We start from the raw sequence: 57,342 nt of genomic DNA on the forward strand, positions 1-57,342 counted from the left end.
GGGGGGGGGGGGGGGGGGGGGGGGGGGGGGGGCCCCTTGACGGGCTGACCGACGTGGCCGGTCTGCGGGTCGGGCATGCGCAGGTGGCGGGTGACGGGGCGTTGAGCGGGACGACGGTCGTGTTGGCACCGGAGGGCGGTGCCGTCGCCGCGGTCGATGTGCGCGGTGGCGGCCCGGGGACGCGGGAGACGGACGCGTTGGACCCGCGCAATCTCGTCCAGCGGGTCGAGGCGGTGGTCCTCACCGGTGGCAGCGCCTTCGGGTTGGAGGCGGCTTCGGGGGTCATGGCGTGGTTGGAGGAGCGGGGGCGTGGCGTGCGGGTGGGAGCCGGGCCCACGCACGTGGTGCCGGTGGTGCCGGCGGCGTGCCTGTTCGACCTGGGGCGGGGCGGTGACTGGGGGGCGCGGCCGGGTGCGGCGACCGGTCGGGCGGCGGTGGAGGCGGCCGCGGCGGCGGAGCCGGGGGCGCCGGTGGTGTGCGGGTGTGTGGGGGCCGGTACGGGTGCGGTGGTCGGTGGGCTCAGGGGTGGGGTGGGCTCGGCGAGCGTGGTGCTGGAGGGTTCCGGTGTGACGGTGGGGGCGTTGGTGGTGGCGAACGGTGTGGGGTCGCCGGTGGATCCGGGGACGGGGGTGCTGTACGGGGCGTACGGTGATCCGGCCTTCGGGGTAGGGGGCGTGCACGGGGGTGCGCCCGCGTACCCCCCGCCGGGGGTGCATGCGGCGGCTGCGCTGCGGCTCGCGGAGGCGCGTGAGCGCAGTGGGATGCCTCCGATGAACACGACGCTGGTCGTGGTGGGGACGGACGCGGAGCTGACGCGTGCTCAGGCACAGAAGGTCGCAGGGACGGCGCACGACGGCATCGCGCGCGCCGTGCGGCCGGTGCACCTGCTGAACGACGGGGACACCGTGTTCACCCTGGCGACCGGCGTGCGCCCGCTCTCCGAGGGGCGCGATCCGCTGGCGTTGAACGGGGTGCTGGCGGCGGCCGCCGACGTGGTCGCGCGGGCGATCGTGCGGGCGGTGCTGGCGGCGCGGGGTACGGCGGGTCCGGGCGGGGAATTCCCTGCGTACGGGGAGCTGTACGGCGCCCTGCCGGGGCTGGGTCCGGTGGATGGCCGCGGCGTGCCGAACGGGCCGGAGGGGCGGGGTCGTTGAGGTGTCCGGCGGGGGGCGCGCGGGAACCCGGTTCGTGCGCCCTTCGTTTTGCGGAAGCCGGACGCGTTGTCGTACCGAGGCACTACCTTGAGCAAGCATCGAGTAACACGCGGCGACGGCCTGGAGACCCATCTTGAACGATCCGATCGAGCGGAACGATCCGTACGAGACCACGGAGACGCATGTCGAGCGGCTCCTGGGGCGGGCGCTCAACTCCTTCGACCTGCCCGATGCCCTGGTCGAGCGGTTGCAGACGGCGCTGGCCCACGCGAGCGCGCTGCACGCGTCGCACCACAGCGCGACGCTGCACCGCGTGACGTACCGGCACACCTACCTGCTGGCCGACGGTTCGTCGCTGACGCTGTGGGAGCTGGTCCACCACGTCGGCGCGGACGGTGAGGACCACCACGAGCTGTACGTGGACGAGACGGAGGTGCGGGTGGCCGCGGCGCACCTGTCGGAGGCCCTGGGGTTCCCCGAGGTGGTGGCCGTCGCCGATCCGCTGGACGACGACCTCGACGCGGATCTGGAGCTGCTGAGCGCGCTGCTGGTGCGCCCGCCGGAGCCCGCGCCGCGCACGTACGTGCCGGACGAGTCGGCGGACCACGCGCGCCGGGTGCTGCGCCGCGCGGAGAACGCCGACCGGCCGGGGGCGGCGGTCGCGGCCCGGCTGCGCGGGGCGTTCGCCCACCACATCCAGCAGGTGTTCGGCCGGCAGTGCGGTGTGGCGGGCGGCAGGGACGCGGGGTTCTCGCTGTACGAGCACGCGTTCCTGCTGTTCGACGGGAGTGAGATGAGCGTGTGGGAGGTCGAGCACACGGCGACGCCGGACGGTCGTCACATGTGCGAGGTGTACGAGGACGAGCGGACGGCGCGCGCGGCGATGGAGTCCCGCGCCCGGGTGCGCTGAGGCGGGCCGGGTGCGCTGAGGCGGGCCGGGTGCGGGGGGTCGTGCCCCGGCACGGGGTCGGCGCCGGGCCGGGTAGGCGGGGGCTGACGCCGGCAGGCGGAGGCTGACGCCGGTGGGCGGGGCGGGGGTGCGGGGTCGCGGCTCGTGTGGGGCCGGTCAGTTCGCCGCTGCCCCCTGTCCCGCCTCGACCGTCCCGCCCGTCGGCCCGGTGGACGCGGACGTACCGGGCGCGGGGGTCTTGCGGGTGCTCTTGAGGAGGACGACCAGCGCCGCGCCGACGGCCGTGCCCGCGACGATCGCCAGGAGGTACGGGAACGGGTTGCCGATCAGCGGGACGACGAAGACGCCGCCGTGCGGGGCGCGCAGGGTGGCGCCGAAGGCCATCGACAGGGCGCCGGTGACGGCGCCGCCCGCCATCACCGACGGGATGACCCTCAGCGGGTCGGCCGCCGCGAACGGGATCGCGCCCTCGGAGACGAACGACGCGCCGAGCACCCACGCCGCCTTGCCGTTCTCGCGCTCCGCCTTCGTGAACAGCCGTCCCCGCACGGTCGTGGCCAGCGCCATGGCGAGCGGCGGCACCATGCCGGCGGCCATCACCGCGGCCATGACCTTCAGGGAGCCGTCGTTCGGGGTGGCGAGGCCGCCCACGGCGAAGGCGTACGCGACCTTGTTCACCGGGCCGCCCAGGTCGAAGCACATCATCAGGCCCAGGAGCGCGCCGAGGAGGACGGCGTTCGCGCCGGACAGGCCGGACAGCCACTCCGTGAGGGCCTTCTGGAGTGTGGCGATCGGCTTGCCCACCACCAGGAACATCAGGAAGCCGACCACCGCCGACCCCAGCAGCGGGATGATCACCACGGGCATCACGCCCCGCAACGCGGGCGGGACCCGCAGCCGTTGGACGGCGAGGACGACGGCGCCCGCGAGGAGGCCGGCCGCCAGGCCGCCGAGGAACCCCGCCTCGACGGTGAGCGCGACGGCCCCGCCGACGAAGCCCGGCACCAGACCGGGTCGGTCCGCCATGCCGTACGCGATGTATCCGGCCAGGACCGGGACGAGGAACCCGAACGCGAGGCCGCCCGTCTGGAACATGAGGGCCGCCCAGCTGTCCGCCTGCCCCCAGGCGAAGTGCTCGGCGACGGACGGTGCCTTGTCGATGTCCCAGCCGCCGAGGGCGAAGCCCAGGGCGATCAGCAGGCCGCCCGCGGCGACGAAGGGGACCATGTAGCTGACGCCGGACATGAGCCACGTGCGGAGCTTGGTGCCGTAGCCGTCACCGGGCTCGCCCGCCCGGCCGACCGGCGTACCGGTCGCGGGGGCGCGCGGGGTGGTGTCGGGGGTGGGCGCCGGGCCGTGTTCCGCCAGGGCGCGGACCTCCGCGACCAGCTCGGCGGCCCGGTTGACGCCGGCCTTCACGCCGACGTCGACGGTCGGCTTGCCGGCGAAGCGCTCCCGGTCGCGTACCGGCACGTCGTGGGCGAGGACCACGCCGTCGGCCGCGGCGATGACGGCCGGGTCGAGGCGGGTGAAGCCGGCCGAGCCCTGCGTCTCGACGGTCACCTCCACCCCGGCGTCGCGTCCGGCTCGTTCGAGGGCCTCCGCCGCCATGTAGGTGTGGGCGATGCCCGTGGGGCAGGAGGTGACGGCGACGATACGGAAGGGGGTGCGGGCCCTGCCGTACGCGGTGGCCTCGCCGGGGGTGCCGGTCCCGCCGGGCTCGGTGGCCTCGGCGGGGCCGCCCCCCGGGGCGGTGGTGTCGTCGTCCCCGCTCGGGCCGTTCCCGACCGCAGGGAGCGGGTCAGCGGACGGAGCGGACGCGACCGCGCGGGTGCCGCCGGCCTCGCCGGTGCCGTCGTCCCCGCCCGTCCGATCGTCCCCGCCTGTCCGGTCGTCCCCGCCTGTCCGGTCGTCCCCGCCCGTCCGGTCGTCCCCGCCTGTCCGGTCGTCCCCGCCGGCGCTCCGGGTTCGGCCGGAGCTCCGGGTTCCGTCGGCGTTTCGCGTTCCGCCGGGCGTGGTCGGGGTGTCGGTCGGTGGGGGCGGTTCCTCGCCGCGTATGCGGGCGGCGGCCCGCTCCGGGTCGGTCTCCGCGCGCAGCGCCGTCGTGAACCGTTCGTCCATCAGCCGGCGGGCCAGGGTCGACAGGATCGTCAGGTGGGCGTCGTCCGCGCCGGCGGGCGCCGCGATCAGGAAGATGAGGTCGGCGGGCCCGTCGGGGGCGCCGAAGTCGATGCCGTGGGCGGCGCGGCCGAAGGCGAGGGTCGGCGCGGTGACGTGGGTGCTGCGGCAGTGCGGGATGCCGATGCCGCCGTCGAGGCCGGTCGGCATCTGCGCCTCGCGGGCGGCCACGTCGGCGAGGAAGCCGTCCACGTCGGTGACGCGTCCGAGGGCGGCCATGCGCGCGGCCAGGGAACGGGCCGCTTCCTCCTTGGTGTGCGCGGCCAGGTCCAGGTCGACCAGGTCGGCGGTGATCATTTCGTTCATCGCGGGCTCCTCTCGCTGCAGTTCGTCACGCGGAGAGCGCGCGGTCGAGGGGGATGTCGGTGGTCACGGTGACGGACGACGGATCCAGGTCGGCGGGGGTGGGCATCTGGCTGCCGGGGAGGGACACGGCGGCGGCGCCGTGGGCGACGGCGGCAGCGAGGGCGTCCGGGCCCCGGCCGCCCGCCGCGAGGAAGCCGGCGAGGGAGGCGTCGCCGGCGCCGACGTCGCTGCGGACGGCGGTGACCGGGGCGTGCCCGTACCAGGTGCCGGTGTCGCAGACGAGGAGCTGGCCGTCGGCGCCGAGGCTGGCCAGGACGGCGCCGGCGCCGGCCGCGCGCAGTTCGTCGGCGGCCTTCAGCGCGTCGCCGACGGTGGCGAGGGGGCGGCCGACGGCTTCGGCGAGCTCCTGGGCGTTGGGCTTGACGACGTCGGGGCGGCCGCGCAGGGCGGCCGGCAGGGAGGGGCCGGACGTGTCGAGGGCGGTGCGGGAGCCGTGTCCGTGGACGCGGGTGACGAGGTCGGCGTACCAGGCGGGGGCGAGGCCCTGGGGGAGGCTGCCGCAGCAGGCGACCCAGTCGGCGTCGGGGGCGTGGGTGCCGACGGCGGCGAGGAGCGCTTCGGACTCGCCGGGGGTGAGGCGCGGCCCCGGTGCGTTGATCTTGGTGAGGGTGCCGTCGGGTTCGGCGACGGCGATGTTGGAGCGGGTGTGGCCGCCGAGGGGGACTGGGGCGACGGGGATGTCCTGGGCGGCGAGGAGTTCCGCGACGAGGGCGCCGGGGGCGCCGCCGAGGGGGACGATCGCGAGGGTGCGGTGCCCGGCGGCGGCGACGGCGCGGGAGACGTTGACGCCCTTGCCGCCGGGGTCGACGCGTTCGCCGGTGGCGCGCAGCACCTCGCCGCGCTCCAGGGCCGGTACCTCGTAGGTCCGGTCGAGGGAGGGGTTGGGGGTGACGGTGAGGATCATGCGCGGACGACTTCCGTTCCCGCGGCCTCGATGGCGGCCGCGTCCTTGGGGTCGAGTCCTTCGTCGGTGACGAGCAGGTCGACGTCGGTGAGGTCGCCGAAGCGGGCGAAGTGGTCCTGGCCGTGCTTGGCGGAGTCGGCGAGGAGGACGACGCGGCGGGCGGCGCCGGTGGCGGCGCGCTTCACGGCGGCCTCGGCGAGGTCGGGGGTGGTGAGGCCGTGGGTGAGGGAGAAGCCGTTGGTGCCGAGGAAGACGACGTCGGCGCGGATCTCCTCGTAGGCGCGCAGGGCCCAGGCGTCGACGGCGGCGCGGGTGCGGTGCCGGACGCGGCCGCCGACGAGGTGGAGGGCGATGCCGGGGTGGTCGGCGAGGCGGGCGGCGGTCGTCAGGGCGTGGGTGACGACGGTGAGGGGCCGGTCCAGGGGCAGGGCGGCGGCGATCCGTCCGACGGTGGAGCCGGCGTCGAGGATGACGCTGCCCTCGTCGGGGAGGGCGGCGAGCGCCGCGCGGGCGATGCGGTCCTTCTGGTCGGCGGCGGTCGACTCGCGTTCGGTGAGGTCGGGTTCGAAGTCGAGGCGGCCCGCCGGGATGGCCCCGCCGTGCACGCGTCGTACGAGGCCGGCCCGGTCAAGGGCCTTGAGGTCGCGGCGAATGGTCTCGGCGGTGACCTGGAACTCCTCGGCGAGGGAGAGCACGTCGACGCGGCCGCCGTCGCGGGCGAGGCGGAGGATCTCCTGTTGGCGCTCGGGTGCGTACATGTCCGTTGACTTCCGTTCGTGACCGAACCTGTGGTTCTCATGGCAGGCTATGTGCCCGCGGGAGCAAAGTAAACAGATACGGGCATGCTACGGGCACACTCGGGCATCGGCCGGGCCGAGTCGGCGGTACACGGCAGCGAGCCGGGCTGGGCGGACCGGCGGGGCCGGGCGGGCCGGGTGGGGCAAGCCGGGCGGTGCTCCGAGAACCGCACGCGTACGCGGAGAACCGCACGTGTACGCGCAGGCCCCGCCGGGTCGTCGCCCGGCGGGGCCTGAGGGTCGTACGGGCGGTGCGTGGGTCAGCGGGCGGCGAGTGCCGGCTCCGCGCCCTCGGCCGGCGGCCCGCCGTCGCCGGGGGCCGCGCCGGTCTTCTCCGGCTCGTCGGCGCCCCCGCCCTCCACGTGCTGCCGCGGTCGGGCCGGCAGCGCGAACATCACCAGGAACACCACGCCCAGTACCGCCGCGACCCAGCCCAGGGCGCCGGTGAAGGCGTCCGCCACCGCCCGGCCGAACCCGTCGGGGACGAAGACCACCGAGACGAGGCCCAGGCCGAAGGCGTTGCCGAGCTGCATCACGGAGTTGACGATCCCCGACGCCGACCCGGCGTGCTCGCGCGGCACGTCCGACAGGACCGCGTCCGTCAGCGGGGCGACAACCAGGCCCATGCCGAGGCCCATCACGACCAGCGGCAGCGCCATCTGCCACGACGTGATGCCCATGCCGTACCGGTCGGCCTCCCATACGTACAGGCCGATACCGGCCACCATCGTCAGGGCGCCCGTCTGCAGCACCCGGCGGCCGAAGCGGGGGACGAGCTTCTGGACGGACAACCCGGCCGCGACCGACACGGCGATGGAGAACGGCACGCCCGTCAGTCCGGCGCGCAGCGCGCTCCAGCCGAGGCCGAGCTGCATGTACAGCGTCCAGACCAGGAAGAAGATGCCGATCGCGATGCCGAAGGTCAACTGCACGGCGACGCCGGCGGCGAAGCTCTTGACGCGGAACAGCGACAGTTCGACCAGCGGCGAGCCGTCCCGCCGCGCCTTGCGCCGCTCGTACGCCACGAAGGCGGCGAAGACGGGGACGGCCGCGGCCATCATGACGAAGCACCAGGCCGGCCAGTCCAGCTCGGCACCCCGCGTCAACGGGTACATGACCAGCAGCATCGCGGTGATGGCGACGACGACGCCCGGCAGGTCCAGGCGCAGCGCGCGGGGTGCCCGCGACTCGGTGATGTAGGCGCGGCCCAGGAGCAGCGCGGCCACGCCGACGGGCAGGTTGATCAGGAAGATGGGCCGCCAGCCGAGGCCGAACAGGTCCCACTGGGTGAGCAGCGCGCCCAGCAGCGGACCGGAGACGGCACCGAGGCCGACGATCGCGCCGAACAGGCCGAAGACCTTGCCGCGCTCGTGCGCGGGGAAGGTGGCGTGCACGATCGACAGGACCTGCGGGACCATCAGCGCCGCGGTGCCGCCCTGGAGGATCCGCGAGGCGACGAGCATGTCGGGGCCGGTGGCGAGGCCGCAGAGCGCGGAGGCGAGGGTGAAGCCGCCGACCCCGATGAGGAAGACGCGCTTGCGGCCGTGGATGTCGCCGAGCCGGCCACCCGTGATCAGGCCCGCCGCGAAGGCGAGCGCGTACCCGGCGGTGATCCACTGGATGGCGCCGAAGGTCGCGCCGAGGTCCCGCTGGATCGCCGGGATGGCGATGTTGACGATCGTCACGTCCACGAGGTCCATGAAGGCCGCGGTCATGACGATGGCGAGGGCGAACCAGCGGCGGCGGTCCGCGCCGGGGGCCGCCGGCGCGGCACTGGTGGGGGGAGTCGGCTTCTGCGAGGTCATGGCGGGAAACGTATGGCCCTTGTAGGACGGAACATGTCCTAGATGGCGGGGATGCTGGTCGGCATGACGGACACACCGGCACGTCTCCTGAAACTGCTGTCCCTGCTGCAGACCCCGCGCGAGTGGCCGGGCAGCGAACTCGCCGCGCGCCTCGACGTCAGCGCCCGCACCATCCGGCGGGACGTCGACCGGCTGCGGGAGCTCGGCTACCCGGTCGAGGCGACGAAGGGCGCCGTCGGCGGCTACCGACTGGTCGCGGGGGCGGCGATGCCCCCGCTGCTCCTGGACGACGAGGAGGCCGTCGCCATCGCGGTCGGCCTGCGCGCCGGGGCGGGCCACGCCATCGAGGGTGTGGAGGAGGCGTCCGTACGGGCGCTGGCCAAACTGGAGCAGGTCCTGCCCTCGCGGCTGCGGCACCGGGTCTCCACGCTGCAGAGCGCGACGATCCCGCTGACGCGGGGGGACGGGGCGACGGTCGACCCGCGCACGCTCACCACGCTCGCGGCGGCCGTCACGGGCCGGGAGCGGCTGCGGTTCGCGTACCGGGCGGGGGACGGCACGCGGACGCGGCGGCAGGTGGAGCCGTACCGGCTGGTATCGACGGGGTACCGGTGGTACCTGGTCGCCTACTGCCTGGAGCGGGAGGACTGGCGGACGTTCCGGGTGGACCGGGTCGACGAGCCGTTCGCCACGGGGGCGCGCTTCACGCCGCGCGAGCTGCCCGGCGGGGACGCGGCCGAGCTGCTGGGGCGGTCGCTGCGCGGGCGGCAGGAGGGACTGGAGCTGGACGTGTCGTTCGACGCGCCCGCCTCCTTCGTCGCGGCGCGCCTGCCGGGGTACCTGGCGCCGGAGCCGACGGGCGGGACGACGTGCCGGCTGCGGACGCGGGCGGCCGACTCGGTGGAGTGGCTCGCCGTACGGCTGGCGCTGGTGGACTGCGAGTTCACGGTGCACGGGCCGCGTGAACTGGCGTCGTACGTGGTGGAGCTGGGCGCCCGCCTGGGCCGCGCGGGCGGCGGCGCCGGGCCGGGCGGGGCCACGGCCTGACCGGCCGTACGCCCCGGGCGCGGCGGACGGCGAGTACCGGCTGCACGCCCTTCGGGGACGGCATACGGCGGGTCGGCCGTACGTCCCCGGGCGGGCCGGACGGCCGGGCGGGCAGCAGGGCGGTGCGTGTCCGGGCCGGACGCGCGCGGGCCGCAGCCCCCCGCCGGGGGGGAGGCGGAGGGCTGCGGGTCGGCCACCGCCCCGCCCCTCGGGGGGATCCGGGCGGGACGGTGGGTCTGCGGGGAGCGGCCCGGCCGTCGGGCCGCCGTCAGGCCGTCAGCCGTCAGGCCGCGGCGTCGAAGCCGGTGTCCCTGGCCATGCGCTTCAGCTCCATCAGGGCGTGCTTCTCGATCTGGCGGATCCGCTCGCGGGTCAGGCCGTGTTCCTTGCCGACCTCGGTGAGCGTCCGCTCGCGGCCGTCCTCGATGCCGTACCGCATGCGGATGATGGAGGCGGTGCGGTGGTCGAGCCGGCCGATCAGGTCCTCCAGCTCCTCGGTGCGCAGCAGCGTGAGCACCGACTGCTCCGGCGAGACCGCGGAGGTGTCCTCCAGCAGGTCGCCGAACTGGGTCTCGCCCGCGTCGTCCACGGACATGTTGAGCGACACCGGGTCGCGGGCCCAGTCCAGCACGTCGGAGACGCGCTCCGGGGTGGAGCCGAGTTCGGCGGCGACCTCGGCGGGCTCGGGGTCGCGGCCGTTCTCACGGTTGAACTCGCGCTGCACGCGGCGGATGCGTCCCAGCTCCTCGACCAGGTGGACGGGGAGGCGGATGGTGCGGGACTGGTCGGCTATGGAGCGCGTGATGGCCTGGCGGATCCACCACGTCGCGTAGGTGGAGAACTTGAAGCCCTTGGTGTAGTCGAACTTCTCCACTGCCCGGACCAGGCCGGCGTTGCCCTCCTGGATCAGGTCGAGGAGGGGCAGTCCGCTGCGCGGGTAGCGCCGGGCCACGGCGACCACCAGGCGGAGGTTGGAGCGGATGAAGACGTCCTTGGCGCGCTCGCCCTCGGCGACCAGGCGGTCCAGCTCCTCGCGGGTCACGTCGGCGTCGGTCTCCGCCTCGCCGTCGAGGATCTGCTGCGCGAACACGCCGGCCTCGATGATCTGGGAGAGCTCGACCTCCTTGGCGGCGTCGAGCAGCGGTGTGCGGGCGATCTCGTCGAGGTACATGCCGACCAGGTCGCGGTCGGCGATCTCCCCGCCCACGGCGCGAACGCTGTTGACCCGACGGGTCCCGGTGGTGGCGGACTCCGGACGGGCGACGGCACGGGTTGCCATGCGAGCTCCCTTACTGAGTAGGTCGCGACACCCTCCCGGGTGCCCTGCATCCGATGGAAACAACGACTGGAATCCGGACAGAATTCCCCAGCCGACCCTCGATTTCGCCGATCATGCAGTACCCTGTCTCGCCGCGCGGCCGGTCACCCGCGGCTCGACCGGGTAGAAGCGCAGGTCGGAGCGGGGAGACGCGCCCGCTTCCCGGCGTTCGCGGAACGCGGCGGCCACATGGCCCGTGACGGCGATCACATTCGGCACGGTGTCCTCACCCCCGGAGACGGCGTCCTTGGCCCTTCGGCCGCCCCCCACCCGGGGAGACGACCCTCACCCCCTCCTGGTTGCCCGCACAACGGTTGCCATGCCCGAATTGTTCCAACGCGAACGAAAGAGCCTCCGCCCCGCCCACCCCGCACGCCCCTTTCACCCCCCGTCGGCGTCGCTCTCGCCACCTCCCGGCTGTCGTCGGCAGCCGTGCCGGCAGCGGCGGCGCGGGGCGGGGCGGCGGCGACACGCGCCGCGCCCAGCCGCGCCTACAGGGAGCCGGAGGCCGCCGGCCTCGTCCGCACCCGCAGGGGCGCGGGCACCAGGGTCGCCGGCAGGCCCGGTACGCCCCCCCCCCCGTCGGCGTCGCCGCCCTCACCCGGCTCGCCCGCTCCTACGCCGCCGGCGCCCGCGCGACCGGCGCCGACGAGGCGACCCTCCTGGCCGCCGTGCGTGCCGCGCTGGACCGGCCGCTGCCGGGGGCGCCCCCGAGGCGGGCCACGGCCCGCCGGACGCGCCCCCCGCCGGCAGGGCCGCCGACCTAGGTCGGCAGGGCCCCCGGACCTGGGCCGAGCAGGCCGCACGGCCCCGGGCCGTGCGGCCGAAGGGCCGGTCGGCGCCGGGCGCGGGACCTACGTCGGCAGCCGGTTCCGCTGCCGCCGGGGCGTGCCTAGGGTCCGGCACATGGACGACGACACCGACACGGCCGGCTCCACCGCCCCTGACTCCCCCACGGCCGCCTTCCCCACCACCGGCTCCCCCACCGCCGACCCCGCCGGTCCCGACTCCCCCACCCCCGGCGCCACCACCGCCCGCGACACCGCCACCGTCCACGACACCACCGGCATCCTCGACGAGGCGCTCGAACGCCTCCACGCGTGCGGCCCCGAGCGCGACGGCTGGCTCAGCAACCACGCCCCGATGGCCGTCGAGGCGCTCGCCCGGCACGGGCACGCCCCCCGGGTGCACCGCTGGGTCGACCGCTACCGGGCAAAGCTGGAGGACATGCCGGCTCCGTACGCGCGCGTGACGCGGGAGAACTGGCGGGAGGCGCTGGGCGATCCGGCCCGCATCGCCGACTGGGCCGCCCACTTCGAGCGGGAGACCGCCGAGCGGCCCTGGCGCGAGGTGCTCGCCGAGTGGTGGCCGCGCCTGCTGCCCGGCATCGCGGGCGGGGCCACCCACCCGGTGATCCGCGTCGGCCACGCCGTGCGCTCCCTGCTCGCCGCGGGTGACAACGCCCCGCGCGTCACGGAACTGGCGCACGCCCTCGGCTACTGGGCCGCCCGCCACCAGCCCCTGCCCGCCCTGGCCGGCCTGCCGCCGGCGCCGACGGCGGCCGCGGCACTCGACGCCGTACCGGCCGTACCGGAGCAGACCGGCGGCATCCGGGAGCGGCTGGCGCAGTTGTCCGCGCTGCCGCGGTGGGGCACCGCGCCCGACCCGGAGGCCGCCCGCACGCACCTGGCCGAGCTGGTCAGGGCGGCGACGCACCGGTACGCCACCCACGGGCACGGCTCGCCGGTCATGCTGGTGCACGCCGCCACCGCGCCGAACGCCGTCCTGCGCACGCTGCCCGTCCTGCCGCGCGAGCTGTGGGTGCCGAGCCTCGGCGCGGCGTGGGCGGCGAGCGCGGCGGTCACCGCGGCGTACGGCCCCGCCACCCCGGACCCCGCCCCGCCGGGCCTCCCGGTGGCCGGACGGCTCCTCCCGGAGGAGGTGTTCGAACGGGCGGCGGCGCACGGGGACGACCACGCCATCAAGTTCGCCGACACGGCGCTCGACGTCGGCGACCCGCTGGCGCTGGCGGCGACCGTACGGTCCGTCGAGCAGATCCCGCCGATGTTCTGACCCGCGCCGAGTGCGCGGCACCGCGCCGACCGGCCGCGGCGCGCACAGCCCCCACCCCGCCGCGCCTCGGCGCCGCCCGCCCGGTCCCGACCGGCCGTACCGCCCCGCCGCGGACCCGGGCTCAGCCGAACTGCACGGACCGCTTGGAGAGCCCCATCCAGAAGCCGTCGACGACGCTGCGGGCCGTGTCGAGGTCGCCCGCGGCGTCCGCCGCGCCCAGCGTCACGAAGAGCGGGGCGAAGTGCTCGGTACGCGGGTGGGCGAGCTGCCCGGCGGGTGAGGCGTGCCGGAAGTCGAGCAGCGCGTCGACGTCCCGTTCGGCGAGGGCGCGGCGGCCCCACTCGTCGAACTCCGCCGACCAGCCGGGGACGCCGCCCTGGCGCAGAGCGGCGAGGTTGTGTGTGAAGAAGCCGCTGCCGACGACGAGGACGCCCTCGTCGCGCAGCGGCGCCAGCCGGCGCCCCAACTCCATCAGCCGGCCCGGGTCGAGGGTCGGGAGGGACATCTGGAGGACAGGCACGTCGGCGTCCGGGTACATCTCGACGAGCGGTACGTAGGCGCCGTGGTCCAGGCCGCGGTCGGGCATGTCCTGGACGGGCGTGCCGGGGGCGCGCAGCAGTCCGCGGACCGCTTCGGCGAGTTCCGGTGCGCCGGGTGCGGGGTAGCGGACGCGGTGGTAATGCTCGGGGAAGCCCCAGAAGTCGTGGACAAGCGGCACGGTCCGGGTGGCGCCCAGGGCGAGGGGGGCTTCCTCCCAGTGGGCGGAGACCATGAGGACGGCGGTCGGCCGGGGCAGGTCGGCGGACCAGGCGGCGAGTTCGCCGGGCCACACGGGGTCGTCCGCGAGCGGTGGGGCGCCGTGGGAGAGGTAGAGGGCGGGCATGCGGGTGGTCATGGCGGGTTCCCCTCGTCGGAGCCGCGCGGCGCGGCCGCGCGGGAGCGGGAGACGGAGCGGTCGGACACGGGGATGGTCGGACAGGGGGGCGGACGGACACGCAGGACCGTCGAGACTTGAAGGTTCAAGCTCCCACCACCCACGGTAACGCATCTAGTTTAAAGTTCAAGAACCAGTAGAGTGGATGTATGAACACTGCATCCATCGACGGGGATGGCGCACCCGGCGGCGACGCGGACCAGGGCGCGGCGGGCGCCGCCCCGGACGGGCCGCGCTGGCTGACCGACCGCGAACAGCAGGTGTGGCGGTCGTACGTGCACGCCACCATGCTCCTGGAGGACCACCTCGACCGGCAGCTCCAGCGTGACGCGGGGATGCCGCACATCTACTACGGGCTGCTGGTCCAGCTCTCCCAGGCGCCCCGCCGCCGGATGCGGATGACCGAGCTGGCCAAGGGCGCGAAGATCACGCGGTCGCGGCTCTCCCACGCCGTCGCCCGCCTGGAGCGCAGCGGCTGGGTGCGCCGCGAGGACTGCCCGTCGGACAAGCGCGGGCAGAACGCCTTCCTGACGGACGAGGGCTTCGCCGTGCTCCGGCGCAGCGCGCCCGGCCACGTCGACGCGGTGCGGCAGGCGGTGTTCGACCGGCTCACGCCCGAGCAGGTCGACCAGCTCGGCGCCATCATGCGGGCCGTCGCCGACGGCCTGGAGCCGTCGGACCCGAACGCGGACCTGCCCTGGCTCCGCTGAGGCGGGAACCAGGGCAGGGTCAGTCGGGAGCCGGGGGTCGGGGGTCGGAGCCGGGGGTCTTGGGTCCCGTCAGTGCGCCATGACCGGCACCGGAACCTCGTCGCCCTCGCCCGGCGTGCCGTCCCCGGCCGCGCCCTTCGCCGGCGCGAGGTTCGGCCGGCCCGTGGTGACGAGGGTCAGCGCGATGGCCGCGGCGACGACGAGGATGCCGACCGCCCACCAGATGGCGGCCGTGTACCCCTCCACCATCGACTCCAGCATCACCAGCCGCCGCGCCTGCGGCGAGGTCGCGGCCGCGGCGTGGGCGGTGACGTACGCGGTGGTCGCGGAGGCGGCGATCGTGTTGAGCAGCGCCGTGCCGATAGCCCCGCCCACCTGCTGCGACGTGTTCACCATCGCCGAGGCGACGCCGGCGTCACGCGGCTCGACGCCGTGCGTGGAGAGGGACATCGCCGGCATGAAAGCCGTGCCCATGCCCAGGCCGAGCAGCAGCTGCGCGGGCAGGATCAGCCCCGTGTACGAGGAGTCGATCTCCAGCCGGGTCAGCAGCAGCATGCCGGCGGCGGCCGCCAGGAAGCCCGGACCCATCAGCAGCCGCGGCGGGACACGGGTCATCAGACGCGTGCCGATCTGGGTCGAGCCGGTGATCATGCCGACGACCATCGGCAGGAACGCGAACCCGGTCCGCAGCGGCGAGTAGCCCTTCACCACCTGCAAGTAGTAGGTGAGGAAGAGGAACAGGCCGAACATCGCGATCACCGCGAGGCCCAGGGAGAGGTAGACGCCACCGCGGTTGCGCTCGGTCATCACGCGCAGCGGCAGCAGCGGGTTGCGGACCTTGGCCTCGACCGCGACGAACGAGACCAGCAGCAGCACCGACGCGGCGAACACCAGCAGCGTGCCGCCCTCGGTCCAGCCGTGCGACTCGGCGCGCGTGAACCCGTACACGAGGGCCACCAGGCCGAGCGTGGACAGGACGACGCCGGGGACGTCGAGCGGCGAGCGGTTGCGGCTGCCGGCCGGCTCGCGGATCACGAAGTAGGCGCCCAGGGCGGCGACGGCCGCGAAGGGGATGTTGACGTAGAACGTCCAGCGCCAGTCCAGGTACTCGGTGAGGAAGCCGCCCAGGATGAGGCCGACCGCTCCGCCGCCGCCGGCGATGGCGCCGTAGATGCCGAACGCCTTGGCGCGCTCACGGGCGTCGGTGAACATCACCGCGAGGAGCGACAGGGCGGCGGGCGCGAGGAGCGCGCCGAACACGCCCTGGAGGGCGCGCGAGCCGAGCAGCATGGCCTGGCCGGTGGCGGCACCGCCGAGCGCGGACGCGGCGGCGAAGCCGACAAGGCCCACCACGAAGGTCCGCTTGCGCCCCCACAGGTCGGCGATCCGGCCGCCGAACAGCAGCAGTCCGCCGAAGGCGAGCGCGTAGGCGGTGATGACCCACTGGCGGTTGCCGTCCGAGATGCCCAGGTCCTGCTGGGCGGAGGGCAGCGCGATGTTCACGATGGTCGCGTCGAGCACCACCATGAGCTGGGCCAGGGCTATGAAGACGAGCGCCTTCCAGCGGCTCGGATCGGGCAGCACACCGGCTGCTGCGGGGGTTCTCGACATGGGTGGGCCACCTCGTGGGTCGGTCGTCAGCGCGGAAAAAAGGGCGGAGCGCGGGAGCGCGGTGGTGCGGTGGTGCGGGCGGTGCCTGCGGTGCTGGTGTGGTGCCGGTCGGTACGCCTCGCGGGCCGTATGACCCTGCGGGCCTACGGCTTACGGGTCCTGCGAACCGTGCGGCCCCGCGAGCCGTACGGGCCTTGCAAGCCGTGCCGGCCTTACGAGCCGTACGGGCTTGCGAGCCGTACCGGTCCTACGAGCCTTACGAGCCGTACGGGTCGCCCGCCCGCGGCCGGCGCGGCCGTACGGCGTCGTGGCGGGCGTCGGTGACGGGGTCGGTGGTGGGCGTCAGCGGTCGTGCCGGCGCAGGCCCTCCAGGGTCGCGGGGGTCCCGGGCAGCGGGGAGCGGCCGGGGGCCTCCAGGCCGTCGAGGAGGAGCTGCAGGTGGCGGTGGACGAACTGGTCGTTGTCCGGGCAGGCGGTGCCCGGCAGGGGGCGGGTGAGCTGGGACAGGGCGACGAGCAGGTCGCCGACGGCGACGTCGGCGCGGAGCCGGCCGGCCGTCTGCGCCCGCTGGAAGAGGCCCTGTACGGCCCCTTCCAGCCGGCCGCGCGCGGCGGCGATCCCCGGCTCGTCGTGGTCGAAGGTGCCGGAGAGCATCGGACACAGGGCGCCGATCCGTTCGTCGGCGGCCTCGTGCGCGAAGCGCCGCACCTTGTCGAACGTGTCGGCCTCCTCCGCCATGGCCCGCTCGGCGCTGCGCGCGATGCGGGCCATCACGGAGACGACGACCTCGTGGACGAGGGCGGCGCGGTCCGGGAAGTGCCGGTAGAGCGTGGCGTTGCCGACCCCGGCCCGGCGGGCGATCTCGTCGAGGGGCGCGTCGGCGCCGGACTCGACGAACATCTCGCGGGCGGCCGTGACGATCCGCTCGCGGTTGCGCAGGGCGTCCGCGCGCGGCCGAGGCGCCCGCCGTCCACCACCGGCACCGGCCCCGCAGCCGACACCGGCCCCGGACTCGACACCGCACCCGGCGGAAGCGGGGGCGCCGTCGGACGCGGCACCCGCGTCGGACCCGGTCGCGGAAGCGGTACCGGCCGGGGCCCCGATCGCGGTGCCGGTCGCCGTGGTGGTGGCGGACGTCGTGGCGGTCACGGTCCCACTCCCTCTCTCGTGCTCGGTCGGACGGATGAGCCGGCAACCGGGGAGAAGGTCCCCGCTTACCGGCGGCACCCATGCAAACGGGGAGACCGTCCCCGCTTATTTCCCGCCCGCCTGTGACCCGCGTCACCCGAATGCCGAGGTACCACGATCGGGCCACCCGGCGGGCGCCCCCTCACCGCCCGGCAGACGCTGTGCACATGCAGCAGCCGACCAGCCGACGACGGCGAATACGCAGGACTGCCGCGATCGGAACCGTCACCGCCCTGTCCGTGGCGGCCCTCGCCACGGCGAGTTCCACCCAGCGCCCCGTCCCCGCCACGGCGGGCCCCGTGGCCGCCGACCCCGCGACGGACGCCCTCGCCGCCCGCGCCGCCGGCCCGGCCGACCTCGCCGCGTGCCGCATCGCGCCGGCCCCGGACGTGCAGATGTCGGAGGGCATCCCCACCCCGACGGGCTACGCCCGTTCCACCGGCGTGGTCCGCGCCCTCAACCTGATGATCGACTTCCCGGACGCGGTCGGTGACGGCCCGGCGATGCGGCGGTTCGCGGAGTTCTTCCCGCAGACCGCCGACTGGTTCCGCACCAGCTCCTACGGGCGGCTGCGCTACGTCCCGTACGCGCCGCTGACGGGCTGGCTCCGCATGCCGCTGCCGTTCGACGCGTACGGCATCGACCGCGGCGCGCCGTACGAGCCGGGGTACCGCAAGCTGGTCGAGCACATCGTGGAGGCGTCCGACGACCGCGTCGACTTCAGCGCCTACGACCTGATCAACGTCCTGGTCACGCCCAACGCCGGCCCCTCCGCGCTCGACACGGTCCTGTCCGTCACCTTCTCCGGGAACACCGAGGCGCCGCGCGCGGACGGGGTGGCGCTGTCCAACACGTCGTTCGTGTACAGCCGCCAGGACGACGGGTCCGGCTCCTTCGAGGAGACCGGTTTCCGGGTGCTGCCGCACGAGAACGGCCACGTCTTCGGCCTGCCCGACCTGTACACGCCCGAGGGCGGGGCGGCGGTCGGCCACTGGGACATCATGTCCGAGGACTGGGGGGCCAACAACGACCTGCTCGGCTGGCACAAGTGGAAGCTGGGCTGGCTCGACGCCGCGCAGGTGCGGTGCGTCGCCGCGCCGGGCACCCGCGAGTTCGTCCTCACCCCGCTGGCCCGCTCGGGGCGCGGCGCGAAGCTGCTGGTCGTACCGGTGGGCCGCCGTTCGGGGTACGCGGTGGAGGTCCGCGTCCGGGAGGGCAACGACGAGGCGGTGTGCGAGCCGGGCGTCCTGGTGTACCGGGTGCAGACGGACGTCGACACCGGTCAGGGCCCGGTGACCGTCGCGGACAGCGAGGGCGGCAGCGGCGGCTGCACGCGCCGGCCCAACGTGCACGCGGAGCTGTCGGACGCCCCCTACGGGCCGGGCGAGACGTTCCAGGACCGGACGGGGCGGATCGGGGTGACCGTGGTGGCGAAGGAGCGGGACGGCTCGTACCGGGTCCGCGTCACCCGCCGCTGACCCGGTGGTGCGCGGCGGGCACGGGGCCACCGACGGCCGGGCCCGGGCCACCGGGCCCAGACCCCGGCGCGACTCCGGCCGGTCCGGCCCGGCCCTGGTCGCGGTCGCGGTCCGGCCCCGATCCCTCCCCACCCCCACCCACGTCCCGGTCCCGGAGGGGCTCACGCCCCGCCGAAGCGCAGCCGCAGCTCGTCCTTGAGGACCTTCCCGGCGGCGTTGCGGGGCAACGGGTCCGCCACGAGGTGGACGTACGAGGGCACCTTGAACGCGGCCAGCTCCCGCCCCACGTGCGCCCGCAGCCCGTCGGCGGTGACGGCGGCGGCGCCCGAGGCCCCGTCCCGCAGCCGGACGACCGCCGCGACCTCCTCGCCCAGTACCGGGTGGGGGACGCCCAGCACGGCGGCGTCGGCGACCGCCGGGTGGGCGTGCAGCACGGCCTCCACCTCGACGCAGTACACGTTCTCCCCGCCGCGGATGACGACGTCCTTCAGGCGGTCCACGACGTCGACCCGCCCGTCCTCCGCCACCACGGCGAGGTCCCCGGTGCGCAGCCAGCCGTCGGCCGTGAACGCCTCCGCGGTCGCCGCCTCGTCCCGCCAGTAGCCCCGCACCAGGCTCTGCCCGCGCAGCAGCAGCTCGCCGACCTCCCCGTCGGGCAGCGGTACGCCGTCCGGACCGACGACGCGGACCTCCGTGACCGGGGTCGGCCGGCCCGCGCTGCCGGGGCGCCGGCGGTACGCCTCGCCGTAGTGCGCGAGGACCCCGCCGCAGGTCTCGGTGAGCCCGTAGCCGTTGCGGGGCTCGATGCGCGGGCCGTACTCGCGCGTGAGGCGCCGGACGATCTCGGGTGGCGCGGGCGCCCCGCCGGTGCCGAAGTTGGTGAGGGTGTCCAGGCCCTGCCCGCCGGCGGCGTCGAGCAGTTCCAGGGCGGTGGCGGGGACGCCGGAGTAGTGGGTGACCCCGTGGCGGCGGACGAGGCGCAGCGCCCGGTCCGGGTCCCACCGGCGCATGGACAGCAGCGTCCCGCCCGCGGCCATGACGGCGTACACGGCGGTGAACGCGGCGGCGTGGAAGTAGGGGAAGGTCGTCAGCGACACCGGCGGCCTCCCCCGCCCCGGCAGGTCCCCGCGCTCCAGGGCGGCGGCGGCCGCCTGGTAGCGCGGGTTGAGCGCGGCGGCGACCTGCGCCCGGTGCGTGGCGACGGCACCCTTGGGGCGGCCGGTGGTGCCGGAGGTGTACATGATGGTGGCGTCGTCCTCGGGCCGCACGTCCACGGCGGGCGGCGCGACGACCCCGGCGTCCGGGCCGCCCCCGGTGTCCGGGCCGCCCCCGGTGTCCGGCGCCGCGGCGATCTCGTCGAAGCCGAGGCACGGCACGTCGTTGCGCCGGGCCCAGTCCGCCATCCGCGCGACCCGCTCGTCGTCCGCGAGGATCACCCGCGGCGCGCAGTCGTCCAGGGCGTACGCGCACTCGGCCGCAGTCCACCACGAGTTGAGCGGCACGGCGACGACCCCGGCCAGCTGCGCCGCCCAGAAGGCGACGAGCCACTCGGGCCGGTTGCACCCCGCGACGACCGCCCGGTCACCGGGCCGCAGCCCGTACCCGTCGGCGAGCCGCGTCGCGAGCCGGCACGCGGCGAGCAGGAACTCCCGGTACGTCCAGTCGGGCCCCTCATCGTCACCGACGAGGAACACGGCGTCCCCGAACGCCCAGGTGGCCTCCACGAACTCCCGCAGCGTGCGCGGCCCGACCGCGTACTCCAGCCGCCCGTCCTCCCCCCGCCGCACGGCGAACGGCGCCCCGGGCGCGGTGAGCAGGGCCTCGGCCCGCGAAGAACTCTCGACGTACGACACGCCGGGACGCTACAGGACCCCCACCCCCGAGCACCGTGACCCCGACCACCACGGCCCCCCGACCGGGCCGACGCCCGACACCCCCACCCGCTACACTGTCGGCGGCGGCCCGGCCCGCCATGATCACGCCTCAGTAGCTCAGGGGATAGAGCACCGCTCTCCTAAAGCGGGTGTCGCAGGTTCGAATCCTGCCTGGGGCACAGCGCATACGCCGCGCGACCGGTCACCCGGGAGCGCCGCACCGGCCTCGGACCACATGTCCGGGGCCGTTCGCGTACGTGGGTCACGATGTGCGTACGCGGGCTTGGAGCGGGGAGCGCCCGCCCCGGGCCATCTCGGCGGCTCATGCCATGGGACGCGTCTCCGTTGCGGATCGAGGCCCCGGGCGCGGTCGGTACGCCCGCTCCTGGTCGAGGGAACGCCAACGTGTCGGTCGACCGGCCCGTGCGGGTCGTGGGGAGGTGACGGTGTTCTCCGTTCTGCGGGTGCCCAAGCTCGGGCGGGTGTGGGCGGGGCAGTTCGTCAGCATGGTCGGCGACGGGGTGTACACCGTCACCGTCGCCCTGTACCTGCTGCCCCGGGACGACGCGCCACGGGCATTGGGTGCGCTGCTCGCGGCGACCGCGCTCGGCGGGATCGTCACGCTCCTCCTCGGCGGCGCCGTCGCCGACCGGGCGCGTCGCTCGCTGGTGATCTGCGCGGCCGACCTGCTGCGGATCGTCGGCGTCGCCGCCCTGCTTGTCGCTGGCCCGGACGCCCCGATCGTGATCCTGGCCCTCCTCGGTCTCGTCTTCGGCTGCGGGGCGGGGGTCCACCGCCCCGCGTACACGGCGCTCATCGCCCAGTTGGCCGGGCGGGAGCGGCGGCGTGAGGCGTCGGCGCTGCGCGCGGCCACCAGCCGCTTCACCGGGATCGTCGGGCCCGTCGCCGGCGGGTCCGTCGCCGCCGCCTCGTCACCGGGGACGGGCCTGCTGATCAACGTCGTCACGTTCGTCTTCAGCATGGCGACGCTCGTACGCCTGGACGAACCGGCCCCCGGCCCACCCGCCGACGGCTCCCCGCGGGCCGGGCTGGTGCGGGAGGCGCTGGACGGCGTCGCGTACGTCCGCAGCCGTGGCTGGATGCTCGCCGTCATGGTGCAGGGCACGGCCCAAGCCGCTCTGGTCATCGCCCCGATGGCGGTCGTGGTGCCGCTGGTGATGGGGGGCCGGGGACCGGCGGCGCTCGGTCTCGTCACCAGCGCGACGGCGTGCGGCGCGCTGGTGGCGACGCTCGCCGCCCCGCGCATCCGGTCCCGCCGGGCCGGTACCGTCGCCATGCTCGGCCTGCTGTGCGAGCTGCCGCAGATCGTCGCCGTGTGGGCCGGGGCCGCCACCGTGTGGGTGGTCGTGTGCAGCGCCTTCGCCGGGGCGGGCTCCTCGGTGTTCGCGGTGCTGTGGGGAGCGGCGCTCCAGGACCGCACCCCCGACGGGATGCTCGGCCGGGTCTACGCCCTGGACGCCCTTCTCACACAGGCGCTCATGCCCGTCTGCATGGCGGTGGCGGGGTACCTGCTGGGGGTGTTCCCCCCGTCGGTGATCACCGCTTTCGCGGGGTGCGCGCTGATCCTCACCGTGGTCGCCGTCCTGCCCGTGCCGGGCGTCTCCACTCTCGGCCCGCCGAGGGAACAGGAGCCGGAGCCGGCGGGGACCCGGTCCGGGGCGCCCCTGTGACGGCGCGGCGGCTCCGTTGCGCGGACGGCGTAGGGTCTGTCGCATGGTGATCGCGACGGTTCGTGAGTGGCGGGACGAGGAGGGGTGGGGGGTGCTCGACTCCCCCGAGACGCCCGGTGGGTGCTTCGGCCATTACTCCGCCATCGACATGCCGGGCTTCCGCACCCTGGAGGCGGGGCGCCGGGTCGAGTTGACGTGGGAGGCGCCCGGCTTCCGGCAGGACGGTTACGAGTACCGCGCGCTCACCATCGTCCCCTTGCCCGCTTGACGCCCCGGGTCTCGTGGCAGGTGGTGCAGGAGCGCGGCCACCAGGCGATGAGCGGCCCGCCCCACGGCGGGCGGTAGTGCTGCTCGCCCAGGTCCACGGCGGTCTCCTCGGTCAACTGCGACGCGCAGTACACGCAGTCGCGGCCACGGCGGCGGTTCGCGGGCAGCGCCTCCACGTCGGGTACGCCGTCCAGCGTCGACGCGGGCAAGTACTGGCTCTCGATCACCGCCCCGCCCTCCTCTCCACGCACCGCGCGCAGGAGCAGGGCGGGTAGCCGGCCGAGACGCGCTCCCAGTCGTCCGGTCGATGGGTACGCCGCTCCCGGATCGTGGTGCTGGTGCCGTCGGACCGCACCGCGTACACGCGGATCGTCATCATGAGGACTCCCCACGGGCGGCCACGGACCCGGGCACCCGTCCGACTCGGCCGGGTCCCCACGTGAGGTGGTCGGTCCGCAACGGCCCGCCGCTGTTCCCCTGTCGGGGCAGGTTGGTGTTCACCAGGCTCCCATCTGTGTGCCGTTCGGTAAGGCAGATGGTGTCCCGACGAAGGCGGCACGACTGCCACACCGTGTGTCACCGTCACCCCGCGTGCGGCGGACGACGTCAGACCGCCCCGATCCACTCGGCGAACGACGTCAGCGCTTCGGCGTCCGCCCGCCGCAACCGCCGTAGCGTCGCCGCCGTCTCCCGGGCCCACGGATGCCCCCGCGTGTGCTGCGGTGCGGCGTGGCGAGCCGCCTGCAACGACGTGAAGGCCTGGTCCAGCCGCGCGCACCACATCTGTGCCCGCGCCAACTCGATGTAGTACCCGGAGCGCCGCTCCGCGGGCAGGCTCTCCGACGGCCGCCACGTGTCCGCCAGGCGAAGGGCCCCCGCCGCGTGGTCGCCACCGAGGCTGACCGCGACGGACACCCGGTGGACGCGTACGGATTCCGGACCGAACGCGGTGCCGCCGTACACGCCTTCGCGCAGGCCGTCCGCTAGCTTCCGCGCCTCGCCCAGGTGCGTGGCCGCCGTGTCCGCGTCGCCCGCGCGCCCCGCGATGACGGCCGCGCGCATGTGCAGGGCGCCGCGAGCCGCCGCCGTGCGCGGATCCACGACGGTCGGCGTCTGGTCGAGTGCGTGTTCCAACGCCCGCAGTCCTGCCGCGTACGCCCTGGCAGAGAAGAAGGTCTCGGTGCGCACGTACGCGGTAGTGGCGTCCGCCAGCGGGTCGTTGGTCCATGCCGCAGCCCACCGCATCACGTCGATGAGCCGCGCGGAGAGGTCATGGGCCCCGGACTTGTACGCGACCGCGTCGCCGGAGCGGGCAGCGGACACGAGTACGCGGGCCGCCCGCTCCCGCTCGGCCCCGCGGGCGGCGTGCAGGCCCGCCACGGCGTCGGCCACCAGCGCGGGGGCCGCTTGGGCGAGACGCACGTACTGGGCCTCCAACCGCCACCGCTCGGCGTCCGCCGCCGCCCGTTCCAACTCGTCGGGATCGCGGGTCGGTCCGGTGGCGGGGCTGTCAGGGATGTCGTAACCGGCGATGGCCGCCGACAGGGCGGGCAGTGCGGCCCGTACGCGCCCGTCCCTGCGGGTCTGGTCGGCGAGCAGCCGTCCGGGGTCCAGGCCCAGCGCGGCCGCGATGGCGTCGAGGGTGTCGTCGCCGGGCAGCCGCGTTCCCTGCTCGACCTTCCGCAGCATGCTGAGTGACACGTGGGCGCGGGCGGCGAGGTCCGCCTGGGACAGGCGGCGCGCGCGCCGGGCCACGGCGATCCGGCGTCCCACCTCCGGCGTCGGCTCCACAGGCATGCACGCACCGTACCCGTGGCGGCGCCCGCGCGGCGGGCGAACGGGCCCGGCTCGTACGTCCGTCAACGCGATGCGGTGACCAGCGGGAGGAGGTCGTGCAGGGAGTCGATCGAATGGTCCGCCGCGGCCCGCACCTCCGGGGCGTCGGCCCACAGGTGACCCCAGGGCCCGCGGCGCAGGTGCGCGGTGACCAGTCCGGCCGCCGCCGCCGGGTGGACGTCGTTCGCCGGGTGGTCACCGACGTACACGGTCTCACCCGGCTCGGTCCCGGCGGCGTCCAGCACGCGGGCGAAGAAGTCGCGTGAAGGCTTGGCGCACCCCCACTCGCCGGACGTCGCGACGACATCGGCGGGCAGGTCGAGGGCGCGCAGGAGCGTGCCCGCCCTCGCGGTCTGGTTTCCCGCCACGACCACACGCACATCTGCGGCCCGCAGCGCGGCGAGAGCGGAGCGCACGTCCGCGTACAGGTCGCTCTCGTCGAGCCGTTCGCCCCTGCCTGCCGCCTCGCGGGCACGGTACTCGGCAGCCACGTCGATGCCCGGCCTGAGCAGCCGCAGCGCGTCCGCGTTGTCACGGCCCTGGGCGACGACGGCGCCGACCAGCGCGGAGAGGGTGTGCCGCGGCGCACCGAGCCAGTCCGCCCAGTCACCCCAGTACCGGTCGTCATGTACGAGGGTCTCGCCGATGTCGAGGGCTACCGCACGGATCATGTCGCCAGCCTAGGAGGTGGGCCCGTGCGCGGGTACGGCGAACACCCCCGCGAGGCTGGGTCTCGCGGGGGGTCCGGTGGGGGCCGGCCCACGGTCGGCCGGACTCGATCCGGGTCAGCGGCGGCTCGCGGTCCTGGTGTCGGGGGTCAGTAGGACGTGGCGTCCTCGAAGCTCTCCGTCCAGTACGTGACCCGGGCGTCGTCGGTGAGGTACGTGCCGGACGGGAGGGTCAGCTGCACCGACGGGCCGGTGGAGCCGGTGCCGTTCGCGTTCGCGAAGTGCACGCCGAGGCGGGAGGCGGTGCGGCCGTTGACCTCGCCGCCGGTGCGCTCGCCCATGAGCATGACGGAGGCGTACGCGGACCGGCCCGGGGCGAGCCGGATCACGCTGTGCGGGCGGGTCGCCTCGTCGACGGCGGTGGCCGCGTGGTCCTGATCGAAGCGCAGGTACGGGGCGGCGTAGAGGTCGCAGGGCGACGAGCTCTTGTTGGTGGCGGTGAGCAGCAGGCGGTTGATGGGGCGGGCCGGGCGCTGTACGACGACGCGGGTGTTGGCGCCGGTGCAGGTGGCGACGGCCGCGGAGGCGGTCTTGCCGCCGTTCGGCCGGTGGGCGGTGGGCGTGCCGCCGGTGGTCTGGCGGTCGGCGGTGGCGCCGCCCGCCGCGGGGGCCGAGGACACGGCCGTGCCGGGCGTACCGGAGCCGCCGGTCGCGGAGCCGCCGGTGGTCCCCGTGGCGCCGGCCGTGCCGGTGGTGCCGGTGGTGCCGGTGGCGGCCGCGCCGGGCGAGGAGTGCGTGGTGGACGGTGCCGGGGCGGTTACGGCGTTCCCGGCCGGCGCGGCGGACGCCGGGTCCTTCGACACCTCGGTGATCCCGCAGGCGGACGTCGAGAGGGCGGCCGCCAGGAGGGCGGTCGCGATGGCGGTGCGGCGGACGCGGCTGGTGTGGGCGGTGGTGGAAGTGCGCATGGTGAACAAGCCCCCGTCGGACTGGTGGTGTGTGGTGGTGGTCGCGGCAGTGGTGCCGGATGAGCGTGCCGGTGCGGGGCGGCCTGGGGCCTCGCGGTCCGGTCGAGCCGGGGCGGTGTCCGCCTCCGGTCGAGCGGCCCACCCGTTCCGGGCGGCGCTGCACTCACTCTGCGGGGCCACTCGCCGTTCCCGCCATCCACCGGCGGGAACGGGGGACGCTGGAACACCCGCACCGGGCATGACCAGCGGAAACACGGAGTGCCTGGAACGCCCGCCTGGAACGGGGAGAGCCGGGGAGCGGCGTGCCGACCGGGTGTGGGAGCGGGAGAGGCGGGAGGGGGTCGGCAGCGGCGTGCGGGCGCGCGTCGCGGGCGAGCGGCGGGACGTACCTCGCCGGTACGTGGGGGGTGGGCCGGGGTGCGGGCGCGCGTCGACTGCCGGTGGCGAGTGGCGGGCGGCAGGCTGCGGTCGGCAGGCGGAGGCGGGCGGCAGACGGCGGGGGCAGGCGGCAGACGGCGAGTGGCAGGCGGCGGGCGGGCGGCAGGCGGCGGCGCGCGGCGGGCCGTACCCCGTCGGCACGGGGGTGGGCCGGTGCGCGGGAAGGGCAGGCCCCGTCAGTCGGTCGGGGCGGCGCACGGGGTGCCGCGGGGGAACAGGCCGTACGGGGACGCCAGGCGGTACACGCCCGACGCGGGCGCCTGGAGTTCCGTCCACTCGTCGCCCTGCGCCGTCCTCGCCGACTTCCGCAGGCAGGCGCCGCCCCCGGCGGGCAGCCGCTCGCCCCGCTCGTCCACCAGGGACAGCCACGGCGAGTACCGGACCTTGACCCGTATCCGGCCGGGCCGCTCGACCCGCAGGGTGAGCACGTCCGGCGCCGCCGCGTCGACCGTCGTCGACGGGCCGGCCAGGGTGCTCGCGCCGCGCACGGCGAACAGGCGCCAGTGGCCGTCGGACCACACCGGGTCCAGGTACGGCAGGCCCCGCTCGATCAGGGCGGTCTCCTGCGCGGCGCCCGTGTCGGGCCGGCCGGTGGGCAGCACGACGTACCCCACGGCCCAGCGGTCCAGCCAGGCCCGGTACGTGGCGGGGGTGAGCGTGCCGTCGTAGAAGAGCGGGTTCCGCTCGATGTCGGCCTGGCGGTTCCAGCCGCGGGCGAGGTTCACGTGCGGGGCGAGCGCGCTGGACTCGCGGTGGCTGCGCGCCGGGACGACCTCGACGCGGGCCCGCTGTGCGCCCCGGCGCTCCAACTCGTCGAGGAGCGGCGCGGTCCGGCTCGCCCACGAGGCGTGCGGCGTGGTCAGCCGCACGTCGTCGACGCTCTTGAAGCCGATCCACGCGTGGAACACCAGCAGCGCCGCCAGCAGCGCGTACCGGCCGCGCCGCGTGGCGTACGGCAGCGCCGCCAGCAGCAGCACGCCCGCGAACAGCATCGGCAGCCGCGTGACGTTGGAGCCGATCTGCGAGTCGACGAGCCAGGTCAGCAGCGTCCCGGCGACGTACAGGCCCGCCGCCACGCGCACGGTCCGCCACGCGGGCGGCACCAGTGCCAGGCACAGCGCGCCGAACACCACCGGCAGCAGCACCGTGCCGAACGCCATCGGCTGCGTACCGGAGAACGGGAACAGCAGCGCCGTCGCCGCGACGACCAGCACGGGCGGCACGCCCAGCGCGTACGCGGCCGGCCGCCGGCCGTCCAGGAACAGGGCGGCGGCCACCACGCCGACGAACAGGCCCGCCACCGGGCTCACGGCGGTCGCCGTACCGGCCAGGAGCGCCGCGGCGGCCCCCCGCGCGCCGCGGTGGCGGCGCCACCGGCAGGGCCAGGCGAAGACCACGACCGCCGCGCCGAGCGCGCACATCAGCCCCAGGCCGAAGGTGACCCGCCCGGACACGGCGTTGCACAGCAGCGCGAACACCGCGGCGGACGCGCAGGCGAGGGGGTTGCGGACGGCGCGGCTCCGCACCAGGAGGAGGGCGGTGAGCCCCGCCGAGACCGTCCCGGCGGCCATCATCGTCGTCCGCACGCCGAGCAGCGACATCACGTACGGCGACAGCACGCTGTACGACATCGTGTGCATGCCGCCGTACCAGGAGAGGTTGTACGCGGAGCCCGGGTGGCGGGTCGCGAAGTCCGCCCACGCGTCCTGCGCCGCGAGGTCGCCGCCGCTGTTGGCGACGTACCCGAACCACCCGGCGTGCACCACGGCGGCCAGGGCGGTCGCCACGACGACGGGGTGGGTACGCAGCCGCCACCACCGCCGCGGGTCCCCCGGCCCCGGGCGGGCGGGGTCCCGGCCCGCGGGCGCCCGGCGGGCGGCCGGCACACGGGCGGGCGCGGGGCTCGCGGACGGCGGGTGCGCGGACGAGGGGTGCGCCCGCGATGACCGGTGTGCGGGGGAGGTGTGCGCGGGCGGCGACGGGTGTGCGGGCCGCACGTGCGGGCCCGGACCTTCCGTGGTGGTCACTCCTCGGCTCCCTGTTCCGACCTGCTTCGACCTGCCCGACCGGCTCGGCCTGCCCCGACTGCTCCGACCGTTCCGACTGTTCCGACTTCCGCGACCTGCCCGGCAGGACGCGGCCGGGGCGCCCCCGAGGTGCGGGGGCGCCCCGGCCGCGTACCGCGTCAGCCGATACGGGTGAGCTTGGCGCCGAAGCCGGGCTCCGCCAGGTCCTTCTGGAGCGCGACGGGCACACTGACCCGGCCCTCGCCGGAGCCGACGGCCAGCTCGCCGACGACCGTGCCCTCGGCGGCGGTGTGCGGGACGGCCTTGCCGCCGTCGGTGAGGATCAGGTCGACCTCCAGCCCCGCCCAGCCGACCGGCTTCAGCTCCTTCGTGGCGATGACGGGCGTACGGCCGCCGAGGCCGTCGTCGACGTACCCGACGACGTCGCCCTTCTTCACGACCGCCGCGGACGTGACGCCCTCCTGCGCCGCCCGGATGAGGTCGCGGCTGAACGTCTCGACGGCCAGCTTCGTCTTCTCGGAGAGCAGCGCGGGCGACTTGACGTTCATGACGACGCCGAGGACGCGCCGCACCTTGCCGTCGACCACGGTGTTCGCGGACCACAGGAGGTTGCCGCCGGCCGGGGTGGACGTGCCGGTCTTGACGCCGGAGATGCCCGGCTGGATCAGCAGCGTGTTGCCGTTCTCCAGCCGCTTGCCGATCTGCGGCAGGGTCACGTTCGGCATGTCGACGATCTCGCGGAACGCCGGGTCCTTCATGGCCGCCTTGGCCAGCTTCAGCTGGTCGATCGGGGTGGAGACGGTGCCCTTGTCGAAGCCGCTCGCGTCCGTGTACGTCGTGTTGGTCATGCCGAGCTGCTTGGCGGTGGTGTTCATCTTCTTGATGAACGCCTCCTCCGAGCCCGCGTCCCAGCGCGCCAGCAGGTGGGCGACGTTGTTCGCCGAGCGGATCATCAGCAGCTGGATCAGCTCGCCCTGCGTGTAGACCTGCCCCTTCTTCACCGGGGCGACCGACCAGTCGGGGTTCTTCGCCTGCTCCTCCGTCAGCTGGTCGATCTCGATCTTCGGACCGGCGTCCTTGTCCTTGATCGGGTGGTCGCGGAGGAGCACGTACGCCGTCATCGTCTTGGCGACGCTCGCCATCGGCGCGGGCTTCTGCGGGCCGTAGGTGCCGATCAGGCCGACGCCCTCCACCTCCACCGCGCCCTGGCCCTCGGTGGGCCACGGCATCGCCAGCTTGCCGCCCCCGAAGGTGTACGTGGGGTCGGCCGACAGGGTCAGCGAAGGGTCGGGCAGCGGACGCAGCATCTGTGCGACCGCGAAGATGATCGCCAGGAGGAGGACGAGCGGGCTCCAGATCTTGACCCGGCGCACGAGCGTCCGCACCGGGGTCTCCGGCGGGGGCGGCGTGTTCGTCAGCTCCGCCAGCAGGTCCAGCGGCGGGAGCGGCGGCATCGGCTGCTGCCTGGTGCGCTCGGCCTCGGTGAGCGAGGCGGACGGCGCGGGCGTCTCGGCGGTGACGTCGTTCGTGGCGGCGGCACGCGGCTGCGCGCCGGACGCCGAACCGGAAGGCTTCGCACCGGCGGACGTGGACTCGGCGGGGGGCGTGGAGGCGGCGGCCGGCGTGGACGCGGTGGCCGGCGTGGAGGCAGCGGGGGCCGTCGTGCCGGTGGAGCCCGTGGGGCGCTTGGACGCCGCGGGCCGTACGTCGTCGCTCCGCAGCGGCACGAAGGTGCTCGGCCGCCCGTCGGAGTCGCCGTCACCGCGGCCGGTCCCGGAATCGGAACCGGCGTCGGCACCGGAATCGGCGTCGGCGGTGTCGCGGGCGCTCGTGTCGCGGGCGGCGCCGGTGGCCCACCGGGGGGCGGTCCGGCCGGCGGGGGCCTCGTCCGCGCCCTCATCCGCCGGAGCCTTGCCCGCCGGGGCCTTGTCCGCAGGGGCCTTGTCCGCAGGGGCCTCGCTCGTGGCGGGCGCGCCGGACGGGCTCTTCCCCGACGCCGCCGTGGGCCGGGGCGCGAGCGTCTTGAGCGCGGTCGTGGGCTGGTCCACCGGACCGGCGGGCCTCCGTACGGTGCCGAAGACCGCGGTGGCCTGGTCGACGCCCCGCCCGGTGTCGGCCGCCGGGGCGGGGGCCTCCCGCTCGTCGTCACCCTCGGCGTCGTCACGGTCGGCCTCGCCGTCGGCACCGTCGTCGCCGTCACCGTCGCCGCCGTCGTCGCCACCGCCGTGGCGGGCGTCCGCGGCGGGCTCAGCCTTCACGGTGGCCTCCGGGGCCTCCGGGGCCTCCGGGGCCTTCGCGGACGAGGCCGGCTCGTCGTCGGCGTCGTCCGTCGCGGCCGGCGCCGCCGGTGCTTCGGGAGCGTCGGCGGTGTCGGCGGAATCAGTGGTGGCGGCGGTGGCCGCGGTGGCGGAGTCCGACGGCTCCCGCGCCTCGGGCACGGTCGCTCCCCCGGCGGCGGCCCGCCCCGCGGCGGCCGTACGCTCCCCGGCGGGCTCCTCCGGCGTCTCCGACGCCTTCGGCGAGTCCGGCGTGCCCGGCGCGTCCGGCGTACCCGGCGTGTCCGGCGCGTCCGAAGGCTCGGGCGCCTCCGACGGCTCCGAGGCGTCCGACACATCCGAGGCGTCCCGCTCCGGCTCGCTCACCTTCGGCGCCTTGAACACCGCGGTCGGCTGGTCCACCCCAGCCGGCCGCGCACCGGGCCGCGCGTCGCCGAAGGCGGCGAGCCGCGGATCGCGCCCGCCCGCAGCCGTCTCCCCCGGAGACTTCCGCTGCTCCGACTTGTCGGGGGACTCGCCCGCCACCGTGCCTCCAACCAACGCGTTGTCCGAACCGTGTACCAGTGTCCTGTGTGAGCCCCTGGGCCCCCGTGCTAGACGAGAACGACATACCTGCCGGTTCCCGCACGAAGCACCCAGGCGCTCTCGACAGATGAATGTGAGAGGGGTCACCCTGTCATTCATCCACGCGGGGAGGCATGGATGGGCAGGAGCCGCAGAACACTTCCGGAGGAGCTTCTGCTGCTCGCTCTGGACCCGGCCACGGGTACCACAGCGCAGCCGCAGTCGCTCGACCTCGGCCTCGCCGGAGCACAGCTAGTGGAGCTGGCTCTGGCAGGACGGATAGCCCCTGACGGGGATCGTATCGCCGTGGTGATGCCACGGCCGACAGGAGATCCGACGCTGGACTCCGCACTGGAACTGCTGCGCAGACGCGGCAGCCCGGTACGGGCGGTCCACTGGATAGGCGGGCCCCGGCTGGGGCTGCGTCAGACGTACCTCTCGCACCTGGAGCGCTGCGGCATGGTCCACGCCGTGGAGAGCCAGATGTGCGGGGTGCTGCCGACGACGCGCTACCAGGCGACGGACACCGCCATCAGCCGGGAGATCAGGTCCCGGCTGGACAGCGCGATCCGCACCGGCGTACCGCCGGACCCGCGGACCGCCGCCCTGGCCGCGCTCGCGCACGCGGTCGGCCTGGGCAAGCACCTCTACCCGGGCAACGAGGGGCGTTCGTCGCGCTCCCGGCTCCGGGACCTGATCAGGCACGACCCGATGGGCGGCCTCGTGGCGCACGCCGTGATGGACGTCCAGAACGGTGTCGGCGCGCCGCCGCGCCGCGCCGCCCCACCGGGAGGCCCAGGGCGGCCGGCCGCCGCCGTCCCGATGCGGGCGGCGTCGCACCCCGGGCCCATGGCCCGCGTCGCCGCGCGCTGAACCACCGGCACGCACCACCGGCGCCGCCCGCACCACCGGCGCCACCTGCGCCAAGGACAGCGCACGCACCACCCGCACCGCCCGTACGGGACGTCCCGTACCGGAGCACCACCTGTACGCCCGCACCACCGCACGTCCACCGCACCGGCGCCCCCACACGGCCCGGTCGGGAGTCGCACGGGTGCGCGGGGCGGCCCGCACGGCCGTCCCGCGCGTTCGCGTTCGCTCACCCGTGTGGCAATTCTCCAGCGCCGCACGCCCTTTGGTGGCAGTCTGCTGAGCAGTAGACACGCAGAGCAACGCCAGCTACAGCCAGGCAGCCGGAGGTGCAGTTCCCGTGGCGTCCAATGTCAACCCCACCGTCAGGCGACGCAGACTGGGCATGGAGCTCCGCCGGCTGCGCGAGCAGAAGGGCATGACGGCGGAGGAGGTCGCCGAGCGGCTGCTCGTCTCCCAGTCGAAGATCAGCCGCCTGGAGAACGGCCGCCGCTCGATCAGCCAGCGCGACGTGCGGGACCTGTGCGGGGTGTACGAGGTCGAGGACCGGCGGATCGTCGACTCGCTCATGCAGATGGCGAAGGACTCGCGGCAGCAGGGCTGGTGGCACGCCTTCGGCGACATCCCCTACAGCGTGTACATCGGCCTGGAGACCGACGCCGCGTCACTGCGCGTCTACGAGCCGCAGATCGTGCCGGGGCTGCTGCAGACCCGGTCGTACGCGGAGGCCGTCATCAACGGCGCGCTGCCGGAGGCGCCCGTGTCGGAGATCGACAAACGGGTCAACGTCCGCACGCGCCGCCAGGACCGCGTCCACGACGTGGAGAAGCCGCTGCGCCTGTGGGCGGTGATCGACGAGTCGGCGCTGCGCCGGGTCGTCGGCGGCCGGGACGTGATGGTGGAGCAGCTGGAGTCGCTGATCGAGCTGTCGCACCTGCCGCACGTCACGGTGCAGGTGCTGCCCTTCGAGATGGGCGCGCACCCGGGCATCAGCGGGCACTACGCGATCCTGGAGTTCCCCGACGCGACGGACTCCTCGGTCGTGTACATCGAGGGCGTCACCAGCGACCTGTACCTGGAGAAGCCGAACGACGTGCAGCGGTACAGCGTCATGTACGAGCACCTGCGGGCGCAGGCGCTGGGGGTCGAGCAGACCCGGCAGTTCGTCGCCGGGGTGGCGAAGGACCACGCGGAAGCCTGAGCCGGCGGGCCGGAAGTGCGCGTGCGCCGATTGTCGGGGTTCGTCCGGAAACTACCGATCCGACAGTACGAGGATCGGCACGGTACCCCCTACCGGCTCCCGGCGGAAGGTCGGACGGGAACATGCCATCCGGATGAGTGAACGACCGCCCCGGACCCGGAGGGTGGGCGAGTAGCGTCGATCACGCCAGCCTGACGGTTGGCGCGACTCCTGCCAGCCAGAACCAGCCAGAACCGGAGTGAACAACATGGCCATTATTCAGGGCGCCACGGACACCTGGACCAAGTCCTCGTACTCCGGCGGGAACGGCGCGTGCGTCGAGGTCAAGTCCCCCCTCGTCGCCTCGATCGCGGTCCGCGACTCCAAGGTGCCCGCGGGCCCGTCGATCTCGTTCGTGCCGGGCGCGTGGAACGCCTTCGTCCGCGAGGTGGGCGCCGGCTCGCTCTGAGCCGCGACCCCTCCTCCCCGTGTCGCGACGGAGCCCTCTCGACTGGTCCGCCGTCCCCGGCCGAGAGGGAACGGGCCCCTTCGGGCCCTCCCGCGGCGACGGCCCTCGCACACCCCGCCCGCCCCGTTTTCTTGCCGGTCCCTTTTCCGGACCTTTCTGTGAAGTTGGTCGACATACCGGTCAGTACCCGGCAGTGTGACCCCTGAACGCGAGCCGCCGGTCCCACGCCTCCCCGCCACGGACCCCGGCACACGAGCCTGTCCTCCTCCCCTCCACGGCCGCACGGGACCCGCATCCCGCGCGGCCGTCGTCATGCGCGCGCGGAGTCGCGGCAGACCGCCGCGACCCGCGCGCGAGCGCCGGCCGGCACAGGCCCTGACGAAGCGTCCGGTCATCGTCCGACGGCCCGCGCGCCGGCGACAACGGGCCCGTGGGTCAAGAACCCGTAAAGACGTTCCGCCCGATGGGCAGCGTTCACGTAGGTGACCCGGGAGGGTCTTGACCGCCTGCCCGTACGGACGGTTCAATCCCCCGAAAGCCCCGCTCCCGCACGGGGTGCCGCTTGACCGCACCGTACTGACGAAGTGCCGTGGCGTTCACAGGGCGGACCCCTGGAGGGGGCAATGAACAGTCTCGACTGGGCCGTGCTCATCGGCTACTTCGGCGTGATGGTGGCCATCGGGCTCTGGTCGCACAGACGCATCGACGACGTCGGGGACTTCTTCACCGCGGGCGGCCGCATGCCGTGGTGGCTCTCCGGCATCTCCCACCACATGTCCGGCTACAGCGCCGTCATGTTCACCGGCTACGCGGGCATCGCCTACACCTACGGCGTCACCTCGTACGTCACCTGGTCCCTCCCCATCGCCGTCGGCATCGCCATCGGCGCCCGGCTCTTCGCGCCGCGGCTCAACCGCCTCCGCTCCCGGCTGCGCGTCGCGTCCCCGCTGGAGTACCTGAAGAACCGGTACGACCTGCGCACCCAGCAGGCCCTCGCCTGGTCCGGGGTGCTGCTGAAGATCGTCGACGTCGGCGCCAAGTGGGCCGCCATCGCCACGCTGCTCTCCGTCTTCACCGGCATCTCCCTCAACCAGGGCATCCTCATCACCGGCGTCGTCACGGGCGTGTACTGCACCGTCGGCGGACTGTGGGCCGACGCGCTCACCGAACTCGGCCAGTTCGTCATCCAGTTCTTCGCCGGCATCGCCATGCTCGTCGCCGTCCTCGCCGAGCTCGGCGGTGTCGGCGCGCTGTGGACGGTGTGGGACCGGCCGGAGCTCCAGGGCCACGCGGCACCCACCGCAGGGCCGTACACGACGACCTTCCTGCTCGCGTACCTCTTCATCAAGACCTTCGAGTACAACGGCGGCATGTGGAACCAGGCGCAGCGCTACATGGCCACGCCCAGCGCCCGGGAGGCCACCCGGTCCGCGTGGCTGTCGGCGGCGCTGTGGCTCGTCTGGCCGCTCGTCCTCTTCTTCCCCATGTGGTGCGCGCCCCTGCTGGTCACGCCGGAGAAGCCCGACGCCTCCGACGCGTACGCGCTGATGACCGGCGAGCTGCTGCCGCACGGACTGCTCGGGCTGGTCGTCGTCGGCTTCTTCTCCCACACGATGGCGATGTGCTCCTCCGACGCCAACGCCATCGCGGCCGTCTTCACCCGGGACATCGCCCCCGTCCTGTCGAAGGCCGCGCGCGGCTGGTCCCACCGGGCGGCGCTGCTCGCCGCCCGGTGGTCGACCGTCGCGTTCCTCGCGCTGTCGATGGGCATCGCCACCCAGGTCGACTCGCCCGCCTTCAAAGACATCATCACCGTCGTCATCAAGTGGGTGGCCGGGCTGATGGGCCCCATCGCCATCCCGTTCATGCTGGGCCTGCTGCGGCCCTTCCGCCGCTCCGGCCCGACCGCCGCGCTCGTCTCCTGGGCCGCCGGGCTCGTCGCCTTCTGGCTCACCAACTACGGCCTCGACGGCGTCGAACTCCAGGTCCAGATCGTCTCGCCGGTCGCCACGTCGCTCGTCCTGTACGTCCTGCTCGGCCACCTCAAGCCCGAGGACACCCCCGAGCGGGACGCCGTGCTGGACCGGATCAACACCGAGGCCGACGGCGCCGGCACCGGATCGCCCGATGCCGGGTCGCCCGGCCCCGGGTCCTCTGACGCCGGGACGCCCGACGCGGGCCCGCCCGGTGCCGGATCGCCCGATGCCGGATCGCCGGCCGGCGTTCAGCCGCGCGGGTAGCGGGCCAGCCAGCCCGGCGACGCCGCCGACGGGCCGTGCAGCGCCGGGCCCTGCGTCATCTCCAGGGCGAAGTCGTCCGCCAGCTCCAGCACCGTGGCCCGCCCCTCCAACTCGGCCAGCCAGGCCGGCGGCAGGGCGGTCTCCCCGTGCAACGCCCCCAGCAGGGCCCCGGCGAGCGTGCCCGTCACCTCCGACGGTCCGTCGTGGTTCACCGCCAGGCGCAGCCCGTGCGGCACGTCCTCGGCGACCAGCGCGCAGTACACGGCGATCCCCAGGGCGTCCTCCGACACCTCCCCGTCCGTGTCGCCCAGCGACGCGATCCGGTCCGGGCCCGGCACGCCCTCGCGCACCGCGGCGACCGCCCGCTCCAGGGCGGCGGCCACCGGCTCGTGACCGGGCCGCTCGGGCAGCTGCGCCAGCGCGCCGCGCACCGCCGACTCCACGTCGAGGCCCCGCGCCACCCCGTGCACCACCACCGCGTACGCGCCGGCGGCCAGGTACGCCGCCGGGTGGCCGTGCGTCTGCGCGGCGCACTCCACCGCCAACTGGCACACCAGGTGCGGCTCCCAGCCCACCAGCAGCCCGAACGGCGCCGACCGGACCAGGGCGCCGGCGTCCCGCGCCGACGGGTTCTTCGGCGCGGCCGGCGTGCCGAGGACCTCGTCGCCCAGCCCCGTCAGGCAGGCGAGGGGCGGATCGCGGCGGGTGTACAGCCACTCCTGCGCGGCCAGCCAGCCGTTGTCCTTGCGCCGCTCGTCCGGGCCCCAGTCCCGCTGGGTGGCCGCCCACCGCAGGTAGGCGCGGTGCAGGTCGGTCGGCGGGTGCCAGGCGCCGGTGTCCCGGCGCACCTGGGCGCGTATCAGCCCGTCGACGGTGAACAGGCCCAGCTGGGTGGCGTACGTGACGGCGCCGCGCCGGCCGTGGGCCGGCACCAGGTCCGTCAGGCCGTCCGCGCCGTGCAGCTCGCGGATCGTCTCCACCGGCAGGCGGGACACGCCCGCGCCGAGCGCGTCGCCGATCGCGCCGCCCAGCAGGCAGCCCCGCACCCGGGCGCGGAAGTCCTGCTGCTCGGCCCGGCCCCAGACGGTCGCCGCTGTGGTACTCACCGACAGGCCTCCCCCACGACATGGCTCCGGCGCAGCACTGTAATCGAACGGGTGCCGGGCGCCGAGGGCCGTCCGCGCGACGGACGACGGTTATTCGCCGCGCGCCGGGAACTCGCACGGGGGATCCTCCGACTACCTGTCCGGGGTCGTTTTCGGCCCGCTTCGGAAAGACGAGTCAGGAGTTCCCCATGCAGCGTCGTTCGTGGTGCGGTACCGCCGCCCTCCTGGCGTTCGCCGCGGTCGGCTGCGGGACCGCCGACAGCGGATCGGCTGAGCCCGCCGCGGCCGGCGGCGCGGGCGGCGCCGGCTACCCCGTCGAGGTGACGGACTGCGAGGGCGGGAAGACGACGTTCACCGCGGCCCCGCAGAAGATCGTCACAAGCAACGCCTCCAGCCTGGAGCTGCTGCTGCGCCTCGGCGTCGGCGACAAGGTCGTCGGCACCGGCTTCCCGCCCGCCAAGGGCTCCCTCCCCGCCGAACTGGACGGCCGGGCGCAGCAGGTGAAGGTCCTCAGCGACAGCGTCATCCCCAAGGAGAAACTGCTCGGCTCCGGCGCCGACCTCTACATCGACACCTTCGCCTCGGTGAACCGCGGCGGCCACGGCATGGGCGACGTGCCGACGGAGAAGGAGTTCGAGACCGTCGGCATCAAGCACGTCTACCTCAAGTCCACCGCCTGCTCGGCCTCCGCGAAGGGCCCCGTGACCGACCTCGGCAAGGTGACGGAGGACATCCGGACACTCGGCGCCATCACCGGTACGTCGGCGAAGGCCACCGCGCTCGTCGACGAGATGAACCGGAAGGTCGACGACGTCCGCAAGGCCGTCGGCGGGACACCGGAGAAGGACCGGCCCACGTACTTCTTCTTCGACTACGACGCCGGCACCAAGCAGCCCATCGCCGTGTGCAACCGGCAGATCGCCAACGCGGTGATCTCCCTGGCCGGTGCCCGGAACGTCTTCGCCGACTGCGACGCCACGTTCAAGCCGGTTGGCTGGGAGGACGTCGTCGCGGCGGACCCGGACTGGATCCAGCTCGCCGTCCGCAACCGCGGCAGCGCCGCCGAGACGGAGAAGGCGTACGACGAGGCCCGCGCCTGGCTGCGGGGCAACGCCGCGACCAGCGGGCTGAAGGCCGTCAAGGAGGACAGGTTCCTCAGGATCGGGTCCGAGGTCACGACCATCGCGGGTGTGCGGAACGCCGACACCGTGCACCGCATCGCCGCGACCCTGTACCCCGGCAAGGTGAAGGCCGACCGCTGATGCCCACGAAGGAGGCCACGGCCGGGAGCCCGCCCGCGGCCGGGGGACCGGCGCGCGGACCGGCCCCCGGCGGGGCCGCCGGGCAGGACACCGCGAAGACGGCCGGCGTGCGCCACGTGCCCGCCGGCGTCCTCGCGGCCGTCCTCGGCGCGGCGCTGCTCGCCGCGCTGACGTTCGCCGTGGCCTGGGGGTCGACGGACGTCCCGCCCCGCGAGGTGTGGTCCGTGGTGCTGCGCCGGCTCTCCGGCGAGGCGCCCCGGCCCGGCACGTCCGACCTGATCGTCTGGCAGCTGCGGCTGCCGCGCGCCCTGCTGGCCGCCGTGGTCGGCGCGGGCCTCGGCCTGATCGGCACGGCCGTGCAGGCGCTCGTGCGCAACCCGCTCGCCGACCCGTACCTGCTGGGCATCTCCAGCGGCGCGTCGCTCGGCGCGGTGGGCGCGCTGGTGCTCGGGCTGGGCGCGGGCGGCGCGCTGGGCCTCGGGGTGTCGGGCGCCGCCTTCGTCGGGGCGCTCGCCACGTTCGCGCTGGTGTGGCTGATCGCCCGGCGCGGGGGCAGCTTCTCACCGCTGCGGCTGGTCCTCGCCGGGGTGGGCATCGGGCAGTTCCTCACCGGGTTCACCAGCTACCTGGTGCTGCGGGCCGGTGACGAGCAGCAGACGCAGGGCGTGCTGTTCTGGCTGATGGGCAGCCTCGGCGGGGCGAGCTGGGAGACCCTGGCCGTGCCGGCGCTGGCCGTGCCGGTGGCGCTGCTGCTGCTCCAGGCGCGGTCCCGGCCGCTGAACACGATGATGATGGGCGACGAGACGGCCGCGGGGCTCGGCGTGAGCCCGGCCCGGCTGCGGCGCGAGCTGTTCGTGGTGACGAGCGTCCTCACCGGGATCCTGGTCGCCGTCTCCGGGGCGATCGCCTTCGTCGGCCTGATGGTGCCGCACGCCTGCCGCCTCCTCGTCGGCGCCGACCACCGCCGGCTGCTGCCGGTGTCCGCCCTGTTCGGCGCGGTGCTGCTGGTCGTCGTCGACCTGGTCTGCCGCGTCGCCCTGGACGGCGAGGAGCTGCCGGTGGGCGTCGTCACCTCGCTGATCGGCGCGCCCGCGCTGCTCTACCTGCTCGACCGGCGCCTCGGGAGGACCGCGTGAACGTCTCCGTCGAGGAGTTGAGCGTCGCCTACGCGGGCCGGGCCGTCGTGTCCGGCGTGCACCTCGTCGCGGGCGACGGCGAGATCGCCGGTCTCGTCGGGCCCAACGGCAGCGGCAAGTCCAGCGTCCTGCGGACCGTGTACCGGCACCTGAAGCCGGCGGCGGGCCGGGTCCTGGTCGACGGCCGCGACGTGTGGGACCTGTCACCGGCGCAGGCGGCACGGCAGGTGGCGGCGCTGCCGCAGGAACGGACCAGCGACTTCGAGCTGACGGTCGGCGACATCGTCATGATGGGCCGCACCCCGTACAAGGGGCCGTTCGCCGGGGACAGCGCCACCGACCGGGCCGTGGTGGCGCGGGCGCTGGAGCAGGTCGGCATGGCGCAGGCCCGCAACCGCTCCTTCTCGGCGCTGTCCGGCGGCGAGCGCCAACGCGTCCTGCTGGCTCGGGCGTTGGCGCAGGACCCGGACGTGCTGGTGCTGGACGAGCCGACCAACCACCTCGACGTGCTGCACCAGGTGGAGCTCCTCGCGCTGCTGCGCGAGCAGCGCCGCACCACCCTGGTGTCGCTGCACGACCTGAACGCCGCGGCGTCGGTCTGCGACCGGCTGCACGTGCTGCACCAGGGGCGGGTGGTGGCGTCGGGGACGCCGCACGAGGTGCTGACGCCGGAGCTGCTCGCCGAGGTGTTCGGGGTGCGGGCGGCCGTGGTGGAGCACCCGCTGACGGGCGATCCGCTGATCGCGTTCGACCACCGTTCACCGGCCGGGGCAGCGGCCGGGACGGTGGCCGGGGACGTCTCCGCGCCGGCGGCCCGGCCGGCGGCGGCGACCCCGGCCGGTCCCCCTCCGGGAGTGACGGAACCGGAGCGGGTGCCCTGACGGGCGGCGAGGGGCCGCCCTTGGCAGAGGGCGGCCCCCCGGGGGACCAACGCGGAGAAGACGAGAAGGAAGAGGAGGTGGACGGGGTGAACGGTGCGGCGGAGCTACGCGGTGTGGCCGGCGGGCGCCCCGTCCAGCGCTCCCGCGGCGCGCGCCCTCATGGTGGCCAGCACGTCGTCGCGGTGGTAGAAGACGCGGCGGCCGTTCTTGTGGCGGCGCCAGCGGTGGGTGTTGGCCAGCCAGTACACCGTGCCGGAGGCGATGCGCCAGCCGACGGCGATGTCCTGCGCGGTCAGCCCGGCGGCCCCGCGGCCGGGGCGCGCGGGTGCCTCGTGCAGGGTGTGCCACAGCTCCGGCGTCCAGGTGTGCCCGCGCTCGACGGAGCACGTGATGGCCGCCCGGCCCGACGGGGCGCCGGAGCCGAGGTGCGCGACGAGCGTGCCGTGGCAGCCGGGCCGCACGCACGGGCCGACCACCATGCGGCGGTCGGTGCGGCCGGACAGCTCGGACCAGGCGGACTTGACCAGTTCGTCGGTCTCGGCCACGAGGTCCCCCGCCGCGTCGTGGCCGGCCAGCCAGCCCGCGTGGTGGCCGAGGAAGGCGAGGAGCGCGACGGTGTTGCGGGTGGGGGCCTGCACACCCCGTTCCTCCCGGACCACCGCCGCCCAACTCGCCAGCACGCCGCGTATTCGGTCCCTCAGGTCCACGGCGTGGGTGTTGAGCGGGATGCCGGGCGCGCCGCGTTCCCTGACCCGCTCGACCACCCCCCGCGAGGCCCTGGACGAGGCGAGGGAGTGCGTCAGTTCGTTGTAGAGCTCTCCGAGCGCCACCAGGTTCCTGGTGATCCGCCGGCGGGTCACCTGGGTGCTCGGGTTATGGGTGGGAATAGCGGCACATGGCATGGGGCATCCTCTGCGAGCGTATGACGACGGCATCAATGAGCCTGCGGGTCCCCACTACCAGGTCGATACCATTCCGTTCCCGCCCGTCGGCGGCCCCGGCCGGCCCTTGACAAAAACCCCCGCACGCCAAGAAGATGGGCGTCAGGTTGGTGTTTCATGCCCGCTTCGGGCAGCACCTCCGGGGGGCTTCGCGTTTTCCGCGTAAACACCGCGTAAAAACCGGTGTCGATCCGCGCTGAACCGCACCGAACCGCGCTCCTCTGAAATGCAATGCGCTCATCTGCCCAGCTCAGCTGGGTTGTTCGGCATGCCCAAGGGCACTCTCGGCACCATTCGCCCTTCCCCGGCACGACGCCCCCGCGGTCCCACCAGGCGGCACCACGTCATCGGCGCGCCCCTTTGACGTGCGCCCGCCGGGCGGTTCGATCTCCGTGGCCGGAAACAGCCGTACGAGCGGTATTGGTAATTCCGCCGCACCCCGCACCCCCATCGAGGAATTGAGGCCGACATCACTACGCGCACGGAAACCACGGAAACCGGTCTGCGGTCCGTGGACACGGTCCTTTTCGATCTCGACGGCACGCTGGTCGACACGCTGGACGACATCGTCCGCGCGGTCAACACCGCGCTGCGCGACCACGGCCTGCCCGCCCTGACCCGCCCGGAGGTCCGAGGCCGCGTGGGCGAGGGCGGCACGGCCCTCGTCGACGCCTCCGTCCGCGCGTCGGGGCGCGACGTGGGGCCCGCGGTCGTGGCCCGGGTGCAGGAGGCCTACCTGGCGGGGTACGCCGCCTCCCCCGCCGAGGAGTCCCGGCCGTACCCGGGGGCGGAGGAACTGCTGACCCGGCTGCGGGCGGCGGGCGTCCGCACCGCGCTGTGCACCAACAAGGCCGGCGGCGTCACCCACGCCCTGCTCGGGGCGCTCGGCCTCGACGGCGCGTTCGACGCCGTGGTGACGGGGGACGACCCGGTCGGCCGCAAGCCGTCGCCGGAGCCGCTGCACCACGCGCTGAAGCTGGCCGGCGGCTCGACCGGCCTGATGGTCGGCGACAGCCGGCACGACCTCGCCGCCGCGGCGTCCGCCGGCATGCCCGCGGCGTGGGTCGGCTTCGGGTACGGCCGGCCCGACCCCGGGCAGGCACCCGACTTCGAACTGCCCCGCCTCGACGCGCTGGAGGCCGCGGCACGCGCCGCCGGCCTCCACCTGCGCGCCACCCGATGACCGCACCCACCCATCCCTCAAGGAGGGAACGATGTCCGGTTCACCCGCGGATGAGATACTCCGTCTGGTCTTCTCGTTCCGCCGTCTCGCCCACGGCGCCGCGGCCGACTGCGCCGCCGGCGGCTGCGAGCAGTGCTACGCGCTGCACCGGCCCAAGGTCGAGCACTTCATCGAACAGGGCGTTCCCGTCCACTTCGTGATCCCGGCGTTCCCGGCCAAGTCGCCGAACCCGGAGAAGGTCCTCGGCACCCTGCCGGACATGGCCGAGCGCGTCTCGCTGGAGTTCCTCCAGGAGCTGTGCGACTACACCCGCCACTACTACGAGCCGGGCGCCCGCATCACCATCTGCTCCGACGGCCACGTCTTCAGCGACCTCGTCGGCGTCGGCGACGCGGACGTGGCGACGTACGGCGTCGAGCTGGAGGCGCTGCTCCACGCGATCGGCGCCGACGCGATCAACACCTACGGGCTCCAGGACGCCTTCCCCGGCTTCCCCTTCGACGAGCAGCGCGCCATGCTCACCAGCCAGTACGCCGTCCCCGTCGAGGACGTCCGCGCCCGCGCCCTCAAGGAGCCCGCCGCGCGGAACATCTTCGGCGGCATCCACCGCTTCCTCTTCGAGGACCGGATGGCCACGACCACCGGCCGCAGCCGCAACAGCGTCCGCGAGGAGACCAAGTCCCTCGCCTACCACGTCATCCAGCGCAGCGACGCCTGGAGCAACCTCGTCGAGGACTTCTTCCCCGAGGCGCTCCGCCTGTCGATCCACCCCCAGGTGAGCCACTCCCAGAAGATCGGCATCCACATGATGCGGACCCGGGACAACTGGCTGACGCCCTGGCACGGCGTGGCGCTCGACGACGGCGAGGGCGTGCGCCTGGTCAAGCGCAGCGAGGCCGAGCAGCTCGGCGCGACGCTCGTCCGCCGCGGCGGCCGGGACAGCCACTACATCGCACCGGACGTCTCGTCGTCCCTCAAGCCGCTCATCGAGGAGGTCGCTTCATGACCGCGTACACCGTCACCGCCCTCAAGCCCTTCGGCGCCGTCGTCGAGGCCCGCGAGCCGGGCACCGACCTGGGCGACGTCGACCCGGCGGCCGTCCGGGCCCTGGTCGGCGAGCACCGCGTCGTCGTGCTGCGCGGCTTCCGCCCCTGGACGCACAAGGACGACCTGGTCGCCTACGCGCGGCGCTGGGGCGACCTGCTGTCGTGGAACTTCGGCGAGGTGCTGGACCTGGAGGTGCACGCCGACCCGAAGGACTACGTCTTCACCCCCGGCGAGGTGCCCTACCACTGGGACGGGGCCTTCGCCGAGAAGACCCCCACGCACCAGATCTTCCAGTGCGTCCGCGCCCCCGCCCGGGGCACCGGCGGCCGCACCACCTTCTGCGACACCACCATGGTCCTCGACGCGCTCCCCGCCGAGCTGCGGGCCCGGTGGGAGGCGCTGCGGATCACGTACCGCAAGGAGAAGACGGCGCACTACGGGGGCCACATCACGGCCCCGCTGGTCCAGCGCCACCCGCACACCGGCGAGGCGGTCGTGCGGTACGCGGAGCCGCTGGACCCCGAGAAGTTCCTGAGCCCGCTCTTCCTCGACGTCGAGGGGCTGCCCGAGGGGACCGACGCGGACAGCTTCTTCGAGGACATCCGGGAGCGCCTGTACTCCCCGGACGTCATGTACCAGCACGCGTGGGAGGACGGCGACTTCGTCGTCACGGACAACCACGCGCTGCTGCACGGCCGTACCCCGTTCACCCAGGGCTCGCCGCGCCACCTGCGGCGCGTGCACGTCCTGTGAGCGCCACACGCACCACCGGCTGACGAGAGGCGAGACTTGATGCGACCGTACTACGACGTTGTGATCATGGGTGGCGGACCGGGCGGTTCGACGCTCGCCGCACTGCTCATGCGACAGGGCGGACTCAGCGTCGCCGTGTTCGAGAAGGAGGAGTTCCCCCGCGAGCACATCGGGGAGTCCTTCGCGCACCCGCTGATACCGGTGCTGGAGGAGAGCGGGGCCCTGGAGAAGGTCCTGGCCAGCGACTGCTATGTGAAGAAGTTCGGCGGGATCTTCCAGTGGCGGGGCGCGGACCCGCACGTGGCGTTCTTCGACCACGACAACACCGTCCGGGACGGGGCGCACCGCTGGGCGGTGCACGCCAACCGCTCGGAGTTCGACTCGATCCTCCTGGACCACGCGCGGGACTGCGGCGCCGAGGTCTTCGAGGGCGTGTCGGTTGCCGACTGCTCGCCCCTGGCCGACGGCACCGGCCAGGAGGTGACGCTGAAGGATGGCCGCACGGTGCGCGCCGGGTACTTCGTCGACGCCTCGGGCCGGCGCAACAGCGTCGTGACGAAGAAGAAGCGCGAGTGGCTCTCCGGCTACCGCAACATCGCCATCTGGCAGCACTACCTCGGCGGGAAGCCGACCCAGTCGCTGGAGGGCGACTGGAACGTCTTCCGCGAGCACGACATGTCCCCGATCGGCTGCTTCGCCTTCCGCGACGGCTGGTGCTGGTACATCCCCGTACCGAAGATCATCGACGGGGAGCGGGTGGTCACCCACTCGATCGGCATCGTCACCGACCCGGGGATCCTCAAGCAGCCGGGCACCGACTTCACCGACGCGGAGGTCTTCCTGCGCACGGTGAAGGAGGTGCCGAAGCTCAAGGAGCTGATCGAGGACATCCGGCCGCTCGGCGACAAGATGCTGACGGCGACCAACTACTCGATGATCAACGACCGGTTCGCGGACTTCGACGGGCGTTGGATCCTGCTCGGCGACGCCTCGTACTTCGTCGACCCGCTCTTCTCCTCCGGTGTCGCCTTCGCCACCAACCAGGCGCGCGCCGCCGCCGCGCTGATCCGCCACAGCACCGGATCGCAGATGAGCGAGGAGGAGTTGCGCGGGCTGTGGGAGGACTACGACACCGAGTGGCACGGCATGGCGTCGTCGTTCGCGCTCTCCATCGACCAGTGGTACCACGCCATCGGCAAGGACAACCCGGAGAGCGTCTACTGGAACAGCCGCGGCACCGAGGGCCCGGCCGGCCCGAGCCACGAGAAGACGTTCCAGGCGCTGCTGAACACGGCGTTCACCCCGGACCTCCTCCAGGTGCTGGCGCAGGGCGAGGGCCTGGCCGGGCTCGACGTGGACGGCCCGTTCATGTCCGCCTTCGCCAAGGCCCACGAGCTGGAGCTCACCGCCGACACGAAGGTCTCCCTCAAGGAGGGCGTGGCCGTCCTGCGGGGCCCGGCGTTGGACATCCCCGGCTTCAAGGCGGCCATCCCGCCCGACCCGGACCTGGTGCCGGAGGAGGAGCAGCGGGCCATCAAGGCGTACTGGGAGGACCCGGTCGCCAACGGCCACCTCGTCGAGTCGCCGCTCGACCGGCCGCTGGACTGCCACCGGTTCCACATCCCCGGTGACCCCGAGGCCCCGCAGGTGCGCGGTCTGGACGAGCGGGACGGGGCGGCGGACCTCTGGGCGCGGCTCCGCGGGGGGCCCGTGCTCTGGAGCGAGCTGGTGGAGGGCCTGCACGAGGGTCAGGAGCGGCTGCTCAAGCGGCTGCTGCACGCCGGGATGCTGGAGCTGGGCAACCGGGCCTGACCCGGCCGTCCGGCCACCCCGGCCGGGCCCGACGGCACTCGGCCCGTGCCGGCGCACCGCACAGGCGCCGGCACGGGCCGCCCCACCTACCACGTACCACTCGCACCACGTACCACTCGCACCACGTACCACTCGCACAGCAAGCACCACCCACCGGGAAGCACCACCTGCACCACCTGCACCACCTGCACTGCCTGTACCAACCACCGCACCACCCGCTCCACCCGCGCCGCCGCCGCCCGCCGACGCCCGCCCACGGCGGCGCGGGTGGCGGCGGCGCGGCCATCCAGCACGTACCAGCAGAGGTGAGGTCGCATGGGTCAGAACAGCACGGCGGGCGAGGACAGAGCGGTCGCGCGGTGGCGCGACCTCCTCGGGCCCGAAGCCGTCGCGTACGACGAGGACGCCCTCGCGGCGGCCACCCGCAACACGTCGGCGTTCGCGCCGCGCCGCGTGGTGGCCGTGCTCCGGCCCTCCGACCCCGACCAGGTCGAGCGCGTCGTACGGATCGCCCGCGAGGAGAAGGTGCCGCTCCACGCCTACAGCACCGGCCGCAACTGGGGCCTCGGCTCCCGGCTGCCGGTGCGCGACGGCTGCGCGCTGCTCGACCTGTCCGCCATGAACCGCATCCGCGCGGTGGACACCGCCGGCCGGTACGCGGTCGTGGAGCCCGGCGTCACCCAGCTGCAGCTCGCCGACCACCTCGCCGAGCACGCCCCTGAGCTGGTCGCCAACGTGACCGGCTCCTCGCCCGACTCCTCCGTGCTCGGCAACCTCCTGGAGCGGGGCACGGGCTTCCGCCGGCACCGCGCGGAGGAGGTGCGCGGCCTGGAGGTCGTCCTCGGCACCGGCGACCGCGTCCGCACCGGCCTGTGGGCGGGCGAGGGCAGCCGGCAGCTGCACCACTACCCGTACGGGATCGGGCCCTCGCTCGACGGGCTGTTCGTCCAGTCCAACCTGGGCGTCGTGACCGCCGCGGTCGTCGACCTGCTGCCGCGCCAGGAGGAGCTGCGGCTGCTGATGTTCACCTGCTCCGAGACGGCGCTGCCGGGCGTGGTCGACGCGGTGCGCGGGCTGTTCCTGCGCGGGACCGTCCGCTCCATCGTGCACGTCTTCAACGACAAGCGGATCCTCGCCATGACGCGCAGCGACCGGGTGCCGACCTGGACCGGCGCCGTGGCCGTCGACGGCACCGCCGCGCAGGTGGCCCTGGCCGTCGAGGACATCACCGCCACCCTCGCCGCCGAGGGCGCCGCCGTACGGGTGGTGGGCGCGCGGGACGCGGCGGGCCCGGACGCCGACCCGATGGTCGCCGCCATGTACGACGTGCACTCCGGGCGGCCGACGACCGCCTTCCTCCAGGGGCTGTACCAGTCGGTGCCCGGTGCCGCCGTCCCGACCGACCTGGACGTCCTGGACGACACGACGGTCGGCTACCTGGCCTGCATGCCGGTGGCGGCGGTCGACGGGCGGACGGTCGCCGACCTCGTGGCGCTCGTCGAGAAGACCTGCGCCGACCACGGCCTCGTCCCCGCCATCGCCGTCAACCCGACGGGGCCGGACTACCTGGAGTCGGTCGTCAACCTCTACTTCGACCGCACGGACCCGGCACAGGAGGAGGCGGCGCGGGCCTGCAACACCGAGCTGCACCAGCGGCTGTACGCCGACGGCTTCCGCTTCTACCGGGTCGGTGTCGAGACGATGGAGACCCTCACCGGGTGGGACACCGCGCCGTGGGACACCGTGGCGCTGCTGAAGGACGCGCTCGACCCCGACGGCATCCTCTCCCCCGGCCGCTACGCGCCCCTGCGCCCGTGACGCCCACCGGTCCGCGCCGCCGCCCGGCGGCGCGGACCGGGGCGGCCCGTGCCCGCGCGGCCACTCAGCGGCCGGCCGTCACGCGGTCGGGCGCCGGCGCCTCGGCTGCCGGTCCGCCGGGGCCGCCGCCAGGCCGCCGGGCGGCGCCGCGGCGGGTGGCGAGGAGCAGGACGCACACCCAGGCCGCGCCCGCCGAGACGGCCAGCGCGTACCGGGCGCCGTGCGCGGAGCCGGCGAGGCCCCAGGCGGCGCCGGCGAGCGCCGGCCCCATGGCGAAGCCGAGGCTGCGGGAGAGCTGGACGAGGGAGCCGGCGATGCCGACGGCCCGCGGCGGCGCGGCGGTCATCACCAGCGTCTGCGTCGGCCCGCCGTACAGGCCCATGCCGGCGCCGGCGAGGGCGAGCCGCCAGGCGACGTCCGCCTGCGTCCAGTGGTCGCCGCTGAGCGCGAGGAGGGTCAGGCCGACCGCCGTCACACAGGCGCCGGCGAGGGCCGTGGGCCGGGGCCCGAAGCGGTCGGCGAGGCGCCCGCCGACGGGGCCCATCAGCCCCATGGCGAGGGGGAAGGCGAGGACGGTGAGCCCGGTGGCGGTGGCGGACAGGCCGCTGTCGCCCTGGAGCCGCAGCGCCACGACGTAGTGCATGGCCGCGAACCCGGCGGCGAGGGAGAACACGGCCCCGTACACCCCGGCGACGCCGGAGGCGCGCACCACGTCCAGGACGGGGCGGGCGGCGGGCCGGCGCGTCCACCACACCAGCGGCGGCACCGCGGCGAGCGCGAGCAGCAGCCAGGCGGGGACCGCGGGGGCGAGGGTGAGGCCGAGGAGGACCGCGGCGACGGCGCCGCCGACGAGCGCGGCGTCGACGAGCGGCTGCCGGCCGGGGGCGGTCAGTCCGCCGCGCCTGGGCAGGACGCGCACCACGACGAGCAGGGCCACCACGCACACGGGGATCTTGACGAGCAGGACCGCCCGCCAGCCGAACGCGTCCAGCAGGACGCCGCCGACGGCGGGGCCGGTGACGGCGCCCAGCGGGCCGAGCGTCGCGGGCACGCTCATCGCGCGGCCGCGCAGGGACGGCGGTACGGCGCGCATCACCAGGACGGGCATGAGGACGAACAGCAGGGCGCCGAAGGTGCCCTGGGCGATCCGGGCGACGGCCAGCCACGCCATCCACGGCGCGAGCGCCGCGAGCATCCCGCAGAGGGTGAAGCCGGATATCGCGAGGATCAGCGCGGACCGCAGCCCGACCCCGCCGTCCTTGCCCGCTCCGCCGCCCTTCCCCGCGCCGTCGCGGCCCCGCGCGCCGCCGTCCAGCCAGCGGCCCGCCGGCAGCAGCATCGACACGACGGCGAGCTGGTAGCCGAGGACCGCCCACTGGGCCATCGACGGGGAGACGTCCAGGTCGGTGGATATGGTGGCGAGGGCGATGTTCACGACGTTCATATCGAGCATTGCCGTGAACGACAGGGCCCCTGCGATGGCGACGAGGATCCACGGACTGCGCTCACCCGTCAACGGGTTCCCCGGCTTGTCGGGCGACTGCTGATCCGGGACGGGTTCCCGTCCGTGGTGCGGCATTGCTCGGTCCTTTCACGCCCGCCGTGCGTCGGGCTACTCCCTTATGGTCGCAGGTGGTTGGGGTCGGGTTCCCCGGCGGCGGGTGTGCGGGGACCGGAAGCGGACGGGCCGCCTTCGCGGTACGGCCGAAAATCGGCGGAGGCTTTCTCCAGGTAGTCGGCCCGCGGCCCGCGCGGGTTCCCGGGGCGGAAGGGGAGAATGCTCACGTGTGGCATTGCCGCCGAGCCGGGTGGATTCGGCGCGCATTCGTGCCAGCATGGATTCCCGGGTCGCGGGAAATCACCTCTCTCCCAGGCGCGGCCCGTCCCTTGTCGGCCCGTCAGCCGCGTGTCCGGGCCATCCCCCGTACCGGGATTCGTGGCTGGCGGGCGCTTTTCGTGCAGGAGCGGAACACCATGAAGGACGTCCAGCCCGAACAGGCCGCGGCCGACCGCCCCACCGACGCCGACCTCCCCCGAGCCGACCTCCCGGGGACCGACCTCCCCGGGGCCGACGGCTCCGGGACCGACGGCTCCGGTACGCCCCGGCCGCGCGGTCCGCTGCTGGGGCTGAGCGGCTTCCTGGCGCTGCTGGTCGCCCTGCTGGCGGTGTCGTACACCGTCGGGTCGTTCGCCGGGCCCGTCGCCCCCGGCCTCCACCCCGGCACCAGCCGGCCCGCCGACATGCCCGGCGGCGAGGACGGCGGCGGGATGGACATGGGCGGCATGGACATGGAGGAGAGCCGATGACCGCGCCCGGACCCGTGGCCGACGCCACGACCACCACCGACCTCGTCATCGGCGGCATGACGTGCGGGGCGTGCGTCGCCCGCGTCGAGAAGGGGCTGGCGAAGCTGGAGGGCGTCGTCGCGTCGGTCAACCTGGCCACGCACACCGCCCGCGTCACGCACCCGCCCACCTACACCGTCCCCGACCTCGTCGCCGCCGTCGAGCGGTCCGGCTTCACCGCCGAACCGCCCGCGCCGCCGAAGTCCGAGGACGAGTCCGAGGCCGGCCGGCAGGAGCGGCGCGACCAGGAGGCCGCCGCCGAGGACGCCGAGCAGCGCCGGCGGCTGATCGTCACGGCGTTCCTCGCCGTGCCCGTCCTGGCGCTCTCCATGATCCCGGCCCTCCAGTTCAGCAACTGGCAGTGGCTGTGCTTCGCGCTGGCCGCGCCGGTCGCGTTCTGGAGCACCTGGCCCTGCCACGTGAAGGCGGTCCGGGGGCTCCAGCACGGGGCGTCCACGATGGACACGCTCGTCTCCCTCGGCACCGTGGCGGCCTTCTCCTGGTCGACGTACGCCCTGTTCTTCGGCGGCGCCGGGCAGCCGGGCATGACGATGCCGTTCACGCTGCTGCCGTCGGCGTCCGCGGGCGTCGCCCACATCTACCTGGAGGCGGCGGTCGCCGTCCCGCTGTTCGTGCTGACCGGGCGGTACCTGGAGGCCCGCGCCAAGCGCGGCACCGGCGCCGCGCTGCGGTCGCTGGCCGAGCTGGCCGCCAAGGAGGTCTCCGTACGCTGCCAGAAGTCGGGGCGCGAGCGGCGCGTCCCGATCGACCAGCTGCGCGTGGGGCAGGTCTTCGTCGTACGGCCCGGCGAGAAGGTCGCCACCGACGGCGTGGTCGTGGAGGGCAGCTCGGCCCTCGACCTGTCCCTGGTCACCGGGGAGAGCGACCCCGTCGAGGTCGGCCCCGGCTCACCGGCCGTGGGCGCCGCCGTCAACGCCGGCGGCCTGCTGCTGGTCCGGGCGACCGCGGTCGGCGAGGACACGCAGCTGGCCCGCATCACCAAGCTCGTCACCAACGCGCTCGCGGGCAAGGCCAAGGCGCAGCGCGTCGCCGACCAGGTGGCCGGGGTGTTCGTCCCGGTCGTCCTGGCGCTGGCCGTCACCGTGCTGGGCTTCTGGCTCGGCGCCGGCGCGGACGCCCAGGCGGCCGTGACGGTCGCCGTCTCCGTGCTCGTCGTCGCCTGCCCGTGCGCCCTGGGCCTCGCCACCCCGACCGCGCTGCTCGCGGCGACCGGACGCGGCGCCCAGCTGGGCATCCTCGTCAAGGGGCCGCGCGCGCTGGAGTCGCTGAAGGCCGTCGACACGGTCGTCCTGGACAAGACCGGCACGCTCACCACCGGCAAGCTCCGCGTCACCGCGGTCACCCCGCTCGACACCGCGGACGGCACCGCGGACGGCGGCCCCTCGCCGCTCCACGCGGTGCTGCGGCTCGCCGGGGCGGTCGAGCAGGGCTCGGACCACCCGCTGGGCCGCGCCATCGTCGGCCACGCCCGGCGGACCCTCGGAGAGGACGCGCTGCCGCAGGTCGCCGACTTCGCCTCGACGACCGGCGTGGGCGTCGCCGGCCGCGTCGACGGCGTGCGGGTGGAGGTGCGCGCCCCGGGCGACGAGGTGCTGCCCGAGCCGCTCGCCGCCGCGCTCGCCAAGGCGGAGGCCGCCGCCCACACCCCGGTCCTGGTCAAGGTGGACGGCTCCGCGGCCGCGCTGATCGCGCTGGGCGACACGCTGCGGCCGGGCGCGTACCGCGCCGTGGAGCGGCTGCGGCGGCTCGGGCTGCGGCCCGTGCTCGCCACCGGTGACCGCGACGCCACGGCCCACGCCGTCGCCAAGGAGCTGGGCATCCCCGCGGCGGACGTCCACGCCCGCTGCACGCCGGAGGACAAGGCCGCGCTGGTGGCCGCCATGAAGGGCGAGGGCCGCCGGGTCGCCGTCATCGGCGACGGCGTCAACGACACCGTCGCCCTGGCCGGCGCCGACCTGGGCATCGCCATGGGCGGCGGTACGGACGCGGCGATCGGCGCGGCGGACGTGACGCTGGTCCGCGAGGACATCGAGACCGTCGCCGACTCCGTGCTGCTGGCCCGCCGCACCCTCGGCACCATCCGGACCAACCTGGTCTGGGCGTTCGGCTACAACGCCGTCCTCATCCCCCTCGCGGCGACCGGCTGGCTCAACCCGATGGTGGCGTCCGCCGCCATGTCGGTCAGCTCGGTGGTCGTCGTGACCAACAGCCTGCGGCTGCGCGGGTGGCAGCCCCGGCGCCCGGCCGCGGCCGCGCGCAAGGCGACGGAGGCACACGCATGAGGGCCCTGGTACGCCGCGTCGAGAACGTCCTGCCCGCGGTGGCCGCGGTCGTGGCGAGCGCGGTCGCGATGGGCGGGCTCACCGCCTGGACGGCGGCCGGCGCCGCCGGGACGCCCGCCGAGCTGGACGTGACGCACGCGCGGCTGCTCCAGCCGTTCCCCGGCCGGGAGTCGACCGCCGTGGTGTTCACCGTCACCAACGGCGGCAACGCCACCGACCGGCTGACGGGCGTCAGCTCCCCGGCCGTGACCGAGGCGATGCTCGCGCAGGACGCCGACGCGGGCGAGGCGGCCGCCAAGATGCAGATGATCTCCTCCGTGGAGATCCCCGCCGCCGGGACGCTGGAGATGACCCCGTACGGCACGGACGTGATGGTCAAGCTGCGCGAGCCGGTCCGGCTCGGCCAGCGGATCCCCTTCACGCTCCACTTCGAGCAGAGCGGCGACGTCCGCGCCGAGGCGCTGGTGGTGCGCCACTCGGAGTGGTCCTACCGGTAGCGGCAGGCGAGGAGAGGGCCGTCCACCCCCTGGGAGGGTGGACGGCCCTCTCCGTTCCGATCAGGCCGGGCTGGCCGAACGGACCCCGTCGAGCCGGTGGGCGGGGCCCCCGCAGCACAGCAGCTCCTCGAAGAAGGCGAACACCCGGCGGTGGTAGGCGCCGGCGGCCCAGCCGAGGCTGATGTTGTGCCCGGCGGCGGCCTGGCGGGCCACCTGCACCCGCTCCGCCGCGGTGAAGTACCCCGTCAGCTCGGCCAGCGCCTCCGCGTCGTGCCGCCACCACGCCTCGTGCTCGGCGAACGTCAGCCGCACCGGGACCGTCGTACGCGCCGCCACCCGCGGGAAGTCCCGCGGCCAGCGGGCGGCCTGCGCCACCTCGCGGGCGGGCGGCTCGCAGACCAGCTCGGCGCCGGCCGTGAACGTCCCGGGCGGGTAGAGGCTCGGCGGGCCCCAGTTCCACCGCGGCGAACCCGTGCGGCGGCGCCCGTCCGGGCCGGCGGGCGGGCCGGGGATCGCGCCGGGGCCCGCGCCGGGCGCGGCCCGGCGGTGGCCGCACCCGGAGATGTCCAGCCCCAGCAGGGCCTCGTGGAGCCCGTGGGCGGCGGCGGTCAGCGCCACCTGGCCGCCGAAGGAGTGGCCGAGGACGAGCAGCCCCCCGCCGATCCGGTGCCGGGCGGCGAAGTCGGCGATCGCCGCCCGGAGCAGTTCGGCCTGGTCGGTGAGGCAGAGCCCGTCCGGCAGGTGGGGGGCGGAGGCTCCGTACCCGGGACGGTCGACGGCCAGGACCGTGTAGCCGAGGCGGGCCCCGAGAGCCAGCAGGGACACGCTCGGGTGCGCCCGGCCGTCGAAGTAGCCGGCGGTCATCCCGCCGCCGTGCAGGGCGAGCACGGTTCCCCTCGGCTCCCCGGCCGGCTCGGCGAGCAGACCGGAGAGCGTCAGCCCGCCGCCGGCGTCCAGCGCGACGCGGACGGCCGCGCCGGACGGGGGTGTGCCGGGCATGGCTCCTCCATTCCTCGTGGACGGACGGTGGTCGACCGGCGCCTCGGCGTGCTCCTCAGAGCCGTACGGCGCCGGAGTTGAGGCAGGCCAGCAGGGTGCGGGCCTGCACGTTGACGTAGTGGCCGTGCGCGGTAAGCGAGTTGAGCTGGCCGACCGTCACCCAGCGGTAGCCGGGCGGCGGGTCGACGGGCGCGGCGGCGTCGTCGTCGGTGGTGACGAAGAGGTAGCGGATCCTGGCCTGGAGGAACCGGCCGCCCTCCTCGGAGTGCTCGGCGGCGTAGTGGGCGCCGCCCCGCTCGTCGGCGGCGAGGACCAGGTCCAGGAAGGGCGGCCGGTCCTCGGTGCGCACCGGGTCCCAGTTGCCGGGGGTGCACTGGACGGTGGGGGCCAGCTCGATCGTGTCGAGGTACCCGGCCTCCACCTTCGCGTGGACCAGGACGTGCGGCACCCCGCCCAGGCGGCGGAAGACGAACGCGGCGACGCCGGTGCCGCAGGGTTCGAGCAGCGGCTGCGACCAGCCGGTGACCTCGCGGTTCCCGGCCTCCACGGTCACGCCGGTGATGCGGAAGAAGCGCCCGTCGGGCCGGCCGATGCCCTCCTCGTCCCGCGCCCACGGCTCGACGCCGGCGAGCGGTACGAGCCGCACGTCGACGTCGTGGCGGGCCCGCTCGGCGGTGAACCACGACAGCAGCTCGGTGTCGGAGTGCAGGGCGCCCGGCTCGGGCACCGCCATCGGGAAGCAGGCGAGGACCGTGCGGGCGTCCATGTTGACGACGTGGTCGAGGCGGAGCAGCTCGCCGATCTGGCCGAGGGTCAGCCAGCGGAAGTCCGGGTCGTCGGGTATCTCGGCGTCCGTCTCCACGAGCATGTTCCGGTTGGACTTGCGGAAGAACCACGAGCCGTGTTCCGACTGGAGGGAGTCGGCGAGCACCCGGCCGCGCCCGGCGTCCGTGAAGTGCTCCAGGTACTTCACCCCGGCGCCCTCATGGACCCGCTGGTAGTTGCTGCGGGTGGCCTGCACGGTCGGGGAGAGCTGGAGCAGGCGCGGGTTGCCCGGCTCCATCTTCGCCTGGAGCAGGAAGTGCAGGACCCCGTCGAACTCCTTGGCGAGGATGCCGAGGATGCCCACCTCGGGCTGGTGGATGATCGGCTGCCGCCAGCTGCCGAACGGCCCCTCGTCAACGGCGGCGGCCAGGCCGCGCACCGCGAAGAACCGGCCGCTGCGGTGGACCAGGTCCCCCTCGTCCGGGGTGAAGGACCAGCCGTCGAGCCGGTCAAGCGGCACCCGCCGCACCGCGAACCGGTGGGCGCGGGAACGCTCGGCGAGCCACCCCACGACCTCCTCGGTGCGCAGCTGGTGGCCGTGGCCGACGGCGGCGGCGGAGCGGGCGAGCCGCGCGGCGAGGTCCTGGGCGGCCCGCGGCCGCAGGAGCGCCGCGGCGGTCACGGCCGGCCCCCCTCGGCGCGCTGCTCGCGTTCCGCCTCGTCGGCGAGGTGCGCGACGGTGCGGCGCAGCGCCTCGGAGAAGGGCGTGGCGGGCGCCCAGCCGGTGGCGGCGCGGAACGCGGAGGCGTCGATGGTGACGCTCGCGAAGTCCCCGGCCTCCGCGTGCGCGGGCGGCTCCACGGAGACCACGGGCACGGGCGGCTTGCCGGTGCGGTCCGAGACGAGGACGGCGACCTGCTGGAAGACGGGGCCGAGCCGCCTGCCCTCGCCGGTGCCGAGCAGCCAGTGGCGCCCGGCCAGCGCCTCGGTGTGGTCGACGCCCGCGACGACGGCGCGGGCCAGGTCCTCGACGTACAGCAGGTCGCGGCGGACGCTGCCGTCGTGCCACATGGTGATGGGGTCGCCGGCCAGCGCGCGGCGGGTCATCGCCGAGACGATGCCGCGGTCGCGGGCGGTGGAGCCGGGGCCGTACCCGAAGACGGTGGGCAGCCGCAGGGAGGTGCCGCACAGCACGCCGCGGGCGCTCGCGTCGAGCAGGAGCCGCTCGGCGGCGAGCTTCTGCCGGTCGTACTCGCCGGCGGGCCGGTCCTCCTCGGTGCCGTCGAGGACCTCCTTGTCGGTGGGCCCGACCTGGGAGGCGGCGCCCGTGAAGACGACCTTCGGCAGGGGCCCGGCGCCGCGGGCGGCGAGCGCGTCGACGAGGTCGCGGGCGAGGCCGACGTTGACGCGTTCGGCCGAGGAGTCGCCGTCCTCGATGCGCCAGGTGGAGGTGGCCGCGCTGTAGAGGGTGGCGAGGACGACGACGTCCGCGTCGGCGACGGCGGCGGCCATCTCGCCGGGCTCGGTGAGGTCGGCGGCGCGCACCTCGACGTCGGCGCGGGCGCCGTCCGGGATCCGGGCGGGTCGGCGGGAGACCGCGCGGATCGAGACGGGCCGGGCGGCCAGCTCCCGCAGGACGGCGGAGCCGACGAAGCCGGTCGCGCCGAGGAGCGCGACGCGCGGGGCGGGGTTCACTGCCACAGCGCCGCCTCCACCTTCCGGCAGGTGTCGTACTCGGGCAGCAGGCCGCGGTCCCGTGCCTCGGCGAGGGTGGGCGCGGCGGTGTCCCGCTCGGACTGGGCGAGGGCGTACCCGTCGGGGATCGGCAGGCCCAGGGCGGGGTCGAGGGGGGAGACGGCCAGTTCGTTGGCGGCGGTGTACCCCTCGGACATCACGTAGACGACCATCGAGTCGTCCTCCAGGGAGAGGAAGGCGTGGCCGACGCCGACGGGGATGTACAGGGCCTGGCAGGTGTCGCCGCCCAGTTCGGCGGAGACGTGGCGGCCGAAGGTCGGGGAGCCGACGCGCAGGTCGACGAGGTAGTCGTGGACGCGGCCGTAGGGGCAGTAGACGTACTTGGCCCGGCCGGGCGGGGTGGTCGTGTAGTGGATGCCGCGCAGCACGCCGCGGGCGGAGAGGTTGTGGCTGATGTCGCGGACCGGGAAGAGGGCCCGGCCGCGGGCCCCGCTGAAGGGGGCCTCCTGGTAGGGGGAGGTGAACAGGCCGCGGTCGTCGCGGTGGACGGGCGGCGTGAAGGCGAACGCGCCCTCGATGCCCAGTTTCTGCACCTGCACGGTAGTGGCTCCCTGGTCGGTGGGGACGGCGGTCACAGCGCGGCGAGGACGGAGCGCAGGGCGGTGATGACGCGCTCCTGGACGTCCTCGGGCAGCGAGGGGTACATGGGCAGGGAGAAGATCTCGCCGGCGAGCCGCTCGGTGACGGGCAGCGATCCGGGGCCCCAGCCGAGGTGGGCGAAGCCGGACATGGTGTGCACGGGCCACGGGTAGCTGATGTTGAGCGAGACGTCGTGGGCCTTGAGCGCCTCGATGATCTCGTCGCGGCGCGGGTGGCGGACGACGTACACGTAGTAGACGTGGCTGTTGCCGGGGTTGGTGGCGGGCAGCAGGAGGCCGCCGGGGCCGGTGAGGTCGC

47 protein-coding genes and 1 tRNA gene (1 of these 48 only partly in view) are annotated in these 57,342 nt (G+C 74.8%); 24 read left to right on the plus strand and 24 right to left on the minus strand.

The features are described 5' to 3' along the window. The first annotated feature begins 53 nt into the window (after positions 1-53). Together LPA54_RS04470 and LPA54_RS04475 are read left to right on the plus strand one after the other, a co-directional pair. Positions 54-1,154, plus strand: a complete 1,101-nt coding sequence (locus LPA54_RS04470) for a P1 family peptidase (protein WP_228973957.1) — start codon at positions 54-56, stop codon at positions 1,152-1,154. A 133-nt stretch (positions 1,155-1,287) separates the two neighbouring features. Continuing rightward, positions 1,288-2,064 (plus strand): DUF6227 family protein, encoded by a 777-nt coding sequence (locus tag LPA54_RS04475; RefSeq protein WP_228973958.1) that lies wholly within the window; start codon positions 1,288-1,290, stop codon positions 2,062-2,064. Between the two features lie 156 nt (positions 2,065-2,220). On the opposite strand, the gene LPA54_RS04480 is transcribed toward LPA54_RS04475, so the two are convergent. From LPA54_RS04480 to LPA54_RS04495, 4 genes are all read right to left on the minus strand, one after another. After that, complete coding sequence (locus LPA54_RS04480) at positions 2,221-4,548, minus strand: fructose-specific PTS transporter subunit EIIC (protein ID WP_228973960.1); 2,328 nt, start codon at positions 4,546-4,548, stop codon at positions 2,221-2,223. A gap of 25 nt (positions 4,549-4,573) precedes the next feature. Next, entirely contained in the window at positions 4,574-5,512 is a 939-nt protein-coding gene (gene pfkB / locus LPA54_RS04485; protein WP_228973962.1) for a 1-phosphofructokinase, read from the minus strand. Then, entirely contained in the window at positions 5,509-6,270 is a 762-nt protein-coding gene (locus tag LPA54_RS04490; protein WP_228973964.1) for a DeoR/GlpR family DNA-binding transcription regulator, read from the minus strand. Before LPA54_RS04490 ends, pfkB begins: the two co-directional genes overlap by 4 nt. 299 nt (positions 6,271-6,569) lie before the next feature. Continuing rightward, positions 6,570-8,114, minus strand: coding sequence for an MFS transporter (locus LPA54_RS04495; RefSeq protein ID WP_228973965.1), 1,545 nt, complete (start codon positions 8,112-8,114; stop codon positions 6,570-6,572). Positions 8,115-8,177: 63 nt separating this feature from the next. On the opposite strand from LPA54_RS04495, the gene LPA54_RS04500 reads away from it, so the two are divergent. After that, on the plus strand, positions 8,178-9,161 hold the full coding sequence (locus LPA54_RS04500) for a YafY family protein (RefSeq protein ID WP_228973967.1): 984 nt from the start codon (positions 8,178-8,180) through the stop codon (positions 9,159-9,161). 283 nt (positions 9,162-9,444) lie between these two features. Here LPA54_RS04500 and LPA54_RS04505 read toward each other — a convergent pair whose 3' ends face one another. Further along, complete coding sequence (locus LPA54_RS04505) at positions 9,445-10,440, minus strand: RNA polymerase sigma factor RpoD/SigA (protein ID WP_228973969.1); 996 nt, start codon at positions 10,438-10,440, stop codon at positions 9,445-9,447. A 945-nt stretch (positions 10,441-11,385) separates the two neighbouring features. On the opposite strand from LPA54_RS04505, the gene LPA54_RS04510 reads away from it, so the two are divergent. After that, positions 11,386-12,552 (plus strand): questin oxidase family protein, encoded by a 1,167-nt coding sequence (locus LPA54_RS04510; protein ID WP_228973971.1) that lies wholly within the window; start codon positions 11,386-11,388, stop codon positions 12,550-12,552. A 121-nt stretch (positions 12,553-12,673) separates the two neighbouring features. Here the strand turns inward: LPA54_RS04510 and LPA54_RS04515 are convergent, their stop codons facing one another. Then, on the minus strand, positions 12,674-13,447 hold the full coding sequence (locus tag LPA54_RS04515) for a dioxygenase (protein ID WP_228973972.1): 774 nt from the start codon (positions 13,445-13,447) through the stop codon (positions 12,674-12,676). Between the two features lie 188 nt (positions 13,448-13,635). On the opposite strand from LPA54_RS04515, the gene LPA54_RS04520 reads away from it, so the two are divergent. Further along, the gene (locus tag LPA54_RS04520; RefSeq protein WP_228973974.1) at positions 13,636-14,196 is read left to right on the plus strand and encodes a MarR family winged helix-turn-helix transcriptional regulator; all 561 of its coding nucleotides are present in this window, start codon (positions 13,636-13,638) and stop codon (positions 14,194-14,196) included. Positions 14,197-14,265: 69 nt separating this feature from the next. Here LPA54_RS04520 and LPA54_RS04525 read toward each other — a convergent pair whose 3' ends face one another. Beyond that, positions 14,266-15,807: an MFS transporter gene (locus LPA54_RS04525; RefSeq protein ID WP_228973976.1), complete on the minus strand. Its 1,542-nt coding sequence runs from the start codon at positions 15,805-15,807 to the stop codon at positions 14,266-14,268. A gap of 342 nt (positions 15,808-16,149) precedes the next feature. Further along, positions 16,150-16,746, minus strand: coding sequence for a TetR/AcrR family transcriptional regulator (locus LPA54_RS04530; RefSeq protein WP_228974375.1), 597 nt, complete (start codon positions 16,744-16,746; stop codon positions 16,150-16,152). A gap of 416 nt (positions 16,747-17,162) precedes the next feature. Here LPA54_RS04530 and LPA54_RS04535 point away from each other — a divergent pair, with 416 nt between their 5' ends. Further along, positions 17,163-18,473 carry a M6 family metalloprotease domain-containing protein gene (locus tag LPA54_RS04535; RefSeq protein ID WP_228973978.1) on the plus strand — a complete coding sequence of 437 codons (1,311 nt, stop codon included), beginning with the start codon at positions 17,163-17,165 and terminating at the stop codon, positions 18,471-18,473. Positions 18,474-18,634: 161 nt separating this feature from the next. On the opposite strand, the gene LPA54_RS04540 is transcribed toward LPA54_RS04535, so the two are convergent. Further along, a complete protein-coding gene (locus LPA54_RS04540) occupies positions 18,635-20,326 on the minus strand; it encodes a class I adenylate-forming enzyme family protein (RefSeq protein ID WP_228973981.1) in 1,692 nt (563 codons plus the stop codon). A gap of 127 nt (positions 20,327-20,453) precedes the next feature. Between LPA54_RS04540 and LPA54_RS04545 the strand changes: the two genes are divergently transcribed. From LPA54_RS04545 to LPA54_RS04555, 3 genes are all read left to right on the plus strand, one after another. Beyond that, positions 20,454-20,526: transfer RNA gene (locus tag LPA54_RS04545), tRNA-Arg, on the plus strand. A 267-nt stretch (positions 20,527-20,793) separates the two neighbouring features. After that, the gene (locus tag LPA54_RS04550; RefSeq protein WP_228973983.1) at positions 20,794-22,038 is read left to right on the plus strand and encodes an MFS transporter; all 1,245 of its coding nucleotides are present in this window, start codon (positions 20,794-20,796) and stop codon (positions 22,036-22,038) included. 43 nt (positions 22,039-22,081) lie between these two features. Continuing rightward, entirely contained in the window at positions 22,082-22,306 is a 225-nt protein-coding gene (locus LPA54_RS04555) for a cold-shock protein (protein ID WP_228973986.1), read from the plus strand. On the opposite strand, the gene LPA54_RS04560 is transcribed toward LPA54_RS04555, so the two are convergent. The 7 genes from LPA54_RS04560 to LPA54_RS04595 form a co-directional block, all read right to left on the minus strand. Next, a complete protein-coding gene (locus tag LPA54_RS04560; protein WP_228973988.1) occupies positions 22,281-22,532 on the minus strand; it encodes a hypothetical protein in 252 nt (83 codons plus the stop codon). The genes LPA54_RS04555 and LPA54_RS04560 overlap by 26 nt on opposite strands. Further along, positions 22,529-22,684: a hypothetical protein gene (locus LPA54_RS04565; protein WP_228973989.1), complete on the minus strand. Its 156-nt coding sequence runs from the start codon at positions 22,682-22,684 to the stop codon at positions 22,529-22,531. The genes LPA54_RS04560 and LPA54_RS04565 overlap by 4 nt, the downstream gene beginning before the upstream one ends. 227 nt (positions 22,685-22,911) lie before the next feature. Then, complete coding sequence (locus LPA54_RS04570; protein ID WP_228973991.1) at positions 22,912-24,102, minus strand: helix-turn-helix transcriptional regulator; 1,191 nt, start codon at positions 24,100-24,102, stop codon at positions 22,912-22,914. Positions 24,103-24,164: 62 nt separating this feature from the next. After that, positions 24,165-24,812 (minus strand): HAD family hydrolase, encoded by a 648-nt coding sequence (locus LPA54_RS04575; protein WP_228973993.1) that lies wholly within the window; start codon positions 24,810-24,812, stop codon positions 24,165-24,167. A 146-nt stretch (positions 24,813-24,958) separates the two neighbouring features. Beyond that, positions 24,959-25,777, minus strand: a complete 819-nt coding sequence (locus LPA54_RS04580; protein ID WP_267486763.1) for a DUF4232 domain-containing protein — start codon at positions 25,775-25,777, stop codon at positions 24,959-24,961. Between the two features lie 614 nt (positions 25,778-26,391). Further along, on the minus strand, positions 26,392-28,023 hold the full coding sequence (locus LPA54_RS04590) for an HPP family protein (protein WP_228974377.1): 1,632 nt from the start codon (positions 28,021-28,023) through the stop codon (positions 26,392-26,394). A 377-nt stretch (positions 28,024-28,400) separates the two neighbouring features. Further along, the gene (locus LPA54_RS04595; RefSeq protein ID WP_228973997.1) at positions 28,401-31,043 is read right to left on the minus strand and encodes a D-alanyl-D-alanine carboxypeptidase; all 2,643 of its coding nucleotides are present in this window, start codon (positions 31,041-31,043) and stop codon (positions 28,401-28,403) included. A 177-nt stretch (positions 31,044-31,220) separates the two neighbouring features. Between LPA54_RS04595 and LPA54_RS04600 the strand changes: the two genes are divergently transcribed. The 4 genes from LPA54_RS04600 to LPA54_RS04615 all read left to right on the plus strand — a co-directional run bounded on the left by LPA54_RS04600 (position 31,221) and on the right by LPA54_RS04615 (position 35,841). Beyond that, on the plus strand, positions 31,221-31,955 hold the full coding sequence (locus LPA54_RS04600) for a GPP34 family phosphoprotein (protein WP_228973998.1): 735 nt from the start codon (positions 31,221-31,223) through the stop codon (positions 31,953-31,955). 337 nt (positions 31,956-32,292) lie between these two features. Continuing rightward, positions 32,293-33,153 (plus strand): helix-turn-helix transcriptional regulator, encoded by an 861-nt coding sequence (locus tag LPA54_RS04605; protein ID WP_228974000.1) that lies wholly within the window; start codon positions 32,293-32,295, stop codon positions 33,151-33,153. Between the two features lie 247 nt (positions 33,154-33,400). Next, the gene (locus LPA54_RS04610) at positions 33,401-33,601 is read left to right on the plus strand and encodes a DUF397 domain-containing protein (protein WP_228974001.1); all 201 of its coding nucleotides are present in this window, start codon (positions 33,401-33,403) and stop codon (positions 33,599-33,601) included. A 623-nt stretch (positions 33,602-34,224) separates the two neighbouring features. Next, positions 34,225-35,841 carry a sodium:solute symporter family protein gene (locus tag LPA54_RS04615; protein ID WP_228974003.1) on the plus strand — a complete coding sequence of 539 codons (1,617 nt, stop codon included), beginning with the start codon at positions 34,225-34,227 and terminating at the stop codon, positions 35,839-35,841. On the opposite strand, the gene LPA54_RS04620 is transcribed toward LPA54_RS04615, so the two are convergent. Further along, positions 35,826-36,947 (minus strand): ADP-ribosylglycohydrolase family protein, encoded by a 1,122-nt coding sequence (locus LPA54_RS04620; RefSeq protein ID WP_228974005.1) that lies wholly within the window; start codon positions 36,945-36,947, stop codon positions 35,826-35,828. The two genes, LPA54_RS04615 and LPA54_RS04620, sit on opposite strands and share 16 nt — an antisense overlap. Before the next feature lie 188 nt (positions 36,948-37,135). On the opposite strand from LPA54_RS04620, the gene LPA54_RS04625 reads away from it, so the two are divergent. From LPA54_RS04625 to LPA54_RS04635, 3 genes are read left to right on the plus strand one after another with little or no spacing between them, the layout of a single operon-like run. Next, the gene (locus LPA54_RS04625; RefSeq protein ID WP_228974007.1) at positions 37,136-38,209 is read left to right on the plus strand and encodes an ABC transporter substrate-binding protein; all 1,074 of its coding nucleotides are present in this window, start codon (positions 37,136-37,138) and stop codon (positions 38,207-38,209) included. Continuing rightward, positions 38,209-39,345, plus strand: a complete 1,137-nt coding sequence (locus LPA54_RS04630) for an iron ABC transporter permease (RefSeq protein WP_228974009.1) — start codon at positions 38,209-38,211, stop codon at positions 39,343-39,345. Before LPA54_RS04625 ends, LPA54_RS04630 begins: the two co-directional genes overlap by 1 nt. Beyond that, positions 39,342-40,226, plus strand: coding sequence for an ABC transporter ATP-binding protein (locus tag LPA54_RS04635; RefSeq protein WP_228974011.1), 885 nt, complete (start codon positions 39,342-39,344; stop codon positions 40,224-40,226). Before LPA54_RS04630 ends, LPA54_RS04635 begins: the two co-directional genes overlap by 4 nt. A 104-nt stretch (positions 40,227-40,330) precedes the next feature. Here LPA54_RS04635 and LPA54_RS04640 read toward each other — a convergent pair whose 3' ends face one another. Continuing rightward, positions 40,331-41,128, minus strand: a complete 798-nt coding sequence (locus LPA54_RS04640; RefSeq protein ID WP_228974013.1) for a helix-turn-helix domain-containing protein — start codon at positions 41,126-41,128, stop codon at positions 40,331-40,333. A gap of 550 nt (positions 41,129-41,678) precedes the next feature. Between LPA54_RS04640 and LPA54_RS04645 the strand changes: the two genes are divergently transcribed. From LPA54_RS04645 to LPA54_RS04665, 5 genes are all read left to right on the plus strand, one after another. After that, complete coding sequence (locus LPA54_RS04645) at positions 41,679-42,350, plus strand: HAD family hydrolase (RefSeq protein WP_228974016.1); 672 nt, start codon at positions 41,679-41,681, stop codon at positions 42,348-42,350. Positions 42,351-42,381: 31 nt separating this feature from the next. Next, a complete protein-coding gene (locus LPA54_RS04650; protein WP_228974018.1) occupies positions 42,382-43,356 on the plus strand; it encodes an L-tyrosine/L-tryptophan isonitrile synthase family protein in 975 nt (324 codons plus the stop codon). Then, positions 43,353-44,150: a TauD/TfdA family dioxygenase gene (locus LPA54_RS04655; protein ID WP_228974020.1), complete on the plus strand. Its 798-nt coding sequence runs from the start codon at positions 43,353-43,355 to the stop codon at positions 44,148-44,150. Before LPA54_RS04650 ends, LPA54_RS04655 begins: the two co-directional genes overlap by 4 nt. Before the next feature lie 39 nt (positions 44,151-44,189). Then, positions 44,190-45,962 carry an NAD(P)/FAD-dependent oxidoreductase gene (locus LPA54_RS04660; RefSeq protein WP_267486765.1) on the plus strand — a complete coding sequence of 591 codons (1,773 nt, stop codon included), beginning with the start codon at positions 44,190-44,192 and terminating at the stop codon, positions 45,960-45,962. 315 nt (positions 45,963-46,277) lie between these two features. Further along, positions 46,278-47,780 (plus strand): FAD-binding oxidoreductase, encoded by a 1,503-nt coding sequence (locus LPA54_RS04665; RefSeq protein ID WP_228974025.1) that lies wholly within the window; start codon positions 46,278-46,280, stop codon positions 47,778-47,780. A gap of 64 nt (positions 47,781-47,844) precedes the next feature. On the opposite strand, the gene LPA54_RS04670 is transcribed toward LPA54_RS04665, so the two are convergent. Next, complete coding sequence (locus LPA54_RS04670; protein WP_228974027.1) at positions 47,845-49,359, minus strand: MFS transporter; 1,515 nt, start codon at positions 49,357-49,359, stop codon at positions 47,845-47,847. A 395-nt stretch (positions 49,360-49,754) separates the two neighbouring features. Between LPA54_RS04670 and LPA54_RS04675 the strand changes: the two genes are divergently transcribed. Genes LPA54_RS04675 through LPA54_RS04685 form a run of 3 tightly spaced genes read left to right on the plus strand, consistent with a single transcriptional unit; the run spans position 49,755 to position 52,926 of the window. Then, positions 49,755-50,087 (plus strand): hypothetical protein, encoded by a 333-nt coding sequence (locus LPA54_RS04675; protein ID WP_228974028.1) that lies wholly within the window; start codon positions 49,755-49,757, stop codon positions 50,085-50,087. Beyond that, on the plus strand, positions 50,084-52,429 hold the full coding sequence (locus LPA54_RS04680; protein WP_228974029.1) for a cation-translocating P-type ATPase: 2,346 nt from the start codon (positions 50,084-50,086) through the stop codon (positions 52,427-52,429). The genes LPA54_RS04675 and LPA54_RS04680 overlap by 4 nt, the downstream gene beginning before the upstream one ends. Further along, positions 52,426-52,926: a copper chaperone PCu(A)C gene (locus LPA54_RS04685; RefSeq protein ID WP_228974031.1), complete on the plus strand. Its 501-nt coding sequence runs from the start codon at positions 52,426-52,428 to the stop codon at positions 52,924-52,926. The genes LPA54_RS04680 and LPA54_RS04685 overlap by 4 nt, the downstream gene beginning before the upstream one ends. Positions 52,927-52,986: 60 nt before the next feature. Here the strand turns inward: LPA54_RS04685 and LPA54_RS04690 are convergent, their stop codons facing one another. The 5 genes in view from LPA54_RS04690 to LPA54_RS04710 are tightly spaced (at most 55 nt apart) and all read right to left on the minus strand, a layout consistent with a single transcriptional unit that may run on beyond the window. Continuing rightward, positions 52,987-53,925, minus strand: a complete 939-nt coding sequence (locus LPA54_RS04690; RefSeq protein ID WP_228974033.1) for an alpha/beta hydrolase — start codon at positions 53,923-53,925, stop codon at positions 52,987-52,989. 55 nt (positions 53,926-53,980) lie between these two features. After that, the gene (locus LPA54_RS04695; protein WP_228974035.1) at positions 53,981-55,372 is read right to left on the minus strand and encodes an NDP-hexose 2,3-dehydratase family protein; all 1,392 of its coding nucleotides are present in this window, start codon (positions 55,370-55,372) and stop codon (positions 53,981-53,983) included. Next, on the minus strand, positions 55,369-56,391 hold the full coding sequence (locus LPA54_RS04700) for an NAD-dependent epimerase/dehydratase family protein (protein ID WP_228974037.1): 1,023 nt from the start codon (positions 56,389-56,391) through the stop codon (positions 55,369-55,371). Before LPA54_RS04700 ends, LPA54_RS04695 begins: the two co-directional genes overlap by 4 nt. After that, the gene (locus LPA54_RS04705; RefSeq protein ID WP_228974039.1) at positions 56,382-56,984 is read right to left on the minus strand and encodes a dTDP-4-dehydrorhamnose 3,5-epimerase family protein; all 603 of its coding nucleotides are present in this window, start codon (positions 56,982-56,984) and stop codon (positions 56,382-56,384) included. Before LPA54_RS04705 ends, LPA54_RS04700 begins: the two co-directional genes overlap by 10 nt. Before the next feature lie 32 nt (positions 56,985-57,016). Further along, on the minus strand, positions 57,017-57,342 hold the final stretch of the coding sequence (locus LPA54_RS04710) for a DegT/DnrJ/EryC1/StrS aminotransferase family protein (protein WP_228974040.1). It continues 796 nt past the right edge of the window; only the last 326 of its 1,122 coding nucleotides appear in the window; its start codon lies off the right edge, out of view; it ends in the stop codon at positions 57,017-57,019.

It is taken from the genome of Streptomyces sp. DH12 (genome assembly GCF_020873895.1).
In the GTDB taxonomy this organism is placed as follows: domain Bacteria; phylum Actinomycetota; class Actinomycetes; order Streptomycetales; family Streptomycetaceae; genus Streptomyces.

Bases quoted from the DNA above. Each gene is read 5' to 3' on its own strand.
- LPA54_RS04675 (WP_228974028.1), top strand. From the start codon at position 49,755: ATGAAGGACGTCCAGCCCGAACAGGCCGCGGCCGACCGCCCCACCGAC.
- LPA54_RS04690 (WP_228974033.1), bottom strand. From the start codon at position 53,925: ATGCCCGGCACACCCCCGTCCGGCGCGGCCGTCCGCGTCGCGCTGGAC.
- LPA54_RS04500 (WP_228973967.1), top strand. From the start codon at position 8,178: ATGACGGACACACCGGCACGTCTCCTGAAACTGCTGTCCCTGCTGCAG.
- LPA54_RS04655 (WP_228974020.1), top strand. From the start codon at position 43,353: ATGACCGCGTACACCGTCACCGCCCTCAAGCCCTTCGGCGCCGTCGTC.
- LPA54_RS04600 (WP_228973998.1), top strand. From the start codon at position 31,221: ATGGGCAGGAGCCGCAGAACACTTCCGGAGGAGCTTCTGCTGCTCGCT.
- LPA54_RS04515 (WP_228973972.1), bottom strand. From the start codon at position 13,447: ATGACCACCCGCATGCCCGCCCTCTACCTCTCCCACGGCGCCCCACCG.
- LPA54_RS04555 (WP_228973986.1), top strand. From the start codon at position 22,082: ATGGTGATCGCGACGGTTCGTGAGTGGCGGGACGAGGAGGGGTGGGGG.
- LPA54_RS04625 (WP_228974007.1), top strand. From the start codon at position 37,136: ATGCAGCGTCGTTCGTGGTGCGGTACCGCCGCCCTCCTGGCGTTCGCC.
- LPA54_RS04520 (WP_228973974.1), top strand. From the start codon at position 13,636: ATGAACACTGCATCCATCGACGGGGATGGCGCACCCGGCGGCGACGCG.
- LPA54_RS04565 (WP_228973989.1), bottom strand. From the start codon at position 22,684: ATGATGACGATCCGCGTGTACGCGGTGCGGTCCGACGGCACCAGCACC.
- LPA54_RS04665 (WP_228974025.1), top strand. From the start codon at position 46,278: ATGGGTCAGAACAGCACGGCGGGCGAGGACAGAGCGGTCGCGCGGTGG.
- LPA54_RS04480 (WP_228973960.1), bottom strand. From the start codon at position 4,548: ATGAACGAAATGATCACCGCCGACCTGGTCGACCTGGACCTGGCCGCG.
- LPA54_RS04575 (WP_228973993.1), bottom strand. From the start codon at position 24,812: ATGATCCGTGCGGTAGCCCTCGACATCGGCGAGACCCTCGTACATGAC.
- LPA54_RS04680 (WP_228974029.1), top strand. From the start codon at position 50,084: ATGACCGCGCCCGGACCCGTGGCCGACGCCACGACCACCACCGACCTC.
- LPA54_RS04495 (WP_228973965.1), bottom strand. From the start codon at position 8,114: ATGACCTCGCAGAAGCCGACTCCCCCCACCAGTGCCGCGCCGGCGGCC.
- LPA54_RS04660 (WP_267486765.1), top strand. From the start codon at position 44,190: ATGCGACCGTACTACGACGTTGTGATCATGGGTGGCGGACCGGGCGGT.
- LPA54_RS04630 (WP_228974009.1), top strand. From the start codon at position 38,209: ATGCCCACGAAGGAGGCCACGGCCGGGAGCCCGCCCGCGGCCGGGGGA.
- LPA54_RS04570 (WP_228973991.1), bottom strand. From the start codon at position 24,102: ATGCCTGTGGAGCCGACGCCGGAGGTGGGACGCCGGATCGCCGTGGCC.
- LPA54_RS04490 (WP_228973964.1), bottom strand. From the start codon at position 6,270: ATGTACGCACCCGAGCGCCAACAGGAGATCCTCCGCCTCGCCCGCGAC.
- pfkB (WP_228973962.1), bottom strand. From the start codon at position 5,512: ATGATCCTCACCGTCACCCCCAACCCCTCCCTCGACCGGACCTACGAG.
- LPA54_RS04650 (WP_228974018.1), top strand. From the start codon at position 42,382: ATGTCCGGTTCACCCGCGGATGAGATACTCCGTCTGGTCTTCTCGTTC.
- LPA54_RS04640 (WP_228974013.1), bottom strand. From the start codon at position 41,128: ATGCCATGTGCCGCTATTCCCACCCATAACCCGAGCACCCAGGTGACC.
- LPA54_RS04525 (WP_228973976.1), bottom strand. From the start codon at position 15,807: ATGTCGAGAACCCCCGCAGCAGCCGGTGTGCTGCCCGATCCGAGCCGC.
- LPA54_RS04610 (WP_228974001.1), top strand. From the start codon at position 33,401: ATGGCCATTATTCAGGGCGCCACGGACACCTGGACCAAGTCCTCGTAC.
- LPA54_RS04535 (WP_228973978.1), top strand. From the start codon at position 17,163: ATGCAGCAGCCGACCAGCCGACGACGGCGAATACGCAGGACTGCCGCG.
- LPA54_RS04580 (WP_267486763.1), bottom strand. From the start codon at position 25,777: ATGCGCACTTCCACCACCGCCCACACCAGCCGCGTCCGCCGCACCGCC.
- LPA54_RS04685 (WP_228974031.1), top strand. From the start codon at position 52,426: ATGAGGGCCCTGGTACGCCGCGTCGAGAACGTCCTGCCCGCGGTGGCC.
- LPA54_RS04510 (WP_228973971.1), top strand. From the start codon at position 11,386: ATGGACGACGACACCGACACGGCCGGCTCCACCGCCCCTGACTCCCCC.
- LPA54_RS04505 (WP_228973969.1), bottom strand. From the start codon at position 10,440: ATGGCAACCCGTGCCGTCGCCCGTCCGGAGTCCGCCACCACCGGGACC.
- LPA54_RS04615 (WP_228974003.1), top strand. From the start codon at position 34,225: ATGAACAGTCTCGACTGGGCCGTGCTCATCGGCTACTTCGGCGTGATG.
- LPA54_RS04670 (WP_228974027.1), bottom strand. From the start codon at position 49,359: ATGCCGCACCACGGACGGGAACCCGTCCCGGATCAGCAGTCGCCCGAC.